Source organism: Streptomyces sp. NPDC046881 (genome assembly GCF_040645015.1).
GTDB lineage: Bacteria > Actinomycetota > Actinomycetes > Streptomycetales > Streptomycetaceae > Streptomyces.
Map to the genome: position 1 here is coordinate 56,632 of NZ_JBEYXJ010000014.1, position 51,110 is coordinate 107,741.

General features: G+C 73.0%; 40 protein-coding genes and 5 pseudogenes (1 of these 45 running past the window's edge). 27 read left to right on the forward strand and 18 right to left on the reverse strand.

The window, feature by feature from the left end; all coding sequences use genetic code 11:
* Positions 1 to 10: 10 nt before the first annotated feature.
* Positions 11 to 520: pseudogene (locus ABZ923_RS10050) on the forward strand (TetR/AcrR family transcriptional regulator); the annotation flags it as partial.
* 83 nt (positions 521 to 603) lie between these two features.
* Here ABZ923_RS10050 and ABZ923_RS10055 read toward each other — a convergent pair.
* The 6 genes and pseudogenes from ABZ923_RS10055 to ABZ923_RS10080 form a co-directional block, all read right to left on the reverse strand.
* A pseudogene (locus tag ABZ923_RS10055) lies at positions 604 to 819 on the reverse strand (phosphatase); the annotation flags it as partial.
* Between the two features lie 140 nt (positions 820 to 959).
* Positions 960 to 1,214 (reverse strand): annotated as a pseudogene (locus ABZ923_RS10060) (phosphatase); the annotation flags it as partial.
* 740 nt (positions 1,215 to 1,954) lie between these two features.
* Positions 1,955 to 2,338 carry an SsgA family sporulation/cell division regulator gene (locus ABZ923_RS10065; RefSeq protein WP_361469306.1) on the reverse strand — a complete coding sequence of 128 codons (384 nt, stop codon included), beginning with the start codon at positions 2,336 to 2,338 and terminating at the stop codon, positions 1,955 to 1,957.
* A 326-nt stretch (positions 2,339 to 2,664) separates the two neighbouring features.
* The gene (locus tag ABZ923_RS10070; RefSeq protein ID WP_361469190.1) at positions 2,665 to 2,865 is read right to left on the reverse strand and encodes a hypothetical protein; all 201 of its coding nucleotides are present in this window, start codon (positions 2,863 to 2,865) and stop codon (positions 2,665 to 2,667) included.
* A 40-nt stretch (positions 2,866 to 2,905) separates the two neighbouring features.
* Positions 2,906 to 3,295, reverse strand: coding sequence for an SsgA family sporulation/cell division regulator (locus tag ABZ923_RS10075; protein ID WP_361469192.1), 390 nt, complete (start codon positions 3,293 to 3,295; stop codon positions 2,906 to 2,908).
* A 374-nt stretch (positions 3,296 to 3,669) separates the two neighbouring features.
* On the reverse strand, positions 3,670 to 4,110 hold the full coding sequence (locus ABZ923_RS10080) for a hypothetical protein (protein WP_361469195.1): 441 nt from the start codon (positions 4,108 to 4,110) through the stop codon (positions 3,670 to 3,672).
* A 372-nt stretch (positions 4,111 to 4,482) separates the two neighbouring features.
* Between ABZ923_RS10080 and ABZ923_RS10085 the strand changes: the two genes are divergently transcribed.
* The 5 genes from ABZ923_RS10085 (at position 4,483) to ABZ923_RS10105 (ending at position 12,662) form a co-directional block, all read left to right on the forward strand.
* Positions 4,483 to 4,692 carry a ferredoxin gene (locus ABZ923_RS10085; protein WP_030176846.1) on the forward strand — a complete coding sequence of 70 codons (210 nt, stop codon included), beginning with the start codon at positions 4,483 to 4,485 and terminating at the stop codon, positions 4,690 to 4,692.
* Positions 4,682 to 6,037 (forward strand): FAD-dependent oxidoreductase, encoded by a 1,356-nt coding sequence (locus ABZ923_RS10090; RefSeq protein WP_361469198.1) that lies wholly within the window; start codon positions 4,682 to 4,684, stop codon positions 6,035 to 6,037. The genes ABZ923_RS10085 and ABZ923_RS10090 overlap by 11 nt, the downstream gene beginning before the upstream one ends.
* A gap of 30 nt (positions 6,038 to 6,067) precedes the next feature.
* The gene (locus ABZ923_RS10095; protein ID WP_361469201.1) at positions 6,068 to 7,252 is read left to right on the forward strand and encodes a cytochrome P450; all 1,185 of its coding nucleotides are present in this window, start codon (positions 6,068 to 6,070) and stop codon (positions 7,250 to 7,252) included.
* Between the two features lie 422 nt (positions 7,253 to 7,674).
* On the forward strand, positions 7,675 to 10,137 hold the full coding sequence (locus tag ABZ923_RS10100) for a SpoIIE family protein phosphatase (protein WP_361469204.1): 2,463 nt from the start codon (positions 7,675 to 7,677) through the stop codon (positions 10,135 to 10,137).
* Between the two features lie 86 nt (positions 10,138 to 10,223).
* Positions 10,224 to 12,662 carry a SpoIIE family protein phosphatase gene (locus ABZ923_RS10105; protein ID WP_361469207.1) on the forward strand — a complete coding sequence of 813 codons (2,439 nt, stop codon included), beginning with the start codon at positions 10,224 to 10,226 and terminating at the stop codon, positions 12,660 to 12,662.
* A gap of 243 nt (positions 12,663 to 12,905) precedes the next feature.
* Here ABZ923_RS10105 and ABZ923_RS10110 read toward each other — a convergent pair.
* Both ABZ923_RS10110 and ABZ923_RS10115 read right to left on the reverse strand, forming a co-directional pair.
* Positions 12,906 to 13,058, reverse strand: a pseudogene (locus ABZ923_RS10110) (IS110 family transposase); the annotation flags it as partial.
* Positions 13,059 to 13,062: 4 nt separating this feature from the next.
* Positions 13,063 to 13,614 (reverse strand): hypothetical protein, encoded by a 552-nt coding sequence (locus ABZ923_RS10115; protein WP_361469210.1) that lies wholly within the window; start codon positions 13,612 to 13,614, stop codon positions 13,063 to 13,065.
* Positions 13,615 to 13,662: 48 nt separating this feature from the next.
* On the opposite strand from ABZ923_RS10115, the gene ABZ923_RS10120 reads away from it, so the two are divergent.
* The 6 genes and pseudogenes from ABZ923_RS10120 to ABZ923_RS10145 all read left to right on the forward strand — a co-directional run.
* The gene (locus ABZ923_RS10120; protein ID WP_361469213.1) at positions 13,663 to 13,884 is read left to right on the forward strand and encodes a transposase; all 222 of its coding nucleotides are present in this window, start codon (positions 13,663 to 13,665) and stop codon (positions 13,882 to 13,884) included.
* A gap of 136 nt (positions 13,885 to 14,020) precedes the next feature.
* Complete coding sequence (gene pcaC, locus ABZ923_RS10125; protein WP_361469216.1) at positions 14,021 to 15,310, forward strand: 4-carboxymuconolactone decarboxylase; 1,290 nt, start codon at positions 14,021 to 14,023, stop codon at positions 15,308 to 15,310.
* A 38-nt stretch (positions 15,311 to 15,348) separates the two neighbouring features.
* Positions 15,349 to 15,984, forward strand: coding sequence for an MBL fold metallo-hydrolase (locus ABZ923_RS10130; RefSeq protein WP_361469219.1), 636 nt, complete (start codon positions 15,349 to 15,351; stop codon positions 15,982 to 15,984).
* 35 nt (positions 15,985 to 16,019) lie between these two features.
* Positions 16,020 to 16,799 carry an exodeoxyribonuclease III gene (locus tag ABZ923_RS10135; protein ID WP_361469222.1) on the forward strand — a complete coding sequence of 260 codons (780 nt, stop codon included), beginning with the start codon at positions 16,020 to 16,022 and terminating at the stop codon, positions 16,797 to 16,799.
* Between the two features lie 15 nt (positions 16,800 to 16,814).
* Positions 16,815 to 17,234 carry a DUF6278 family protein gene (locus tag ABZ923_RS10140; protein ID WP_361469224.1) on the forward strand — a complete coding sequence of 140 codons (420 nt, stop codon included), beginning with the start codon at positions 16,815 to 16,817 and terminating at the stop codon, positions 17,232 to 17,234.
* 110 nt (positions 17,235 to 17,344) lie between these two features.
* Positions 17,345 to 17,556, forward strand: a pseudogene (locus tag ABZ923_RS10145) (amino acid ABC transporter permease); the annotation flags it as partial.
* Between the two features lie 33 nt (positions 17,557 to 17,589).
* On the opposite strand, the gene ABZ923_RS10150 reads toward ABZ923_RS10145, so the two are convergent.
* Together ABZ923_RS10150 and ABZ923_RS10155 are read right to left on the reverse strand one after the other, a co-directional pair.
* Positions 17,590 to 19,155, reverse strand: coding sequence for a CocE/NonD family hydrolase (locus ABZ923_RS10150; RefSeq protein WP_361469227.1), 1,566 nt, complete (start codon positions 19,153 to 19,155; stop codon positions 17,590 to 17,592).
* A 117-nt stretch (positions 19,156 to 19,272) separates the two neighbouring features.
* Positions 19,273 to 20,022, reverse strand: coding sequence for a hypothetical protein (locus ABZ923_RS10155; protein ID WP_361469230.1), 750 nt, complete (start codon positions 20,020 to 20,022; stop codon positions 19,273 to 19,275).
* A 107-nt stretch (positions 20,023 to 20,129) separates the two neighbouring features.
* Here ABZ923_RS10155 and ggt point away from each other — a divergent pair, with 107 nt between their 5' ends.
* Positions 20,130 to 21,944 (forward strand): gamma-glutamyltransferase, encoded by a 1,815-nt coding sequence (gene ggt, locus ABZ923_RS10160; RefSeq protein ID WP_361469233.1) that lies wholly within the window; start codon positions 20,130 to 20,132, stop codon positions 21,942 to 21,944.
* Positions 21,945 to 21,947: 3 nt separating this feature from the next.
* Here the strand turns inward: ggt and ABZ923_RS10165 are convergent, their stop codons facing one another.
* Together ABZ923_RS10165 and map are read right to left on the reverse strand one after the other, a co-directional pair.
* On the reverse strand, positions 21,948 to 24,491 hold the full coding sequence (locus ABZ923_RS10165) for an ATP-dependent Clp protease ATP-binding subunit (protein WP_361469235.1): 2,544 nt from the start codon (positions 24,489 to 24,491) through the stop codon (positions 21,948 to 21,950).
* A 181-nt stretch (positions 24,492 to 24,672) separates the two neighbouring features.
* Complete coding sequence (map, locus tag ABZ923_RS10170; RefSeq protein ID WP_361469238.1) at positions 24,673 to 25,449, reverse strand: type I methionyl aminopeptidase; 777 nt, start codon at positions 25,447 to 25,449, stop codon at positions 24,673 to 24,675.
* Positions 25,450 to 25,511: 62 nt separating this feature from the next.
* On the opposite strand from map, the gene ABZ923_RS10175 reads away from it, so the two are divergent.
* The 9 genes from ABZ923_RS10175 to ABZ923_RS10215 all read left to right on the forward strand — a co-directional run bounded on the left by ABZ923_RS10175 (position 25,512) and on the right by ABZ923_RS10215 (position 36,919).
* The gene (locus ABZ923_RS10175) at positions 25,512 to 25,763 is read left to right on the forward strand and encodes a helix-turn-helix transcriptional regulator (RefSeq protein WP_361469240.1); all 252 of its coding nucleotides are present in this window, start codon (positions 25,512 to 25,514) and stop codon (positions 25,761 to 25,763) included.
* Between the two features lie 150 nt (positions 25,764 to 25,913).
* Positions 25,914 to 27,896, forward strand: coding sequence for a hypothetical protein (locus ABZ923_RS10180; protein WP_361469243.1), 1,983 nt, complete (start codon positions 25,914 to 25,916; stop codon positions 27,894 to 27,896).
* A 205-nt stretch (positions 27,897 to 28,101) separates the two neighbouring features.
* Entirely contained in the window at positions 28,102 to 28,944 is an 843-nt protein-coding gene (locus tag ABZ923_RS10185; protein WP_361469245.1) for a nitrilase-related carbon-nitrogen hydrolase, read from the forward strand.
* Entirely contained in the window at positions 28,941 to 30,224 is a 1,284-nt protein-coding gene (locus ABZ923_RS10190; RefSeq protein ID WP_361469248.1) for an aspartate aminotransferase family protein, read from the forward strand. The genes ABZ923_RS10185 and ABZ923_RS10190 overlap by 4 nt, the downstream gene beginning before the upstream one ends.
* A gap of 17 nt (positions 30,225 to 30,241) precedes the next feature.
* Positions 30,242 to 31,813 carry a PucR family transcriptional regulator gene (locus ABZ923_RS10195; protein ID WP_361469251.1) on the forward strand — a complete coding sequence of 524 codons (1,572 nt, stop codon included), beginning with the start codon at positions 30,242 to 30,244 and terminating at the stop codon, positions 31,811 to 31,813.
* 155 nt (positions 31,814 to 31,968) lie between these two features.
* Complete coding sequence (locus tag ABZ923_RS10200) at positions 31,969 to 32,811, forward strand: nitrilase-related carbon-nitrogen hydrolase (RefSeq protein WP_361469253.1); 843 nt, start codon at positions 31,969 to 31,971, stop codon at positions 32,809 to 32,811.
* Between the two features lie 38 nt (positions 32,812 to 32,849).
* A complete protein-coding gene (gene hydA / locus ABZ923_RS10205) occupies positions 32,850 to 34,244 on the forward strand; it encodes a dihydropyrimidinase (RefSeq protein ID WP_361469256.1) in 1,395 nt (464 codons plus the stop codon).
* A gap of 11 nt (positions 34,245 to 34,255) precedes the next feature.
* Entirely contained in the window at positions 34,256 to 35,275 is a 1,020-nt protein-coding gene (locus ABZ923_RS10210; RefSeq protein ID WP_361469259.1) for a TIGR03842 family LLM class F420-dependent oxidoreductase, read from the forward strand.
* Between the two features lie 117 nt (positions 35,276 to 35,392).
* Positions 35,393 to 36,919, forward strand: coding sequence for an NCS1 family nucleobase:cation symporter-1 (locus ABZ923_RS10215; protein WP_361469261.1), 1,527 nt, complete (start codon positions 35,393 to 35,395; stop codon positions 36,917 to 36,919).
* Here the strand turns inward: ABZ923_RS10215 and ABZ923_RS10220 are convergent.
* Together ABZ923_RS10220 and ABZ923_RS10225 are read right to left on the reverse strand one after the other, a co-directional pair.
* Positions 36,911 to 37,567 (reverse strand): hypothetical protein, encoded by a 657-nt coding sequence (locus ABZ923_RS10220; protein WP_361469263.1) that lies wholly within the window; start codon positions 37,565 to 37,567, stop codon positions 36,911 to 36,913. The genes ABZ923_RS10215 and ABZ923_RS10220 overlap by 9 nt on opposite strands.
* Positions 37,564 to 37,875, reverse strand: coding sequence for a hypothetical protein (locus tag ABZ923_RS10225; RefSeq protein ID WP_361469265.1), 312 nt, complete (start codon positions 37,873 to 37,875; stop codon positions 37,564 to 37,566). The genes ABZ923_RS10220 and ABZ923_RS10225 overlap by 4 nt, the downstream gene beginning before the upstream one ends.
* A gap of 198 nt (positions 37,876 to 38,073) precedes the next feature.
* Here ABZ923_RS10225 and ABZ923_RS10230 point away from each other — a divergent pair, with 198 nt between their 5' ends.
* Genes ABZ923_RS10230 through ABZ923_RS10240 form a run of 3 tightly spaced genes read left to right on the forward strand, consistent with a single transcriptional unit; the run spans position 38,074 to position 43,093 of the window.
* On the forward strand, positions 38,074 to 41,757 hold the full coding sequence (locus ABZ923_RS10230; RefSeq protein WP_361469268.1) for a CHAT domain-containing protein: 3,684 nt from the start codon (positions 38,074 to 38,076) through the stop codon (positions 41,755 to 41,757).
* A complete protein-coding gene (locus ABZ923_RS10235; protein ID WP_361469270.1) occupies positions 41,754 to 42,443 on the forward strand; it encodes a hypothetical protein in 690 nt (229 codons plus the stop codon). The genes ABZ923_RS10230 and ABZ923_RS10235 overlap by 4 nt, the downstream gene beginning before the upstream one ends.
* Positions 42,443 to 43,093, forward strand: coding sequence for an RES family NAD+ phosphorylase (locus ABZ923_RS10240; RefSeq protein WP_361469273.1), 651 nt, complete (start codon positions 42,443 to 42,445; stop codon positions 43,091 to 43,093). The genes ABZ923_RS10235 and ABZ923_RS10240 overlap by 1 nt, the downstream gene beginning before the upstream one ends.
* Before the next feature lie 76 nt (positions 43,094 to 43,169).
* On the opposite strand, the gene ABZ923_RS10245 is transcribed toward ABZ923_RS10240, so the two are convergent.
* The 3 genes from ABZ923_RS10245 to ABZ923_RS10255 form a co-directional block, all read right to left on the reverse strand.
* Positions 43,170 to 44,777: a hypothetical protein gene (locus ABZ923_RS10245; protein WP_361469274.1), complete on the reverse strand. Its 1,608-nt coding sequence runs from the start codon at positions 44,775 to 44,777 to the stop codon at positions 43,170 to 43,172.
* Positions 44,752 to 45,516: a hypothetical protein gene (locus ABZ923_RS10250; RefSeq protein ID WP_361469276.1), complete on the reverse strand. Its 765-nt coding sequence runs from the start codon at positions 45,514 to 45,516 to the stop codon at positions 44,752 to 44,754. The genes ABZ923_RS10245 and ABZ923_RS10250 overlap by 26 nt, the downstream gene beginning before the upstream one ends.
* Before the next feature lie 125 nt (positions 45,517 to 45,641).
* Entirely contained in the window at positions 45,642 to 46,322 is a 681-nt protein-coding gene (locus ABZ923_RS10255) for a hypothetical protein (RefSeq protein ID WP_361469278.1), read from the reverse strand.
* Between the two features lie 239 nt (positions 46,323 to 46,561).
* Between ABZ923_RS10255 and ABZ923_RS10260 the strand changes: the two genes are divergently transcribed.
* The gene (locus tag ABZ923_RS10260; RefSeq protein WP_361469280.1) at positions 46,562 to 47,239 is read left to right on the forward strand and encodes a 4Fe-4S single cluster domain-containing protein; all 678 of its coding nucleotides are present in this window, start codon (positions 46,562 to 46,564) and stop codon (positions 47,237 to 47,239) included.
* Here the strand turns inward: ABZ923_RS10260 and ABZ923_RS10265 are convergent.
* Positions 47,214 to 48,380, reverse strand: coding sequence for a macro domain-containing protein (locus tag ABZ923_RS10265; RefSeq protein WP_361469282.1), 1,167 nt, complete (start codon positions 48,378 to 48,380; stop codon positions 47,214 to 47,216). The genes ABZ923_RS10260 and ABZ923_RS10265 overlap by 26 nt on opposite strands.
* 167 nt (positions 48,381 to 48,547) lie before the next feature.
* Here ABZ923_RS10265 and ABZ923_RS10270 point away from each other — a divergent pair, with 167 nt between their 5' ends.
* Positions 48,548 to 51,110, forward strand: partial view of a protein kinase gene (locus ABZ923_RS10270; RefSeq protein ID WP_361469284.1) — the 5' portion only. It continues 1,736 nt past the right edge of the window; the window shows 2,563 of its 4,299 coding nt (coding positions 1–2,563); its start codon is at positions 48,548 to 48,550; its stop codon lies beyond the right edge, outside the window.

Below are 51,110 nucleotides of genomic sequence, written 5' to 3' on the forward strand. Positions count from 1 at the left end.
TCGTCAGGCCATGGTCGCGGCGGCCACCGCGTTGCTCACGGAAGGTGGGCTGGAGGCCGTGACACATCAAACGGTTGCGACTCGTGCCGGCGTCGGCAGGGCAACCGTCTACCGGCACTGGCCGAGCCTTCTCGACCTCCGCCTGGCCGCGCTGGAGGCCGGCATGCCCCCTCTCCCTCCGGTACCCGAGGAGCTTCGGGCCGCTTCGGGCAACGATCCGCGAGCGGAGCTCATTTACCGCCTGAACGTGCTCGCCGAGCGTTGGGACGACGAGCAATCGAAGGCCGTCCTTGCCGCGGTCCTCGGGGGCTCACGGCACGACGAAGGTGTGCGCCGCCTCCGGGAGTCACTGCTGAACCAGATCGCCGACGCCCTGCGTCCCGCGGTTGCCACAGCCGTCGAGCGCGGCCAGCTCCGGCCCGACGTCACCCCCGAGACATTCGCCATGGCCACCGCGGGGCCGCTGTTCTTCGAGCGCTTCTTCGTCGGGAACCACCTGGGGCGCGACACCGTGAACGCCGTCGTGGACGCCGCTTTGCGAGGTTGGCGGGAGACGAGGTCGTATACGGCGTACAGGCAGGTGGCGCCGATGTCCCCGGCCTCTTCGATGGCCGGGTCTGTGGAGGATTCGGCGGACAGGCGGATGACGACGTCGTCCAGGTGGGTGAGGAGTTCGTCGGGCGGCAGGTCGATGTCGGCCAGGGTGCGGACGGCTGTCCGCAGCGCGACGCGGGCTCCGGACAGGGGGATGACGTCGGACCAGTCGCCGCCGGCGCCGGCCGGGGCCCCTGCGGGCAGGTAGCGATAAGCGGTCTCCACGGCCGACTGCTGTGCGGTGTGCTGCGGGAGCAGGCTGCGCTGCAGGGTGAGGGCAGTCGCGCGTGTGTGTAGCGGCGGGCATTGTCGACAGCCACCGCCGCCCTGGCGGCGATCTCCTGCGCGAGGAGCAGGTCCTCGTCGTCGAAGAGGTCGGGGTTGCGGTGCCGGATGAAGTGCGCGACGCCCAGGGTGGAGTCTCGGGCCCGCAGCGGCACCACCAGCGTCGAGTGGGTCCGGTGGTCGTCGGCGCCGTCGGCGTCACGGGCGCCGGCGGGCCGGCGTGCCGGGAGGGCTGACCGGTGTCCAGGGCGCGAGCCGACGGCGAACCGCGCGGGCTGACGTGAAGCTGCTCCGGTCGGATCGTCAATGCCGGGTCGCCGCCCTCCACCACTGATCGTTGAGCGACCCGGCGGAGCGTCGGAAGGCCGCTCACAGGGCCGTCATTTTCGCGCATCACGGAGTCGAGCAGGTCGACGGTGACGAGGTCGGCGAAATTCTCGGTGGCGAGGGCCGCCAACTCCTGGGCTGTGCGGGCGATGTCCAGCGTGGTGCCGATGCGCCTGCCCGCCTCGTTCAACATCGATAACCGCCACTGCAGCCGCCGGTCCCGTTCCCGCTGGTAGACCGCCACGTCCTGCTCCGACATGCGATCGACGTACCCGGCCGTCGTCGTGATCAGCTTCCGCGTCGCTGCACTGATCAATTCGGCGTCGTCGGTCAGCCGGGGCATCTCTTCGAGTAGCCGGTCGAGCATGACACCTTGCCCCAGCCGGAAGGACCGCAGTATCACGCTGACGGGTGTCCCGTGCCGAGCAAGTCGGCGCGCGGCGTTGCTGCCGCTCACCCAAGCGAGAACTGTTCATCGGGCAGTCGCCCGTCCCAGTAGGAGTCCATGAGTCGAGCAGTTCAGCAGGCTCGGCCGGCACTCCGGCTGACCGCTCCGTCCCTGCGGCAGAGCCTGCCGATGCGTGGCGAGCTGCGGAGCGCGGGAAGGTGGGCGATGCGACGCAGGTAGCGGGTTGCCGCGTGGCGGCTGGTCTCACCGGGGCGGGTCGGCCGCGGAGTCGCGGCGAACATCCTGACCGAGGCCGGCTTCGGCCTGGCCGCCCTCGACGCCACGACTGCGGACATCCACTCACCATGGCGGTGAACACCGAGGCGCAGACGTCCGTGTGCCTGCCTCAGGTCGCACCATGCCAGGACTCACCCTTCGGCGAGGAGGTGTGCCAGCAAGCGGTCGAAGTCGCTGTGGCCGAGCTCGGCCCCCCCGGGGCACCACTGCCTCCGTTTCCTGCAGGAACGCGTTGACTTCCTGCGCTGGGGCCTTGAGCAGGGCCGTACCGGACGGCGGGTTGAGAAGGATGTACAAGTCGCGGCGGCCCTCCTCGCCGGCGGGCCATATGCGAACGTCCCCCTCGCCGGCGGGACCCTCCAGGCCGTCGATCAGCACATCGCGCCCGATGATCCATTCCGCCGGCTCGTCGCTGTCGACATCGGTGGTGAATGCGGCATGGACCACATAGGGACGTGGCCAACGGTGGTTGCCGGGCAAAGGGTGCCCTTTGTCTCAGCGATCGACGCTGTACCGGTTGTGGTGGTAGTGAACCGACTCGTCACGGTCCCCACCTCGACGCCGGCCGCGGTTGCCGGGGTCCGGTCACGCAGGGCAGAGCCGTCCTTGGACCGGAACGGCATGCGTGACCACACAGGTGCCCTGCTTATGGGTCGGTATCGATGCCGGCAAGGGCCACCACTGGTGGGTCGCCATCGACGACACCGGAACCACCATCGCAGGGTCGCCGGATACCGGCCCTTCTGGCCGCGTCACTCGTGGCAGGCCGACCGTCAGCGCAAGGGTGAGTCCACGGTGGGCGTCAGGAGGGTCTCGTCGAGGCCGACGATCTGGCTGATGTCGAATCCCTCCATGTCCGCGCGGAATTCACGGTGCTTGGCCATACCGGGAATGTGCTGGGCCCAGATCTTCTCGTAGGCGGAGAGCGCGTCGGAGTTGCGCAGGGTGTAGACGCGAAGCTGGTACTGGGGCATGACACTGGTTCCTCTGCTTCAGAGCATGGATGGTCGGCGGTCAGCCTCGGGGGAGGAAGTGTGCCAGTTCGGCATCCCAGTCGATGAGTCCGGACTCGGTGCCCCGTGGCACCAGAGCCTGGGTGTCCTGAAGGAAGGACGAGATGTCCTGCACGGGGACCTCGAGCAAGGCGGTGCCTCCGGAAGTACCGAGGGCGATGTAGATCGACTCGTCACCCCGCCCTGCGGCCGACCAGATCCGGACGTCCGCGTACCCTGCGGAACCCTCCAGACCGTCGGCAAGCAGGTCACGCCCCAGGACCCATTCGACCGGCTCGTCGCTGTGGACGAAAAAGGCGGCACGGACGACGTAGGGATCTGCAGGCTCGTACCGCAGCCGCATGCACAAGGGCTGTGAGTAGGTGCGCGAGACGACGAGCTGCGCGGTCACCGCCCGAACCACGGTCCTCGAAGACTCCATGGGCATTCACTCCAAGGGAACCCCCCTTGCCTCGGCTGCGCCCCGGCGCTCGTGGCGACAAGCACGCATCGAATCAGGAGGTGTTCAGCAGGGCCCGGGCGCCGGACAGCATCGGCGGACCGCGGGGGTCGTGGCGTCGCGGCAGTTGGGCGACGCGCGCCTGTGGTACGAGGTGGTGCCGCAGGCAGGTTCAGAGGGGAGCAGGGAGCAGGCTCTCGCTCGATCACCCGCCCGGGCGGCCGGCAGGGGACCGCTGATCCGTGACCAGCGGTCGTATCCCTGCCGCCGACAGGCATCAAGGCGAGGGGTACAGCCTCCGCTCAGGGGCACAGGCGGGACCCGTCCTACCGGTCACCGTGGTTCCGGTCGTAGCGGTCCCATCCGTAGTAGTCCTGGTCACCGCGGTTCCAGTCGTGGTGGTCCCAGGCCCGGCCGTCGCGCTCGTAGCGGTTCCGGTCGTGCCGGTAGGACCTGTCGGACTTCCATCCGCACCGCTCATCGTCCCAGCGGTAGCAGCGACCGTCGCGGCTGTGCCAGAGGGAGCCGGCGACATGGTCGTCGTGGTGCCAGCCGCGCTGTCCGTCCCAGCAGTAGCCCTGCTCGATCAGGTAACCCACGCCGTGGTCCCAGCGGTAGTCGGTGGCGTTGACGCCGACGGCCGACCGCTGGACATGCACAGAGGCGGGAGTCGCGGCCGAAGCGGTGCCCCCGGCACCGACAACGGCGACACCCGCGACCGCCACGGAGGAAACGGCGACAGCAATCCGCTTCGTGAGCTTCTTCATGATCTTTCCTTCCGGTTGGTGCGATCTGCACCAACGGCTGCTTTTGCAGGCGATGTGAGGCGCCTGGCGTTGGGTGGCGTTGTCTGCCAACAGTTCCATACGTTGTATGGAATCGCCCTGCCAGGATAACCATACGACGTATGGAAATGGGGAGACGGTGACAGTGACTCGGGTCACCCGGACCACCTGGCTGAAGGAGGCGTACCTGCACACTTCTCAGCAACTGGAAGGCTGTTCCGGGGAGTTGGTCTCCTTCACCCCTCACCCTGCCGGCCCGAATACCAGCTCTCGATCACAAGGCATGCAGGGACTCAGCCCTGGCCCCATGCTGGAGAGGAGGGGGGTGTGACAACGGAGGAAGAAGTGGTGGAGATGCGGACCGTTGTCGACCTCACACGCTGCCAGGGCTATGCGCAGTGCGTGTTCCTCGCGCCGGAGGTGTTCGAGCTGCACGGCGAGGAGGGGCTGCTGTACGCCACGGCCGTGCCCGACGATCAGGTGGAGCGTGTGCGCCAGGCCGCGGCAGCGTGCCCGGTGCAGGCGATCCTCCTCGGGGAAGAGGTGAGCACCGGTGCCCGGTGACCTGACGGACGGCCGCATCGTCATCGTCGGCGCGTCGCTGGCCGGGCTGAGAGCAGCCGAGGCGCTGCGCGAGGAAGGGTTCACGGGCTCACTGACGGTGGTGGGGGACGAGCCCCATGCGCCCTACGACCGGCCGCCGCTGTCAAAGCAGGTGCTGCTGGGACAGGCGACGGCGGACACCCTCGAGCTGCCGATGCGGCGGGACCCGGACGCCGAGTGGCGCCTCGGCGTGCGTGCCACCGGTGTGGACCTGCTGGCGAAACGGGTGTCGCTCGAAGACGGTGAGTCCCTGCCCTACGACCGGCTGCTGATCGCCACCGGGACCCGCGCGCGGCCCTGGCCCAAACCGGAGGAAGGCGCGCTGGACGGCGTGTTCACCCTGCGCACGCGCGAGGACGGCGCGGGACTGGCCGAGCGGCTGGCCGCGAGGCCGGAGCGGGTGCTGGTGATCGGCGGAGGCTTCACCGGCTCGGAGATCGCCTCGGCCTGCCGGGAACTGGGCCTTGAGGTGACCGTCGCCGAACGTGGTCCCGCACCCCTGGTGGGCGCGCTCGGCGGCACCCTGTCCAAGCTCGCCGCCGTCATGCAGCGCAACCACGGCGTGGACCTGCGCACCGGGGTGACGGTCACCGCCCTGAACGGCAACGGCAGCTTCACCGGCGCGCAGCTGTCCGACGGCAGCCGCGTCGAGGCAGACGTGTGCGTCGTGGCCCTGGGGGCGATCCGCAATGTGGAGTGGCTGGCGGAGTCGGGGCTGGCGGCGGGCCCGCGCGGCATCGCCTGCGACGCAGGCTGCCGGGCTTTCAACATGTACGGGATCGTCACCGACGACGTCTTCGTGGCCGGCGACGTCTCCCGCTTCCCCCACCCGCTGTTCGGCTACCAGATGCTGTCCCTGGAACACTGGGGCAACGCGGTCGAGCAGGCCGAGGTCGCGGCCCACAACATGGTCAACCCCGGACCGCTGCAGCGCCCTCACCTGGCCATCCCGGTCTTCTGGTCGACCCAGTTCGGGCTCAACATCAAGTCGGTGGGCGTGCCCACCTATTCCGACCACGTGGTCATCGCCCAGGGCTCCCTGGAGGCACGCCGCCTGGCGATGGTCTACGGCTATCAGGGCCGGGTCACCGCAGCGGTCACCGTCGACATGGCCAAGGCGCTCGACTACTACCGGCACCTGATCGAGACCGCCGCCCCCTTCCCGCCCCCGCCCGGCGCGCAGGACCGCGCGATCGCGGCCGACATCACGATTCCCTCCGCCGTACCGGACCCCTCCGTGCTGTCCCACGGCCCGACCGTCGCACTCACCGGTCACCTCCCCGACCGCCGGCTGACGGTGGTGTAGCCCACGTCCCGCCCCCTACGAGGAGCCGCCATGGACTCCGCGACCCTGCTGGCACGGATCACCGACTACGCCAGCCGCCCCAACCCCTACCCGCTGTACGCGGAACTCCGCGAGGCCGGTCCCGTGGTGCCGCAGGCCGACGGCAGCTACCTGATCGGCACCTACCACCACATCGCCGCGCTGCTCCACGACCCACGGATGAGTGCCGATCCCCGCACCCGCGGCGAGGCAACCCACAAGCCGCCGTTCCTGCGGCTCGACGACCCCGAACACCACAGGCTGCGCACCCTCGCCATGCGGCCGTTCGGGCCCCCGCACAGCCCTGGCCGGGTCGACGGCATGCGCGGCGACATCGACCGGATCACCAGGGAACTGCTGGAGCCGTTCGAGGCGGGCCGGCAGATCGACATCGTCGACGACTTCGCCTACCCGCTGCCCGTCGCCGTGATCTGCCGTCTGCTCGGCGTGCCGCACGAGGACGAACCCCTCTTCCGGGCCTGTTCCGACGCGCTCGTCGCAGCCGCCGACGTCAGGCCCGGCGAGGACACAGCCGAGCAGGACAAGGCCGGCGACCAGGCGCGGATGGAGATGGGCGGCTACCTGTTGAACCTGGCGGAACAGCGCCGCGGCAAGCCGGGCGACGACATGCTCTCCGCCTTCGCCAACGAGCCGGACCCGGCCCTGCGCCTCACCGACGAGGAACTCGCGGAAACCGCCGTACTGCTCCTCATCGCCGGACACGAGACCACGGTCAACCTCATCACCAACGGCGCCCTCACCCTCCTGCGCCAACCCGAGCAACTGGACCGGCTGCGCCGGGAACCGGAGTTGCTCCCGCGAGCGGTGGAGGAGCTGCTGCGCTACGAGCCCCCGGTCCACATGCGTGAGCGCATCCCGCACGCCGACATCGACATCGCCGGCACCCTCGTCCCTGCAAGCGCGTCCGTCATTCTGGTGCTGGCCTCGGGCAACCGCGACCCGATGCGGTTCCGCGATCCCGACCTGTTCGACCCCGCCCGCCCGGACAACCAGCACCTCGGCTTCGGCAGCGGTATCCACGCCTGCTATGGCGGACCCCTGGCCCGCGTCGAGGCGTACGCCGCGCTCGGCGCCCTGCTTCCCCATCTCGGCAGCGCCCGCCTGGTCGAGGACCCGCCCCCGTACCGGCAGAACGCGATGCTCCGCGGACCCCGCCACCTGCCCATCCACCTGTGAAGCCGAGAGGGCACGGCGTCCTCGTCAGGCCACGGCGGGAAGGGGGCGCCGTACGCCGCCGCGGGCTTCGCCCGCGGAGATGCCAAGCATGTGCGGGAGCTTTCCGTCCGTGCCGGCCCAGACTTGCCTGCGCTGCAGCCAGGCGCTGAGTCGAAGGCGCGGCGGCGAGGAGCTGAGCCCGATCATCCGGGCTTGCAGACGTTCGTCCCACATTCCTGATCGTTCAATCAATGTCGACGATGGGCTTGACGATGAAAGGATTACATCTGACTATTTCATCATAAGTGGGCAGAATGTCGCATACAGACACATGCCCCCCGTGTGCCGCTCAACCGGACAACGCCGTTCACCACCACCGCTGCACACAGAGCTGCCGCGCCTCGTGCCGACGCTCCACCTCCGCACCGATGGGATGAACCGCGATGACGTACACCGACCAGACCGCCCTCGCCGAGCCGGCGTGCCCCCGTGAGATGCCCGACGCCGCGATAGCGATCGTCGACGCCGAGGGCACGGTGGTGGGGTGGACACAGGCAGCGCAGCAGCTTGTGGGGTATGCGGCCGGGGAGGTGGTGGGCCGGTCCGCCGTACACGTGCTGCCGCCCCCCGAGGAGGCCCACAGGGCCTCGGCGTTCGTCGAACAGTGCCGTGCGTGGGGTGGCTGGTCGGGGACGGCAGCGATCCGCCACCGCGGCGGCCGCACGCTCAGGGTGACGCTGCACATCTCGTTGTTGTGGGGGCAGGATGCGGGCAACCGGTGGCTGGTGTCCGTGACCGAGATAGGGTCCCTGTCCTCGGGGGCGACCGGAGGGCCGGTGCGGGAATCACTCCTTGCCCGAGCACCGATCGGCATCGTCGTCTATGACACGCGGCTGCGCTGTGTCTGGGTGAACGACGCCATGGAGCGTCACGACGGCGTGCCTCGTCACCGACGCTTCGGGCGCGGCCTGAAGGACTCGCTGCCCGCCATCGAGGCCGAAGCCCTCGAGGTCGTGATGCGGCAGGTGCTGCAGAGCGGGACCACGACGGTGCACGAGTACCGGGCGTGGCCGCCTGCGGATCGGCGCCGTGAGCATGCGTTCTCGGCCTCGTTCTTCTGCCTCCAGGGCGCGGACGGCGCGCCCCTGGGCGTGTGTTCCATGACCGTGGACGTGACCGGGAACAGGCGTGCGCGTGAGCGCCTCGCCATCCTCAGCGAGGCCGGCACGCACATCGGCAGCACCCTCGACGTGATGCGGACCGGTCAGGAACTGGCCGAGCTGGCCGTACCGCTGCTGGCCGACCACGCCATCGTCGATCTGGTGGAGTCTGTTCCGTTCGGCGTCGAGCCGTCGGCACGGATCGGCACAGCGAGTGGCCGTCCGCAGTCGATGCGCCGTGCCGGTGTGGCCTCCGTCGACCTGGGTGTCCTGGAGCTGCCGTGGGTGCGTGAAGAGGTGGTCCACACCCACCCGGACTCGCCGTTCACCGCCGCCGTGCGTACGGGCCGGTCCTATCTGGAGCCGGTGCTGGACACCCGTTCAGGCCCCTGGGTCGACCATGATCCGGTGCGGGCGCAGAAGGTGCGTGACAGCGGCATCCACTCCTTGATGGTCGTACCCATCCGTGCGCGGCGCTGCGTGCTGGGCCTGGCGCTGTTCGGCCGCTCCGTGGAGCAGACGCCGTTCCAGGAGGACGACCTGCTCCTCGCCGAGGAGCTGGTCACCCGCGCGGCGCTCTGCCTGGACAACGCGCTCCAGTACGCCCGTGAACGCACCGCCGCCCTCACGCTGCAACGAGACCTGCTGCCCCATCGGGTGCAGGGCGGTGCAGCCGTCGAGGTCGCATCGCGCTATGTGCCGGCCGACATGGACCACGGCGTGGGGGGTGACTGGTTCGACGTGATCGAGTTGTCCGGTGCCCGGGTGGCCCTCGTCGTCGGCGATGTGGTCGGCCACGGCATCAACGCCGCGGCGACCATGGGCAGGCTGCGCACCGCCGTGCGTACCTTGGCCGACCTGGACCTTCCCCCTGACGAACTGCTGGGACACCTTGACGACACGGTCCGACGGTTGAACGACGAGGACACCGATGACTCCGGCCAGGCCACCACGGTGGTGGGCGCCACCTGTCTGTACGCCGTCTACGACCCGGTCACCCGGCGGTGCACGATGGCGCGGGCCGGGCATCCACCGGCCCTGATCGTCGGTGCACAGGGCGAGGTCACCGTCCCCGACCTGCCCGCCGGAGCCCCGCTCGGCCTCGGCCTCGGGCTGGTGCCCTTCCAGTCCGTGGAACTGGAACTGCCCGAGGGAAGTGTGCTCGCCCTCTACTCCGACGGGCTGGTGGAGTCCCGCGACGAGGACATCGACGTCGGCCTGCGCCGCCTGTGCACCGCCCTGGCCCAGCCGGGTGGGTCGCTGGAGGACATGTGCTCGCGAGTGATGCAGGGCCTGCGGGGCCACGCACCGGCCGACGACGTCACCTTGCTCCTTGCCCGGACTTGCGCGCTCGAGCCCGCTCAGGTCGCCTCCTGGGACCTGCCGAACGAACCGGTCACCGTCCCGACAGCCCGGCGCCTGGCCGCCCGTCAGCTCAGGGACTGGGGTCTGGAGCCGCTCGTGACGCCCGTGGAGTCGATCGTCAGCGAACTGGTCACCAATGCCATCCGCCACGGCGACGGCCCCAGCCGCCTACGGCTCATCCAGCACCGGGTGCTGACGTGCGAGGTCTCCGACAGCAACACCGGCCAGCCACGCCCCCGCCATCCCCACACGCTCGACGAGCACGGCCGCGGCCTCCACCTGGTCGCACAGCTCTCGCGCAGGTGGGGCTCCCGTTCCGCAACGGACGGCAAGGTCGTCTGGGCGGAACAGGACCTGCCCTCCACGGCCGGCGCCCGGTGAGCGTCGGCCGTGGAGCGCGGTCGACAGCGAACGTCCGCGCATGCCGGTCTCCCGTAGCCGCGGGCTCTCATAAGGAAGCCAGAGACATGGACCACCCAGTGAACGTTGAAAACGCCGCCTCGGCAGGCGCCTCCCCTGCAGCGACGAGCGACTCCGGTGCCCGTCCCGACGGCAGGGTGTCCGCCTTGGACGGCCTGGCAGCCGCGGTGCTCGACGATCGAGGCGTGGTGGTGGGGTGGACCGGGACAGCAGAGGATCTGACGGGGTTTCCCGCCGACGATGTTCACGGTCGCCCCGTGCGGGAACTGGTGGCCGACCTCCCGGACGACCTGAGCGGGGCCACGCACGTGCCGGCGTTCGGCCAGGTACGGCTGTGGCACCGGCGTGGCCACACTGTCGACGTCACTTTCCGGACCACAAGGCTGGGCACCTCGGCGGAGCTCCTGGTGCTGGCGGCGGCCACCCATCACGTCGCCGACCATCAGCACGGCGCGGCGCTCCTGCGGGCCCTGTCCGCACAGCACCGGATCACCATCGCTCTGCACGACACGGACCTCACCACCGTGCAGACGAATGCCACGCAGGACGCTCTCGACGGCCGTCCGGTACAGCCCGGCACCCGGCTGTGCGACGTGCTGTGCGCCGAGGACGCCCAGAACCTCGAGGCGGTACTGCGCCAGGTACTCGAGACGGGCGTCCCGGTGGTCCACAGGAGCCGGCAAGTGAGCCTGCGGCACCGTCCGGCGCGGCGGCACGCGCTGTCCCTGTCCGCCTTCCGCCTGGAGGACGCACGCGGACGTCCCACCGGGGTCGCAGCCCTGTACATCGACAACACTGAGCTGCGCGCCCGCCGACAGCTGGATCTCGCCCGCGAGGTAGCCGAGCGGGTGGGGGGCTCCCTGGACGTCGTGCGCACCGCGCAGGACCTTGCGGACGTACTCGTACCGGCTTTCGGTGAACTCGCCGCAGTCGACCTCGCGCAGTCCGTCTTCGTCGGTGACGAGCCCGTCGAGCGGCTGGGCGGCGGAGATCTGCATCTGCGCAACGCGGGCCTGGCGCCCGCTACCGCAGCATGGCCCGCCGGCATCGGGCACGGCAACCTGGTCCCCCCGCTGTCCGACCACCCCCTCCTGCGCAGCTTCCAGCACGGCGAGACAGTCGTCTGCAGCCGGGACGACTTCGCCGCCCTGCTCGGCGGCCCGCACCTGGCCGAACACCTCATCCCGCACGACGCCCATGCGGTGATGGCGGCCCCCCTGTACGCCCGCGGCCTCACCCTCGGCGCGATCGTGGTCTGGCGCACCGGCCTGTCCGAACCCTTCACCGAGGACGAGACGGACCTGATGCGGCAGATCGCCTCACGGGGAGCACTCGCCATCGACAACGCCCGCCGCTACACGCGCGAGCACCGGGCGGCCATGGCCCTGCAGCAGAGCCTGCTTCCCCCGGCCATGACCGACACACCGGCAGCCGAGACCGCCGGCATCTACCGGCCCGCAAGTGGGGGAGCGGGCACCAACGGTGACTGGTACGACGCCATCGCCCTGCCCTCCCTCCGGCTGGCCCTCGTCGCCGGAGACGTGGTCGGCCACGGCATACCCGCAAGCGCCACCATGGGCCGCCTGCGCGCCGCCATCCAGACACTCGCAGACCTCGAACTGGAGCCGGACGAGTTGCTCACGCGTCTCGCTGACCTGGTCCAGCGCCTCGCGGCGGAAGCACCTCCTGGCGACCATGACGTCATGGTCGCCACCTGTCTGTACGCGGTCTACGACCCGGTCACCCGACGTTGCGCCATGGCCAGTGCCGGGCACCCGCCGCCGGTGCTCGTGCGGCCCGACGGGAGTGCCGAAGCCGTCGACGTACTCCCGGGGCCGCCCCTCGCCGTCTGCGGCATGCCGTACGAGACAACCACGATCGACCTCGAGCCGGGCAGCGTCCTCGCGCTCTACACCGACGGCCTGGTCCAGGAAGCCACACACGACGTCTGCGACGGGCTCCAGCGGCTGACCGATGCCCTCGCCACCTCCTGCCGCCCGGACCGCGCGCTGGAGGAGACCGGCAGGACCCTCCTCGACAACCTGGTGGACGAAGCACCACGTGACGACGCGACCCTGCTGCTGGCACGTACCCGCGCCGTACCAGCCAAGGACACCGCTCACTGGCAGATACCGGCTGATCCGGCTGCTGTCTCGGATGCTCGGGCATGGGCGGCCCGCCAACTCACCGCGTGGGGGTTGGACGACCTCCTCTTCCCCACCGAACTCATCGTCAGTGAACTGGTCACCAACGCGATCCGCTACGGTCGTCAGCCGGCGGAGCTGCGACTGATTCGGCACCACGTTCTGGTCTGCGAGGTCACCGACTCCAACACCGCCCAACCCCGTTTGCGCCGCTCTCGCACCACTGACGAGGGTGGACGCGGACTGTTCCTCGTCGCCCAACTCGCCGAGCGCTGGGGCTGCCGCCACGGCCAGAGCCACAAGACCATCTGGTCCGAACAGTCCATCGCGCGCGCCCACTGATCACGCTCTGTGGCCATCTCACCCCGTTGCAGCCGCGTAGGCGGCTCCGGCATGTCTGTCACGCGGCCGCCCGGGCGCGGGAGGCGGGCTGGGATGCAGGAAGGTGCGGCACGGGCCCATGCGCGGGCGCGGCTTGCCCATGTCGTACGACGTCATCCCCGACCAGGCCGTGTGCAACGGCAGTTGTGCGATCACTTGAGTCAGGCCGTGCAACTCGTTTGTCGGCGATTCCTCATGAGGTTGTCAAGCGGCGTGTGTGACAGGCGGTGCTGCTTGGTAGCACCGTCCGTCACCCAGGAGAGCCCACAGCACGTTGACACGTTGGCGTGCGAGGGCCATGACGGCTTGGCTGTGTCGTTTGCCTTCCGCTCGCTTGCGGTCGTAGTAGCGGCGGGACTCGTCACAGCAGCGGATGCTGATCAACACGGAGGTGTAGACGAAACAGCGCCTCGCCCTCGCCCCGCACACCACGCAACGCACAGGGTGCCCGCCTCGGCCACCGAAGGCCGGGGGCAGGCACCCCCACGTTCACCGATCCGCGCGGTGGAAGCTCACACCAGTGGCCACAGCGCTGCGGTGAGGGCGAAGCCCACGAGGCGTGACTGGCGCCGATCGCCTCGATGGCCGCGACCGGGCCGGGGTGCGGCGGCAGGAAGGCGTGCACGGTGAGCATCGCGGCGCCCATCGGCAGCGCGTAGACCAGGAGCGGCTTGCGGGCGGCACGGGCGACGCCCTGCGCGATCGGCATCAGGATGATCAGGCCGACCTCGAAGAACACCGGGATCCCCAGGATGAACCCGGCGACGGTCAGCGCGAGAGCGGTGCGGCGGGTGCCGAACTTGTCGATGAGCGCGTGCGCGAACGCGTGGGCGCCGCCGGAGAGTTCGATGATCCGGCCGACCATCGCGCCGAGGGCGATGAGGCTCGTCTGACCCGGCTTGTGGAACGGCATGCCCCACAGCTGCTCGACGTGGTGGGCATCGGTCCGGACACGGCGGTCATGTTGCTGATCACCGTGGGGGACAACCCGGAAAGGCTGGACAGCGAGGCGTCGTTCGCCGCGCTGTGCGGCGTCAGCCCTGTCGAGCGTTCCTCGGGACGCAGGCAGTTCCGTCGTCTCAACCGCGGCGGCGACCGGCAGGCCAACGCCGCGCTTCACCGCATCGTGTTCACTCGCCTGCGGGTCGACCGCGCACTCAGGACTACTACCAGCGCCGGATGAAGGAAGGCAAGACGCGGCGCGAGATAGTCCGCTGCCTCAGACGCTACGCGGCTCGGGAGGTCTTCCACCTGGTAAGACAGCTACAGCCAGCACCCGTGTCATAGGGGCAGTCGTGAGACGTGAGAGGGTCTGGGGCGTGAGTGAGACACCCCCGAACACCCTGCAATACCGCTTCGACGGGCCAGAAGACGCTCCGGTCCTGATCCTGGGTCCCTCACTGGGTACCACCTGGCACATGTGGGACCGCCAGGTGCCGGAGCTGGCCGAGCAGTGGCGGGTCTTCCGCTTCGACCTGCCCGGGCACGGCGGCGCCCCGGCCCGCCCGGCCGGTTCGGTCGCCGAGCTGGCCGCCCGGCTGCTGGCCACGCTGGACGCGCTCGGCGTGCAGCGGTTCGGCTACGCGGGCTGTGCGCTGGGCGGCGCGATCGGCATCGAGCTGGCCCTGCGCCACCCCGAGCGGATGGCCTCGCTCGCGCTGGTCGCGGCCTCCCCCCGGTTCGGCACCGCGGACGAGTTCCGGCAGCGCGGGGTGGTGGTCCGCACCAACGGCCTCGACCCGATCGCCCGGACCGCGCCCGACCGCTGGTTCACCGGCGGGTTCGCCGCCGCGCAGCCCGCGATCACCGAGTGGGCCGTGCAGATGGTCCGCACCACCGACCCCGGCTGCTACATCGCCGCCTGCGAGGCCCTCGCCGGCTTCGACGTACGGCCCGAGCTGGGCCGGGTCGGGGTGCCGACCCTGGTGCTGGTCGGTTCCGACGACCAGGTCACCGGCCCCGCCGAGGCCCGCACCCTGGTCGCCGGCATCCCCGACGCCCGGCTCGCGGTCGTCCCCGGCGCCTCCCACCTGGTCCCGGTCGAGCAGCCCGCCGCCGTCACCGACCTGCTCGTCCACCACTTCTCCACCGCCTGGCAGCAGCCCTTCGACACCGGGCAGACCGTGCTGCCGGCCGCCCCCGCCGCCGCGGTCCCGGCCGCGCCGCCGCAGCCCGCGCCGGTCGCCGAGATCGCCCCGGCGGCCGTACCGGCCCAGCCCGCCGGGCCGCCGGACCGGTACCAGACCGGGCTGAAGATCCGCCGCGAGGTGCTCGGCGACGCGCACGTGGACCGGGCGTTGGCGCAGGCCGACGCGTTCTCCGGGGACTTCCAGGAGTTCGTCACCCGCTACGCCTGGGGCGAGGTCTGGGACCGGCCGGGCCTGGACCGGCGTACCCGCAGCTGCATCACGCTCACCGCGCTGGTCGCCGGCGGCCACCTGGAGGAGCTGGCCTTCCACACCCGGGCGGCGCTGCGCAACGGGCTCACCCCGCTCGAGATCAAGGAAGTGCTGCTGCACGCCGCCGTCTACTGCGGGGTACCGGCCGCGAACAGCGCGTTCCGGGTGGCCCAGCAGGTCATCCGGGAGGAGACCACACCCGCCGAGTGACGCCCGCCGGGCGGCCGCAGGCGGCAGGATGGGGAGCCATGAAGCTCACGAAGAAGTCCCACGCCTGCGTCCGCCTGGAGAAGGAGGGGCGGACGCTCGTCATCGACCCGGGCGGGTTCAGCGAGGAGGACGCCGCGCTCGGTGCGGACGCGATCCTGGTCACGCACGAGCACCCGGACCACTTCGACGAGTACCGGCTGCGGGCCGCCATGGAGAACAACCCGGCCGCCGCGATCTGGACGCTGAAGTCCGTCGCCGAGCGGCTCACCGCGGCCTTCCCCGGCCGTGTGCACACCGTCGGCCACGGCGACACCTTCACGGCCGCCGGGTTCGACGTCCAGGTCCACGGCGAGCTGCACGCGGTGATCCACCCGGACATCCCGCGCATCACCAACGTCGGCTACCTGATCGACGGCGGGAAGGTCTTCCACCCCGGCGACGCCCTCACCGTCCCCGAGCAGCCGGTGGAGACGCTGATGCTGCCGGTGATGGCCCCCTGGAGCAAGATCGCCGAGGTCATCGACTACGTCCGCGAGGTCGGGCCGCGGCGCGCCTACGACGTCCACGACGCCCTGCTCACCGACCTCGCCCGGCCGATCTACGACGGTCACATCGGCCGCCTGGGCGGCACCGACCACCAGCGGCTGACGCCGGGGGCCTGGACGGAGGTCTGAGCCCGTTGTCACCGGCTCCGGGTAGGTTGTGAGGCATGCGCATCGCCACCTGGAACGTGAACTCGATCACCGCCCGCCTTCCCCGGCTGCTGGCCTGGCTGGAGAGCAGCGGCACCGACGTGCTCTGCCTCCAGGAGGCCAAGATCGCCGAGGAGCAGTTCCCGTTCGACCCGCTGCGCGAGCTGGGCTACGAGGCGGCGGTCCACGCGACCGGCCGGTGGAACGGCGTGGCGGTGCTCTCCCGCGTCGGCCTGGAGGACGTCGTCAAGGGCCTGCCCGGCGACCCCGGCTACGACGGCGTGACCGAGCCCCGCGCCCTCTCGGCGACCTGCGGCCCGGTCCGCGTCTGGTCGGTGTACGTGCCGAACGGCCGCGAGGTGGGCCACCCGCACTACGCGTACAAGCTCCAGTGGTTCGAGGCCCTGAAGGCCGCCGTGCTCGGGGACGCGCAGGGCAGCCGCCCGTTCGCCGTCCTGGGCGACTACAACGTGGCGCCGACGGACGACGACGTCTTCGACCCGGCCGCCTTCGAGGGCTCCACCCACGTCACCCCCGCCGAGCGCGCCGCCCTCGCCTCCCTGCGCGAGGCGGGCCTGGACGACGTCGTGCCGCGCCCCCTGAAGTACGACCACCCGTTCACGTACTGGGACTACCGCCAGCTGTGCTTCCCGAAGAACCGCGGCATGCGCATCGACCTGGTGTACGGCAACCAGCCGTTCGCCAAGGCCGTCAAGGACGCCTACGTCGACCGCGAGGAGCGCAAGGGCAAGGGCGCCTCCGACCACGCGCCGGTGGTGGTCGACCTGGACGTGTGATGCCACGCTGGGTCCATGCACCTTCCGTTCCTGGGCCCCCGGCACGAGAAGAACGGTGACGCGCGGCCGCCCGCCGACCCCGAGGCGGTCGCCGCGCTGCTGTCCGAGTGCGAGCTGCTGCGCTCGCAGGCCGCCCGGGCGGGCGTCCGCCTCGACGACACCCCGGCCTCGCTGGAGGCCCTGGACCAGATGGCGCCGCGCTGGCGGGACGACCCCGAGACCCTGCCCGGGCTCGGCCACGACGCCGGGCTGTACCTGGGCACCGTCGTGGTGCGCACCGTACCCGGCGCCGCCTGGCAGCTCCGCTCCGACGGCGAACCCGTCGTACGGCTCGCCTCCGGCCGTGTGGTGGAGGTGGTGCCGGCCGGGCAGGAGTGGGCGTCGAGCGGGGTCCCCGAACTGTCCCAGCTGTACGCGGAGATCGCCGAGAGCTGACGCCCGCGGCCGCCCGGCTCCGCGCGACTTCCCGGCCTGCGGCGACGGCTTCCCGGGTACTCCCCGAACCGGCCCCGCGGGCCCTCGCGCCCCGCACGCGCGGGACGTGGTACGGGCAGTTCCTCCATGCCGGGAAGCCCATCGCCTCCGATCTCGACTACGATTTGCCGTTCATCCCCGTGGTGATGGTGATCTCGCCGAACTGCATCGGGATGTACAGCTGCTTACGTGGTTTGCCGACTGGGCGCCCCGGCGTGAGCGGCGCTGCCGCCGGGTGGGGTGCCCCCCACGGCCCCGCGACCGTGAGGGGGGCGGCAGTTGACACGGGCCAGGCTCGTCCGGCGGCAGCCGGAGATCACTGCTCGCCGAGCGGGACGGACACGTACGACGGGTCGTCCACGGGCGAGGAGAAGGTCAGCTGCGCGCCGGACGGGTTGTGCTCGGCGTAGAGCGGGTCGACCGTGTCGACCACCAGCGCGAGGCGGTGCCCGGCGGGGATGTCGTAGGCCGTGGAGAACAGGTCCAGGTCGACGGCGAACGGCTCGCCGGGCGTCCGTCCGTGCCAGGTGTACGGCGCGTGCGTGACCAACTTGCCGAGACCGAGGGGGCCCACGTCGTACAGGTAGGCGACGAGCGTGCCGCTCTCCTTCGTGGGCGTGAGCGTGGTGTGCAGGCGTGCCGTGCCGCGCACCCGCTGGGCGTTGCCGTACCGCTCCGACTGCCACACGGCCGCCCAGCGGCGCGGCAGCAGCGGCATCGAGGCGACGGGCGGCAACTGGGCGACCTGGTCCAGGATGCTGGAGAGGAAGACGATCCCGCCGTCCGCCCCGGAGTCGACGTTGGCGTGGATGGTGGTGGAGCCCGCCAGGGCGAGCTTCCTACGGGTCGCGGTGACCGACTTCCAGTCCGGGTAGCCCTCGTACCCCCCCGCGCCACGGGACTTGAGCCGGACCGGCTGCTCGCGGTCGACGCCGTTGTCGGCGCCCCTCAGATAGTGGTCGAACCAGCGCCGGGTGTCCGTCCACACGTCGTTGGGCAGCCCGAACAGACCGGGCAGCTCGGCGGTCGCGTGGTCGCCGGGGCGCAGTTCGAGCCGCTTGGGAACGGTCAGCTTCTCGTAGAAGGAGGCGTACTGGTTCACCGGGAAGACCGTGTCGCCCCAGGCGTTGGCCAGCATGACGGCGGCGCCGTTGCTGTTCAACTGGTCGACGTAGGTTGCGACGGAACGTTTCCGCCCCCAGTCGATCATCTGCTGTTCCGTCGACAGGTCCGAGGCGTACAGGTTGTCGAAGATGGTGCGCAGCTCGGCGCTTTCGCGGCCGGTGAGGGTGGCCGCGCCGTCCAGCACGGCCGCCGCCTGGAGGTGCTGGGTGCGCCCCGAGTAGATCGAGTCGATCAGGTCGGCCCAGCCGCTGAGCGCGGCCACCGCCTTGACCCGCTTGTCGTGGGCGGCGGCCAGCAGACTGATCCCGGCGCCGTACGACACCCCGGCCATGCCGATGTGCTCCGGGTCGGCCGGGGTGTGCGCCAGGGCCCAGTCGATGACCTTGGAGGCGTCCGCTACGTCGGGCGGACCGGCTACTTCTATCTCGCCGCCGGACTGCCAGAAGCCGCGCACGTTGTAGGTGAGCACCACGTAGCCGGCGTCGGCGAGTTGCTGAGCCTGGGCCAGGTACTCGACCTGGGGCAGGCCCCAGCTCGTGGGCAGCACGAGCAGCGGGTAGCTGCGCGTACCGTCGGCGCCCTCGGGCGTGAGGACGTTGGCCTTCAGTACGGTGCCGCCGTCACCGGCGATGTCGACGAACCGGACGTTCGGGGCCGCGGCGGCGGCCGGTGCCAGACCGACGACCGTGCCGGCGATCAGTGCCGCCGACACGGCTCCGGCGGCGGAGGCGCGCAGCGCGGTACGACCTCGTCTCATGGGTCACTCCTCATGTGGGGGCATACAAAGTGACCCGACGGTAACCTTGGTCCCTTACCGCAAGTAACCCGTCGGTAAGTTACGTACGAGTAAAGATTGTTGAAGACTTACGCAGCCTCACTCGGCGCCGGCGCCTGCGACGGGCTCCGGCGAGGGCGTCCGCGCCGTCCGCGTCACGTCCGCCACCAGCTCCACCACATCGGGGCCGTACGCCTCGGAGTTGACCACCTTCAGCAGCAGCACGAAGGAGCCGCTCCCGTACTTGCGGGCCAACCGCTCGTGCTCGCGGGCGAGATAGCGGGTCGCGGCCTGGTTGGTGATGGCGCGCTGGCCGCAGAACAGGAACACCGGGCGGGTGTCGGGCCGGGTGTCCGCGGTGAGCCGGGCGAGCAGTACGTACTCGCTGCGGCCCGCGTCCACGCGGTACTCCTCCGCACCGATCCGGAAGGCGCCGGCGTCCGGACCCGCGGAGGCCTCCGTGTCCATCCGCACGCCCGGCAGAAGGGAGGAGAGATGGGCCGCCATCCGGCGGTTGGAGGCGGGGCCGCCCACGCAGAACTCCGTGCGCTCGCCGACCCCCTGCTGCGCCGCGTCGTGCGCCACCACGCGCGCGTGCGCGTTGCAGTCCTTGATGAGGGCGGACAGTTCCAGCAGGGCGAACACGTCGTGCCGCATCACCGCGAGTTCCGGCCCGCCCGCGTTCCGGTTGACCACCAGCAGCGACTCGGAGTGGTCCGGCAGCCCGAAGAAGGCCTGCTTACGCCGCAGTCTGCGCCGCCACAGATAGGTCCGGGCGACCCAGCCCAGCGCGGCGGAGACGCCCGCGGCTATGACTCCCAGGACGATGTTGCGCACGTCGTCGTTCATGGCCGCGCATGCTAGCGGGCCCGGGCGACGGCCACGGGGCCCAGGCGTACTGTCGTAGTAACGGCAATCCGGTTACGCTGCGCGGACTGTCCCGACGGGAGGTACGGATGGGTCGTCCTGGTACGCGGAAACTGGCTGTCCTGGCGGTCTCGGCCGCCGTGGTGTCGGTGGGGGCGGCGGCGCCACCCCCGGCGACGGCGGACGCCACGGCGCACGCGGCGCCGGCGAAGGTCCCCGTGGCCGTCGGCTACGGCGGCGCGGTCGCCAGCGTCGACGCGGACGCCTCCGCCGCCGGCATCGAGGTGCTCAAGCGCGGCGGCAACGCGGTGGACGCGGCCGTCGCCACCGCCGCCGCGCTCGGCGTCACCGAGCCCTACTCCGCCGGCATCGGCGGAGGCGGCTACTTCGTCTACTACGACGCCAAGACCCGCACCGTGCACACCATCGACGGCCGCGAGACCGCACCGCAGAGCGCCGACGAGGACCTGTTCACCGAGAACGGCAAGCCGCTCGCCTTCGCCGACGCCGTCAGCAGCGGCCTGGGCGTCGGCACCCCGGGCACGCCCGCCACCTGGCAGAAGGCGCTGGACGAGTGGGGCAGCAAGCGGCTCGGCACCCTGCTGAAGCCCGCCGAGCGGCTCGCCCGCGGCGGCTTCACGGTCGACGACACCTTCCGCGCGCAGACCGCGTCCAACGAGACCCGGTTCCGCTACTTCCCGGACACCGCCGAGCTGTTCCTGCCCGGCGGAAGGCTGCCCGTCGTCGGTTCCACGTTCAAGAACCCCGAACTCGCCCGCACCTACGAGGAACTGGGCCGCGAGGGCATCGGCGCGCTCTACCGCGGCGACATCGGCGACGACATCGTCAGGACCGTCGAGAAGCCGCCCGTGGACCCCGCCTCCGGCTGGAACGCCCGCCCCGGCAAGCTCGCCGAGAAGGACCTCGCCGTCTACCGGGCCAAGCTCCAGGCGCCCACCAGGACGTCGTACCGCGGCCTGGACGTGTACTCCATCGCGCCCTCCTCCTCCGGCGGCACCACCGTCGGCGAGGCGCTCAACATCCTGGAGCACACGGACCTGTCGAAGGCGAGCGAGGTGCAGTACCTGCACCACTTCATCGAGGCCAGCCGGATCGCCTTCGCCGACCGCGGGCGCTGGGTCGGCGACCCCGCCTTCGAGGACGTGCCGACCAGGCAGCTGCTGTCCCAGCGGTACGCCGACTCCCGCGCCTGCCTGATCAAGGACGACGCGGTGCTCGGCAGCCCGCTGGCGCCCGGCGACCCGCGCCACCCCGCGGCCTGCGGCCGGGGCGGCACGGCGGCCCCGACGACGTACGAGGGCGAGAACACCACCCACCTCACGGTCGCCGACAAGTGGGGCAACGTCGTCGCCTACACGCTCACCATCGAGCAGACCGGCGGCAGCGGCATCACCGTCCCGGGCCGGGGCTTCCTGCTCAACAACGAGCTGACCGACTTCTCCTTCGCCCCGGCCAACCCGGCCGTGCACGACCCGAACCTGCCGGGCCCGGGCAAGCGCCCGCGCTCCTCCATCTCCCCGACGATCGTCCTGGACCGGCACGGCAGGCCGGTGGTGGCGCTCGGTTCGCCCGGCGGCGCCACCATCATCACCACCGTGCTGCAGACGCTCACCGGGTTCCTGGACCGGCGTCTGCCGCTGGTCGACGCGATCGCCGCACCGCGCGCCAGCCAGCGCAACGCCGCCCAGACCGAACTGGAACCGGGGCTGTACGACAGCGCCCTGCGGGGGCGGCTGGAGGCCATCGGGCACAGCTTCAAGCAGAATCCCGAGATCGGCGCGGCGACCGGCGTGCAGCGGCTGCCCGGCGGGAAGTGGCTGGCCGCCGCCGAGAAGGTACGGCGCGGCGGCGGCTCGGCGATGGTGGTGGACCCGCAGCGGTAGCGCTCACAACTCCGGGGCGGGCGGCCGGGCTTCCTCGACAGTGAAGTCCAGCCGCCCGTCCTTGACGTCCACCGTCACCCGGCTGCCCTCGGTGACCGTGCCATTCAGCAGCAGCCGGGACAGCTGGTTGTCGACCTCCCGCTGGATGGTGCGGCGCAGCGGCCGGGCGCCGTACTCCGGCTGGTAGCCGCGCTCGGCCAGCCAGTCGACGGCCGCGTCCGTGAACTCCACCGACACGCCCTGCCCGTTCAGCATCCGCCGGGTGCTCTCCAGCAGCAGCTCGGTGATCCGCCGCAGCTGCTCGCTCGTCAGCTGCCGGAAGACCACGATCTCGTCGATCCGGTTGAGGAACTCCGGTCGGAAGTGCTCGCGCAGCGGCCGCAGGATCTGCTCGCGCCGCGCCTCCTCGTCGGCGTCCGCGCCGCCCGGCCCGAACCCGATCCCGGCACCGCGCCGGGTGATCGCCTCGGAACCCAGGTTGCTGGTCATCACGATGACCGTGTGGGTGAAGTCCACGGTCCGGCCCTGGGAGTCGGTCAGCCGGCCGTCGTCGAGCACCTGGAGCAGGATGTTGAAGACGTCCGGGTGCGCCTTCTCCACCTCGTCCAGCAGCAGCAGCGAGTACGGGTGCCGGCGCACCACCTCGGTGAGCTGACCCGCCTCCTCGTGACCGACGTACCCGGGCGGGGCGCCGACCAGCCGGGAGACGGTGTGCCGCTCCTGGTACTCGCTCATGTCGAGGCGCACCATGCGGTCCTCGCTGCCGAACAGGGCCTCCGCCAGTGCCCGGGCCAGCTCGGTCTTGCCGACACCGGTCGGGCCGAGGAAGAGGAAGCTGCCGATCGGCCGGCGCGGGCTGGCGAGCCCGGCGCGGGAGCGCAGCACCGCCTCGGACACCACGGCGACCGCCTCCTCCTGGCCGACCACCCGCTGGTGCAGGTGCTGCTCCAGGCCGAGCAGCCGCTCCTTCTCCTCCTGGGTCAGCCGGCTGACCGGGATGCCGGTCTGCCGGGACACCACCTCGGCGATGGCCTCCGCCGTCACCGCCAGGTCCTGGCCCTCGTCGGCCCGGTCGCCGCCGCTCGCCTCGGCGATCCGCTGCTTCAGCTCGGCGATCCGGTCGCGCAGCTGCTTGGCCTGCTCGTAGTCCTCGTCGGCGACCGCCTGGTCCTTGTCCCGGACCAGCTGTTCGGACTCGCGTTCCATCGCGCGCACGTCCGTGCCCTTGGTCCGGGCCCCGAGCCGGACCCGCGCGCCCGCCTGGTCGATCAGGTCGATCGCCTTGTCCGGCAGCCGCCGGTCGGTGAGATACCGGTCCGACAGCTCCACGGCGGCCACCAGCGCCTCGTCGGTGTAGCGGACCTGGTGGTGGGCCTCGTACCGGTCGCGCAGGCCGCGCAGAATCTCGATGGTGTCCTCGATGGTCGGCTCCGGCACCAGCACCGGCTGGAAGCGGCGGGCCAGCGCCGCGTCCTTCTCGATCCGGCGGAACTCCTCCAGCGTGGTCGCACCCACGATGTGCAGCTCGCCGCGGGCGAGGGCGGGCTTGAGGATGTTCCCGGCGTCCATCGCGCCGCCCTCGCCGCCGGTGCCGGCGCCGACGACGGTGTGCAGCTCGTCGATGAACACGACCAGCCGGTCGGAGTGGGCGCGGATCTCCTCCACGATGGTGTTCAGCCGCTCCTCGAAGTCGCCCCGGTAGCGGGTGCCGGCCACGACCCCGGTGAGGTCCAGCGCGACCACCCGCCGCCCGGCCAGCACGTCCGGGACGTCGCCGTCCGCGATCCGCTGGGCGAGGCCCTCCACGATGGCCGTCTTGCCGACGCCCGCGTCACCGATGAGCACCGGGTTGTTCTTGCCGCGCCGGGAGAGCACCTCGATGGTCTGCTCGATCTCCGTCTCCCGGCCGATCACCGGGTCGATCCCGCCCTGGCGGGCCAGGTCGGTCAGGTCACGGCCGTACTTGTCCAGGGTCGGCGTGCCGGTGGGCCGCTGGCGCTGCCGTTCGGGACGCTGCTGCGTGCTCTCCGGGGCCTCGGGCGGCAGGGTGCCTCTCGGGAACCGGGCCGCGTGCAGGATGTGCCCCGCCGCCGAGTCCGGGTTCGCGGCCAGCGCGCTCAGCACGTGCTCGGGCCCGATGTACCCGGCGCCGCTCGCCCGCGCCATGTCGTGCGCGTCCAGCAGGGCCCGCTTGACCGCCGGGGTCAGCGACAGCGAGGTCGGCGCCGGGGCCTCGCCCGGCGGGTGCTGGACCGGGCCCGCCCGGTCGTCGATCTCGTGGGCGAGCGAGTCCGGATCCGCGCCCGCCCGGCTGAGCAGGCTCCGGGTGGGCTCGGTCGACACGGCCGCGCGCAGCAGGTGCTGGGTGTCCAGGTCCCGGCTGCCGTGCTCGGCGGCGTACTGGGCGGCTCCTCTGACCAGCTCCCGGGCCGGCTGGCTGAGCAGGCGGCCGATGTCGATGTGGCGGGGCCCGGGGGCTCCGCCGGTTCCGCCGAAGAAGCGGGCCAGGAATTCACCGAAGGGGTCAGGAGGGTAGCCGTTGGTCATCGCGTGGGTTCCTTCGCTGACGACATGCGGAGCGGCCGGGTAACCCGGTGGCGGGTTGCTCATGCCCACGATGACACGATCCGTTGGGGCGGGCATGTTCGCCCGTGGGGGGCGGGGCCGGTGTGCTACGGCGTCCCGGCCCGCGCGGCGGGGGAGCAGGTCCGGTACGGCCCCGCGCCCCTCAGGCCGGCACGCGTGCCGTCAGGATCCTCGGGCCCGACTCCGTGATCGCGACCGTGTGCTCGACGTGGGCGGCCCGGGAGCCGTCGTCCGTGCACAGGGTCCAGCCGTCGGGCGCCGCGTGGTAGCCGTCCCTGCCGCTCGCGATCAGCATGGGTTCGATGGCGAGGACCATGCCGGGGCGCAGCGGCAGGCCGCGGCCGGGGCGGCCCTCGTTGGGGACCTCGGGCTCCTCGTGCATGCGACGGCCCACGCCGTGGCCGCCGAAGCCCTGCGGGACGCCGTAGCCGGCCGTGCGGCAGACCCGGCCGACGGCGTGCGCGATGTCGCCGATGCGGTTGCCGGGCACGGCCGCCTCGATGCCCGCCGCCAGCGCCCGCTCGGCGGTCTCGACGAGCCGGAGGTCCGCGGGGCGGGCGGTGCCCACCACGAAGCTGATCGCCGAGTCGCCGGCCCAGCCGTCCAGCACCGCGCCGCAGTCGACGGAGAGCAGGTCGCCGTCGCGGAGCCGGTAGCGGGTGGGGATGCCGTGCACGATCGCGTCGTTCACCGAGGCGCAGATCACCGCGGGGAAGGGCGTGGGGGCGAAGGAGGGGCGGTAGCCCAGGAACGGCGAGGACGCGCCCGCCTCGCGCAGCACCTCCCGGGCGACCTCGTCCAGCTCCAGCAGGGAGACGCCGACGCGGGCGGCCTCCCGTACGGCCGTCAGGGCGCGGCCGACGACCCGGCCCGCCGCGTGCATCGCGTCGATCGACGTGTCCGTCTTCAGTTCCACCATGCCAATTACTATACCGGTATTTGAATGGGGTTCCGTGCGAGGGTGGTATTAGAATGGGCCACATGGTGCGCACCCCCCTCACCCCCGAAGAGCGCGAACGCGGCGAGCGGCTCGGGCTGCTGCTGCGTGAGGCGCGCGGTGACCGGAGCATGGCCGAGGTCGCCGCGCGGGCGGGCGTCTCGGCCGAGACGCTCCGCAAGATCGAGACGGGGCGGGCGCCGACGCCGGCGTTCTTCACCGTGGCCGCGCTGGCCGGCGTCCTCGGTCTGTCGATGGACGACCTGGTCGCCCGGTGCGCCCTCGTGCCCGTCTGACGCGCCCGCCCGGCGGGGCCGGCCGCGCAGGGGCCGGTGTCCCGCAATGAGCTCTCCGCGCGCTGCCGGAAAACTCTGCGTAGCAAGCCCGTAACACGACTGGTGTTGCCTACCGGGCGTCGGTGCTGGCGGTCGGGTGGGAGCGGGGCGATGGCTGTGCATGAACTTCCGGGCCGGGTACGGGAGTTCGCGAGCTACTTGGACGCATTGCTGGCGCGTCTCGATCCGGGCGGCGGCTGGAGCGGGGTGTTCTGGCGGCGCGACCCCGACGGCATGCGGGCCTGCCTGGACGGGCGCGAGGTGCCGCCGTGGGACGTGGTGGAGGCGCTGCTGGAGGACCTCGGCGTGGCGTACGGCCCCGCCGCCGCGGCGGCCGAGCGGGAGCGGGCCCGCGCGCTGCACGCCGCCGCGCTCACCGCGTACGACGCCCGGCCCGGCGCCCGGGACGCGCTGGCCGACCGGCTCGACGTCATGCTCCGCGAGCAGCGGTACGCCGCGGAACGCCAGGCCGAACTGACTCGTCTGCTGTCCGCGCCGGTGTCCGAGCAGGAGGCCGAGTCCCTCCGCCACGACCTCGCCTGGGCCCACGACGACCACGCCCGGGCCACGGCCCGCTGCGCCGAACTCCGCACCCGCCTGGAACGCCTGGACCGGGAGAGGGGACGCGCGACGCCCGGGGGAGACGGCACCGGGACAACGCCTGACGCCCGGGACGGCTGGCCGCCTCAGTCTGTCGGTGATTCAGGTGACGGGCTCGTGGCGGGGGAGCCTGGTGCCGGTGCCGTGCCTGCGGGCTGGTTCGCGCAGGGTGCTGGTGATCCTGGTGGGGGGTCCGGGCGGGCTGTGTCGATCGGTTGGTCGCGGCGTTCTGGGGTGCCTGGCGGGTCGTCTGCTGATGGTGTCGGTGATTCCGGTGATGGGCTCGTGGCGGGGGAGCCTGGTGCGGGTGCCGTGCCTGCGGGCTGGTTCGCGCAGGGTGCTGGTGATCCTGGTGGGGGGTCCGGGCAGGCTGTGTCGGTCGGTTGGTCGCAGCGTTCGGGGGTGTCTGGCGGGCCGTCTGCTGATGCTGGCGGTGATTCAGGTGACGGGCCCGCTGCGGGGGCGCCTGTTGGCGATGGCTGGGCTGCCGGGGGCCCGCGGGCCGCTGGTACCGCCGTCGGGCCGCCGGTGCCGGCTGCCGGTGGTGGCGTCGGTGGGCACGGGCCTCAAGCGGCATCCGGTGTCGACGGCTCGCGCGTCGGCGGGGGGCCTCGGTCTCCCGGTGATCCCGTCGGTCGGTTCGCGGCGCCCGGCTCTGCCTCCGCCGGGGGATACGCGCCCCCTGCTGCCGTACCCCCCTCCGGGGCCGCCCCCCAGCCCCCCGCTCCGGAGCCCGGCCCGGCGGTCGGCGGTGCCGGGGGCAAGCCCCGTAAACGGCGGCGGGGCGGTGCGCGGTTCGCCGGGGCCGGGGACGGGGAGGGGGACGCTCCGGTCGCCGTGCCGCAGGCGCCCGTGGCCGGGGGACCGGAGACCGGCGCCGGGCGGCGCAGCCCACGGGGGGCCCGGTTCGCCGGGGTTGAGGAGGCGGCCGAACCGGCGCGGGCCGCCGTCGCGGCCGTGGACGAGGGGGCCGTGGCGGCCGTCGCGGGAGCCGTCGAGCGGCTGGCGCGGCTGCGTGCCGAGGGGCGCACCGGGGAGGCGCACGTCCTGCTGGTCGAGGCCACCCGGTGGCCCGTGGGCCGGCTGCCGCTGCTCGCGGACGCCCTGCACCGCGCGGGCCTCGGCGCCGACTGGGCGACGCTGCTGTGGGAGGCCGCCGCGCTGCCCGCCGAGCAACTGGTCGCCGCCGCCGACGCGCTCGCCGCGGCCGGCCGGGACGACGACGGGCGGCAGATGCTCCGGCAGGGCGTGTCGCGGCCGGCGGAGCAGATCGGCGCGGCGGTGCTGCGGCTGGACGGCGAGGGACGGGAACGCGAGGTGCGGGCCCTGCTGGACGCCTACGTGCGCGTCCGGACGCCCGAGGAGGCCGCCCGGAGTGTCGCCGCCGACCCCCGCCGCCTGACCCCGCTGCTGCTCCGGGCCGCACTCGGCGTCTCCGACGAGCGGCACTGGGACCTCGTGCACGCGCTGCGCGTCGCCGGGCACACCACGTGACCGGAACGCGTCGGCAGTGTCCTGATCTGCCCCGATCCGCCCGCCCGGCCTGCCGGTCCGCTCACCCACCGGAGTGTGAAACGTGATCGACTCGGCCCGTTGACGGCGATGGTCTTGGCAAGGACCGCGCGGAGGCTTACTTTCGACCCTCTACGGCCTGCTCTACGGGCGTAGAGGCTCTGACGTCGTGTCGAAGGAGCAGCTCATGGCCAACGTCGTCCGCGCCGCTCTGGTCCAGGCCACCTGGACCGGCGACACCGAGTCCATGGTGGCGAAGCACGAGCAGCACGCCCGCGAGGCGGCCCGCCGGGGCGCGAGGATCATCGGGTTCCAGGAAGTCTTCAACGCCCCCTACTTCTGCCAGGTCCAGGAGCCGGAGCACTACCGCTGGGCCGAGCCGGTGCCCGACGGGCCGACCGTGCGCCGGATGCGGGACCTGGCGCGCGAGACCGGCATGGTGATCGTCGTACCGGTCTTCGAGGTGGAGCAGTCCGGTTTCTACTACAACACCGCCGCCGTGATCGACGCCGACGGCAGCTACCTCGGCAAGTACCGCAAGCACCACATCCCGCAGGTCAAGGGCTTCTGGGAGAAGTACTACTTCAAGCCGGGCAACCTGGGCTGGCCCGTCTTCGACACCGCCGTCGGCAGGGTCGGCGTCTACATCTGCTACGACCGGCACTTCCCGGAGGGCTGGCGGCAACTCGGCCTGAACGGGGCCCAGCTGGTCTACAACCCGTCCGCCACCCACCGGGGCCTGTCCGCCTACCTGTGGCGGCTGGAGCAGCCGGCGGCGGCCGTCGCCAACGAGTACTTCGTCGCCGCCATCAACCGGGTCGGCCAGGAGGAGTACGGCGACAACGACTTCTACGGGACCTCGTACTTCGTCGATCCGCGCGGACGGTTCGTCGGCGACGTCGCAAGCGACCAGGGCGAGGAACTCCTCGTCCGCGACCTGGACTTCGACCTGATCGAGGAAGTGCGGCAGCAGTGGGCGTTCTACCGCGACCGCCGCCCGGACGCCTACGAAGGACTGGTGCAGCCGTGAACGACCTCTACTCCCGCCACCGCAGGGTCCTGCCGGACTGGCTCGCCCTGTACTACGACGACCCGATCGAGATCACCCACGGCGAGGGGCGGTACGTCTGGGACTCCGCCGGCCGCCGCTACCTGGACTTCTTCGGCGGCATCCTCACCACGCTGACCGCGCACGCGCTGCCCGAGGTCACCAAGGCGGTCAGCGAGCAGGCCGGCCGGATCATCCACTCCTCGACCCTCTACCTCGACCGGCCGATGATCGAACTCGCCGAACGGGTCGCCCAGTTGAGCGGCATCCCGGACGCCCGGGTGTTCTTCACGACCTCCGGCACCGAGGCCAACGACACCGCCCTGCTGCTCGCCACCACCTACCGGCGCAGCAACACCGTCCTCGCCATGCGCAACAGCTACCACGGCCGGTCCTTCAGCGCGATCGGCATCACCGGCAACCGCGGCTGGTCCCCGACCTCCCTGTCCCCGCTGCAGACCATGTACGTCCACGGCGGGGTCCGCACCCGGGGGCCGTTCGCCGGCCTGGACGACCGCGCGTTCATCGACGCCTGCGTCGCCGACCTGAAGGACGTCCTCGGCCACACCCGGCCGCCGGCCGCCCTGATCGCCGAACCCGTCCAGGGCGTCGGCGGCTTCACGTCGCCGCCCGACGGACTGTATGCAGCATTCCGTGAAGTGCTGAACGCATACGGGATCCTGTGGATCGCCGACGAGGTGCAGACCGGCTGGGGCCGCACCGGCGACCACTTCTGGGGCTGGCAGGCGCACGCCCGCAACGGCCCGCCGGACATCGTCACCTTCGCCAAGGGCATCGGCAACGGCATGTCCATCGGCGGGGTCGTCGCCCGCGCCGAGATCATGAACTGCCTGGACGCCAACAGCATCTCCACCTTCGGCGGCACCCAGGTCACCATGGCCGCCGGCCTCGCCAACCTCGCCTACCTCCTCGAACACGACCTCCAGGGCAACGCCCGGCGCGTCGGCGGACTGCTCATCGAGCGGCTGCGGGCGGTCGCCGCCCAGCTGCCCGGGGTGCGCGAGGTACGCGGACGCGGACTGATGATCGGCGTCGAACTGGCCCGGCCGGACACGGACGAGGCCGACCCGCAGGCCCTCGCCGCCGTCCTGGAGGCGGCACGGGAGGGCGGGCTGCTCATCGGCAAGGGCGGCGGCCACGACACCACCGCCCTGCGGATCACCCCGCCGCTGTCACTGACCGTCGCCGAGGCCGAGGAGGGCGCGGCGATCCTGGAACACGCGCTGAGGAGCACCTACTAGAGAACGGGTGTACGGCCATGACCACCATCCCGGAGCCCCGCCACCCCCTCGCGCCGGAACCCGCGCTCTCCGTCCGCCAGGTGCTCACCCTGGAACGGGTGCTCGCCGGGGAACCCGAGGTGGTGGCCGGCGCCGCACAGCTCGACCGGCCGGTGCGCTGGGTGCACGTCGCCGAGGCCGCCGACGTCGGCGTGATGCTGAGCGGCGGCGAGATGGTCCTCACCACCGGGGTGCTGCTCGCCGGCGACGAGGCCCGGCAGGCCGAGTACATCCGTTCCCTGCACCGGGCGGAGGCGGCGGCCGTCGTCCTCGGCCTCGGCCGGGCCTTCCCCGCGCCGCCCGAGGTGATGCGCCGGGCCGCCGAGCGGTGCGGGCTGCCCATGGTCGTCCTGCACCGGCCGTTCCCCTTCGCCGAGCTGACCGAGGAGGTGCAGTCCCGGCTGGTGCGGCGCAAGTACGCCGCGATCAGCCTGTCGGAGGCGGTACGCACCGCGCTCACCGGACTGATCACGGCCGGGGCCCCGCTGCAGCGGCTGCTCGACGAGATCGCCCGGCACAGCGGCTGCCCGGTCGTCGTCACCAACCTCGCCCACCGCGTCCTGGGCACCGCGGGGGAGCGGTCCGCGGTGGACGACGTGCTGCGCGACTGGGAGCGGATCGCCCGGCAGGCCGGCGGCGGTTCCGGCGACGGCTGGGTCCACGCCGAACTGGGCGGGCGCGGGGAGCACTGGGGCCGGCTGCTGCTGTGCGGCTACCGGGGGGATGCGGCCACCGGGCGGCTGCTCGCCGACCGGGCCGCCGAGGCCCTGGTGCTGCACCGGATGCTCGGCGGCGCCTCCGCGCACAGCTGGGAGGAGCAGTCCGCGCAGAGCCTGCTGACCGACCTCGTCTCCGGGGTCGTACCGGCCAGGCAGCTGCTGCCGCGGGCCCGGGCCGCCGGACTGCCGGTCAACCGGCGCACCTTCGTCCCGCTCGTCGTCCAGGGCCGCGGAACGGACCAGCTCGACCGGGTGCTGCGGCTGCTCGGGCTGCCCGGCATCGTCGCCGAACTCGCCGACGGCACCGCCGCCGTACTGCTCAGCCTCGCCCGCGACCAGGACGCCGACGCGCTCACCGCGCACTTCGCGACCCGGCTGCGGACCCGGGCGCCGGCCGTGGTCGCCGCCGCCGCTGCCCGTACCGCCTGGGAGGACGTGCCCGCCGGGCTGCGCGAGGCCCGACATGTCGCCGACGCCGTAGCCGGCTCCCCGGCCGCCCTCGACCTGCCGGCCGTCGTCCGCCTCAGGGACGTCCACCTGCGCGGGCTCATCCGGCTGCTGCGCGACGACCCGCAGGTGCAGTCCTTCGCCGAGCGCGAGCTGGACGGGCTGCTGTGCGACGCCGAACCGGAGCTGCTGAACGTCCTGCGCACGTACCTGGCGACGGGCCGCAACAAGTCCCGCACCGCCCAGCTCCACCACGTCTCCCGGCCGGCGCTCTACCGCCGCCTGGAGGCCATACAGGCCCGGCTGGGCGTCGACCTGGACGACTTCGAACAGGCGGCCTCCGTGCACATCGCGCTCCTCGCGCACGACGCGCAACAGGGGTGAAACATGGGACGACCTGCGACAACGGCGGTGAAACATGGCACCGGGCACACGTGACACGGTGGCACGCCCACCGCGCCCGGACGTGACACGCTGCCAATCCACCCGGCCGGCCGGGCTTTCTAGGCTCACCGCACACCGAGCTACCGGAGGTCCCGATGAGCCGAGTGATCCGTGCCGCCCTCTTCCAGACCGCCTGGACCGGCGACAAGGAGTCCATGATCCAGGTGCACGAGCAGGCGGCCCGCGACGCCGCCGCCCAGGGCGCCCAAGTCCTCTGCTTCCAGGAGCTGTTCTACGGCCCCTACTTCTGCCAGGTCCAGGACAAGGCGTTCTACGAGTACGCAGAGCGGATCCCCGAGGGCCCCACCGTGCAGCGCTTCCAGTCCCTCGCCCGCGAGCTGGGCATCGTCCTGGTGCTGCCCATGTACGAGGAGGAGCAGCCGGGCGTCCTGTACAACACCGCCGCGGTGATCGACGCGGACGGCTCCTACCTCGGCAAGTACCGCAAGACGCACATCCCCCAGGTCCGGGGGTTCTGGGAGAAGTTCTACTTCCGCCCCGGCAACAGCGGCTGGCCCGTCTTCGACACGGCCGCGGGCCGGATCGGCGTGTACATCTGCTACGACCGCCACTTCCCGGAGGGCTGGCGGGCGTTGGGCCTCGCCGGTGCCGAGATCGTCTTCAACCCCTCGGCCACCTCCCGCGGCCTGTCCCGCTACCTCTGGCAGCTGGAGCAGCCGGCGGCGGCCGCGGCCAACGAGTACTTCGTCGGCGCGATCAACCGGGTCGGCGTGGAGGACCTGGGCGACAACGACTTCTACGGCACCACGTACTTCGTGGACCCCGAGGCCCAGTTCGTCGGCGAGGTGGCGAGCGACAAGGAGACCGAACTCGTCGTCCGCGACCTGGACCTGGCCAAGCTCCGCGAGGTCCGCGACCGCTGGCAGTTCTACCGGGACCGGGCGCCGGGGGCCTACGGACCGCTGACGGCGCCGTAGGGAGACGACCCGCAGGTGACCACGGAAGGAAGGCACCCATGACCCAGCGCACCGTCATCCGCGGTGGCCTAGTCATCACCGCGTCCGACGAGATCCACGCCGACGTCCTCGTCGAGGACTCCCGCGTCGTCGCCCTCGCCGCGCCCGGTTCCCAGAACTGGAGCGCGGACCGCACCATCGACGCCACCGGGAAGTACGTCATCCCGGGCGGCGTCGACGCCCACACCCACATGGAGCTGCCGTTCGGCGGCACCTTCGCCTCCGACACCTTCGAGACCGGCACCCGGGCCGCCGCCTGGGGCGGCACGACCACCATCGTGGACTTCGCGGTGCAGAGCGTCGGCCGCACCCTGCGCGAGGGCCTGGACGCCTGGCACGCCAAGGCCGAGGGCAACTGCGCGATCGACTACGCCTTCCACATGATCGTCTCCGATGTGAACCAGGAGACGCTCAAGGAGATGGACCAGCTCATCGAGGAGGGCGTGACCAGCTTCAAGCAGTTCATGGCCTACCCGGGCGTCTTCTACTCCGACGACGGGCAGATCCTGCGCGCCATGCAGCGCTCCGCCGAGAACGGCGGCCTGATCATGATGCACGCCGAGAACGGCATCGCCATCGACGTGCTGGTGGAGCAGGCACTGGCCCGCGGCGAGACCGATCCGCGGTACCACGGCGAGGTCCGCAAGGCACTGCTGGAGGCGGAGGCCACCCACCGGGCGATCAGGCTCGCCCAGGTGGCCGGCGCGCCCCTGTACGTCGTGCACGTCTCCGCCATGGAGGCCGTGGCCGAGCTGGCGCGGGCGCGCGACGAGGGGCTCAACGTCTTCGGCGAGACCTGCCCGCAGTACCTGTTCCTGTCGACGGACAACCTCGCCGAGCCGGGCTTCGAGGGCGCCAAGTACGTGTGCAGCACGCCGCTGCGCCCCCGGGAGCACCAGGCCAGGCTGTGGCAGGGCCTGCGGACCAACGACCTCCAGGTCGTCTCCACCGACCACTGCCCGTTCTGCTTCACGGGCCAGAAGGAGCTCGGCCGGGGCGACTTCTCGAAGATCCCCAACGGCCTGCCGGGCGTCGAGAACCGCATGGACCTGCTCCACCAGGCCGTCGTCGACGGGCACATCTCGCGCCGCCGGTGGATCGAGATCGCCTGCGCCACCCCGGCCCGGATGTTCGGCCTGTACCCGAAGAAGGGCACCATCGCCCCGGGTTCCGACGCGGACGTCGTCATCTACGACCCGCACGCCGAGCAGGTGATGTCCGCCCGGACCCACCACATGAACGTGGACTACTCGGCGTACGAGGGCAGGCGCGTCACCGGCCGCGTCGAGACGGTCCTCTCGCGCGGCGTACCCGTCATCGACCGGCGGGAGTACACCGGCCACGCCGGACACGGCGTCTTCACCCCGCGCTCCACCTGTCAGTACCTCACCTAGGAGTGGCGCCCATGGACTTCGGACTCGTCCTGCAGACCGACCCGCCCGCCTCCCGCGTCGTCAGCCTGATGAAGCGGGCCGAGCGCAACGGCTTCCGCTACGGCTGGACCTTCGACTCCGCCGTGCTCTGGCAGGAACCGTTCGTGATCTACAGCCAGATCCTCGCGAACACGCAGAAACTGAAGGTCGGCCCGATGGTCACCAACCCGGGCACCCGCACCTGGGAGGTGACCGCCTCCACCTTCGCCACCCTCAACGACATGTTCGGCAACCGCACCGTCTGCGGCATCGGCCGCGGCGACTCCGCGATGCGCGTCGCGGGCCGCACCCCCAACACCCTCGCCCGGATCAGCGAGGCCATGAAGGTCATCCGCGCCCTCGGCCGCGGCGAGGAGGCCGACCTCGGCGGCACGAAGATCCGCTTCCCGTGGATCGGGGAGGGCGCCGAACTCCCCGTCTGGATGGCCGCGTACGGCCCGAAGGCGCTGAAGATGACCGGAGAGGAGGCCGACGGGTTCATCCTCCAGCTCGCCGACCTGTACCTGACCGAGTACATGGTGAAGGCCGTCAGGGACGCGGCGGCCGCCGCCGGCCGGGACCCGTCGGAGGTGACCGTCTGCGTCGCCGCCCCCGCGTACGTCACCGAGGACGACTCGCCCGAGGCCCTGGCGCACGCCCGCGACCAGTGCCGCTGGTTCGGCGGCATGGTCGGCAACCACGTCGCCGACCTGGTCGCCCGGTACGGCGAGCACTCCGCCCAGGTCCCCGAGGAACTCACCGACTACATCAGGACCCGGCAGGGCTACGACTACGCCCACCACGGGCGCAGCGGCAACCCGGACACCGCGTTCGTGCCGGACGAGATCGTGGACCGGTTCTGCGTCATCGGCCCGGTCGAGAAGCACATCGAGAAACTGACCGCGCTGCGCGCCCTGGGCGTCGACCAGTTCGCGGTGTACGACATGCACGACGCCCAGGAAGCCACCATCGACGCCTACGGCTCGCGGGTGATCCCGGCCGTCAACGCCTGACCCCCGCTCCCCGGCTCCCCCCACGCCCCCCTTGGTCTCCCCTCCCCGCCGTCGCCGGGGAGGGGGCTGGTGCCCGCACGGCCTCTCCCGATCCGCCTCTCCCCGATTGGCCAGCCCATGACCGACACCGCTCCCCCGGCCGTACCGATATCCGGCCAGGTCACCCTCCCCGACGGGCGCGTGGAACTCGCCCCCGGCACACCGCCGCCCACCGGCCGCTACGCCAACGAGGACCTGCTGCCGGTCCCCGCGGCGGGGCGCACCTGGACCACGTACAACTTCTCCGCCCTGTGGGTCGGCATGGCCCACAACACCGCCTCCTGGACCCTGGCGTCCGGGCTGATCGCGGTGGGCATGGACTGGAAGCAGGCGGTGTTCACCATCGCCCTCGCCAACCTGGTCGTGCTGGTGCCGATGCTGCTGACCGGGCACGCGGGCCCCAAGTACGGCATCCCCTTCCCGGTCTTCGCCCGTGCCTCCTTCGGCGTGCGCGGCGCCAACCTGCCCGCGGTCGTGCGGGCGCTGGTGGCGTGCGGCTGGTTCGGCATCCAGACGTGGATCGGCGGAGAGGCGATCTACTTCCTCGCCGGGAAACTGATCGGCGACAGCTGGCGGAACGCCTCGCACATCGGCGGATACGCGTGGACCATGTGGCTGTCCTTCGCGGTCTTCTGGGCCCTCCAGGTCGCGATCATCCACCGCGGCATGGAGACCGTCCGCCGCTTCGAGAACTGGGCCGCGCCGTTCGTCCTGGTCGGCGCGTTCGTGATGCTGTGGTGGATGAGCAGCAAGGCCGGCGGCGTCGGACCGCTCTTCGACCAGCCGTCCCGGCTCGGCTGGGGCGGCGCGTTCTGGAAGCTGTTCTGGCCCTCCCTCATGGGCATGATCGGCTTCTGGTCCACGCTGTCGCTGAACATCCCCGACTTCACCCGCTACGGCAAGAGCCAGCGGGCCCAGACCTGGGGCCAGGCGCTCGGCCTGCCCACCACGATGACTCTCTTCGCGTTCCTCTCCGTGCTGGTGACCTCCGGCTCGCAGGCCGTGTACGGCCGGCCGGTCTGGGACCCGGTGCAGCTGGCGGCCAGGACGGACAACGTGGTCGGACTGCTCTACGCCCTGGTCACCGTGCTGGTGGCCACCCTGTCCGTGAACATCGCGGCGAACCTGGTCTCCCCGGCCTTCGACTTCTCCAACGTCGCGCCCACGAAGGTGAGTTTCCGCACCGGCGCCCTGATCACCGCGGTCCTCGCCGTGCTGATCTTCCCGTGGAAGCTGTACTCCGACCCGCAGGGCTACATCTTCACCTGGCTCGGCCTCGTCGGCGGTCTGCTCGGCACGGTCGCGGGCATCCTCGTCGCCGACTACTGGCTGCTGCGCCGCACCCGGCTGGACCTCGCCGACCTGTACCGGGCGGGCGGCCGCTACTGGTACGCGGGCGGCTGGAACTGGCGGGCGGTCGTCGCCTTCCTGGCGGGCGGTGTCCTCGCGGTCGGCGGGGCGAGCCTCAGGCCCCTGACCGACGGCCGCCCGATCCCCGCGCTGGCCTCCCTCGCCGACTACGGCTGGGCGGTGGGCCTCGGCACCTCCCTGGTGCTGTACCTGGGCCTGACCCTGATCACCCCGCCGAGGGCGGCGTCAGGGTGAGGACGACACCGGCGGGCACGTCTCGACCGCGGCGAGGGCCTCGGCCCGGGCGAGCCGCACCGCGACCTCACCGGTGTCCGTGCGGAGCAGGAGGCGCCCGTCCCCGGTCCGCACCGGCTCGCCGCACACGACCCCCGACGGGGTGCGCACCAGGATCCGCGGACCGTCCTTCTCCGGGCCGTACCAGGTCAGCGCCACCGCCGTGACGAGCAGTGCCCCGCAGGCGATCGTCAGCGCCACCCCGCGGGTCAGGGCCCGTACCGTGCGGCGGGTCTCCATGTGATCGCCCAGGTGCAGCGCGGTGGCCGTGGCGGGGACGCCGGTGGGCAGCCGGACCCCGGCCGGCGCGCCGTGCGCCGCCCGGAGCAGCAGCAGCGCGCCGAGCGTGCCGCACAGCAGGCACAGCAGCAGCGCACCGCCCACCAGGGCGTCGTACGGGGAGGCCAGCCTCCCCACGTCGGTACGGCCCTTGACGAGGCCGAAGCCGAGCAGTCCGGCGAACAGGGCGGCGAGCCCGTTGCGCCAGGCGAGCGCCGCCTCCCGGGCCCGGGACAGCTCACCGGCGAGCAACTCCCGGGTCTGCCGGGCGGCCCGCCGGTCGGCCGGGGACCCGGGCGGCCCCGGCCGCACCCGCCAGTGCGGAGTCATCCCCGTTCCACGAGGACGTTCCAGTAGGCGCCGCAGCCCGTCTCCTCGGGCGGGCGGCCCGGATGCCCGGCCTCGCACGCGCACAGCACCGGCACGTGCGCCGGCCGGGCCCCGCGGCGCGGCGAGCGGAAGACCCGGTCGGTGTGCGTGTACGTGAAGGCACAGCCGCACCGGGGACACCGCCCGCTGAGCACGACCACACCGGCGTCCGCGGCCTCGACCCGCAGACCGGCCGTGTAGCGGGCCGCGTAGGCGTCCTGCGTCGTCTCCTGGTACGGCACGAGGGCGCCCGGCCCCGGGTTCGTCACCGCATCCCTCCCTCCCGCCACCGCGCGGACGTCCGCGACGGACCACCCAGGATGCCGACCCGGGCCCGCCCGTGCCAGGGCGGATCGGGCGGAAACCGGCCGGGAGCCGGGCGTTGTCCGGCAGGATGCCGGTGAGGTGCGCCGGAACCGGCTGCCGGGTCACCGCGACGGGCAGCATGGCGGCGGAGGGGATGACACATGAAAGAAGCCGGGACCGCGTCCGTGGCCGACCGCGCCGCCGGCGCACGCGCCCGCACCGACGGGTTCTCCGTACCGCTCGACCCGGAGGCGTACACGGGGCCGCGCGGACCGGAGCTCGACGCCCTGACCGACGAACTGGAAGCCCTCTTACGCGACATGGCGGGCGCGGAGGCAGCGGAGGGCGCCGAGGCGGCGGCGGTGGCGGCGCGGCTCGGCCGGTGCCGGGCCGTACGGTTCGTCCTCGACGGCGCCCCGGCCGACCGGGAGCGGGCGCTGCCCCTGCTGACCGGGGCCCGTACGTCCGCGCTGCTCGGCGACGAGGACCGGGAGGCCGCGCACCGGGACCTGGTGGCCCTGATCGGCTCGCGGCTCGTACGGCTCGACCGCGAAGCCCGGGGCGCCCCCGCGGACCAGTGGACCGTCGACCGGCTGATGTCCCTCGTCGCGCTCGGCACCCCGCTCACCGAGGGCGGCCCGGGCATGGTGGAGGACACCGCGCTGCTCGTCCGGCTGCTGCTGGAGCGCGAGCACCCGCGCATGCCGGCCGAAGTCCGCGCCAAACTGCGGCTGTTCGGCGAGCTGACCGACGCGCTGCAGGCCGGGGACACCGAGACGCTCGTCCGCGACGGCCGGCATCTCATCGGCACCCTGACCGACGGCGCACTGCCGGCACCGCTCGCCACCCTGCTGACGCTGATGCTCGACCACCTGGGACGGACCCCCGCCGCACCCCCGCCGCAGGAGACCGGCACCGGGCCGGCCGACGACGCCGACGACCCCGCCGGCGTCCGCGACGTCCTGACCCAGTTCCTCGCCCTGGCCGAGGTGATGTCACCGGGGACCGTCGCGGCACAGGACGTGTCCGGGCTCCTCGCCGAACTGACGGGAGAACGCGCCGCCGACGGCGAGCACACGCCCCTGCCGTCCCGGATGGTCGCCGCCCTCGTCCACGTCGCCCTCGCCATCCGCAGCGGCGACCTGGAGGGCTTCCGGAAGGCGCTCCGGCTGATGCACGAGGCGTCGGACGGCGGCGAACTCGACGGCCGCACCCACGGCGACTGGCTGCGCACCGTCGTCCCGGCAGTGCTCCTCGGGGCCGCCCTCACCGGCGGCAGCCTGCAGGACGAGGACATGGCCCGGGAACTGTTCGAGGCCCAGGAATGGGACGGCGACCCCACCAGCGCCGTCGCCGCCAACCTGCGCCTGTGCGGGGAGGTCGTCCGGCTCCAGTCGCGGCTGACGTCCGCCCTGGACCGCGGGGACGCCGGGGCGGTCGAGGACGTCGTCGACGCCCTGTGCGAACTGGAACTGGACGAGGCCTACGACGCCGCCGAGGAATGGACCGCTGTCCCGACCGCCTTCGTCCTCGGCGGTGCCTACCTGGGCCGCGTCGTGCTCGCCACGTCGGCGGACGACCGTACCGCGGCGCTGCGGGCGGCCGTGCACCACCTCCAGCGGGCCGTGGAGACCTCGGTGGACCTGCCCGTGCTGCGCAGCCTCCTGGACCTCACCTGGGCGCCGCTGCTCACCCTGACGGCGATCGCCGAGTCGGACCCGGGCCGCATCGCCGAGGGCGTACGACGCGCCCGGGCCGCCCTGGACCACACCGGCTTCACCTCCGACCTCCGGTCCAGGGCGCGCGGCGGCATCGCGCTCGCCCTGGACACCCTGCACCTGTTCACCGGGGACGCGCAGGTGCTGGACGAGGCGGTCACCGAGCTGACGCGGGCGCTGGCCGAACTGCCCGACGGCGCCCCGGGCGGCGCCGGCCTCACCTGGGACCTGGCCGCCCTGCGCGCCAAACGTGCCACCCTGGACGCGGACCCGCCCGGAGCCGGCGAGGACCTGCGCGCCGCCGTCGGTCTCGCCCGCACCTCCCTGCGGCTCTCCGCCGACGACGTCCTGCTCCAGCAGGGCGTCGGCCGCGGCCTGCGCATCGCGCGCGCGGCGGCCGACCGGGGCCGCAGAGCGGCCTTCTGGGCGCTGCGCGCCGGACTCGCCGAGGAGGCGATCGCCTGCCTGGAGGCGGGCCGGTCCCTGGTGCTCGGCGCGGCGGCCGTCTCCGCGGGCGTCGCCGACCGGCTCGCGGCCCTCGGCGAGAGCGACCTGGCCGAGCGCTGGCGCGCGGCCGCCGACCCGGGGGAGCGCGGCGACGACCGCTCCCTGCTGGAACTGTCCGCCGAAGCGAGCCGGTACGCCCCCGGCGACCTGCGCGGCCGCTCCCCGCTGGAGGTGCTCGCCGCGGCCGGCGCGGGCGCCCCCGGCCTCCCCGGTGACCTGCGGCGCCGCTCGCTGGAGGTGTTGCGGGGGCGGGGCGGGGACGACGTACAGCCCGTCGTGGCCACGGTCAGCGACCTGCGCGCCGGACTGCGGGCCACGGGCGCCGACGCGCTGCTGTACCTGGTGCCCGGCGTGGACGACCCGGACGGCACCGTCCTCGCCGTCACCGGGGACGGTCCGGTGGCCGCGCTGCCCCTGCCCGGCCTGACCCCCGGCGGACGCGCGCCGGTCGCGGCCTACCTGGCGGCCGGCGCGGACCGGCAGCGCCTGGAGGCCGCCGACCCCGCCACCGTCAACCCCAGGGAGCGGAAACGCGCCGAACGCCGCTGGCAGCGGGCCCTGGACGACATGTGCGCATGGGCCGGCGAGGTCCTCGGCCCGGCCCTGACCCACCTCGCGCTGTGGGACCGCGCCCTCGCGGAGTCCGGTCTGCCGCAGGCCCCGGCCGGCACGGGCGACGCCGTACGGCCCGGCGCCGTGCGCCTGGTCATCGTGCCCTGCGGGGACCTGGGTGTGGTGCCCTGGCAGGCGGCCGTGCTGGAGCCGCCCGCCGGGCACGGCCCGGCGCGTGCGGTACGGGCCTGCGAGATCGCCGTCCTCACGCACGCCGCCTCCGGCCGGGAGTTCCTGCGCGCCGCCGCCCGCCGGCGCATGGCCCCCGCCGACCGGCCGGCCCTGGTCTTCCACGGCGCGGACGACCTGCCGTGGGCCGAGGAGGAGATCGACACCCTGGCCGCCGTCCACTACCCGGGGGCCGTCGTGCACCGCCCCGACGAGGACCCCGCCACCCCGGAGACGGTCCTGGACCTGCTCGGCGGCCGGGCCGCCGCGCCCGCCTCCCTCGTGCACCTGGCCTGCCACGGCCTCGCCGGCCCGGACCCCACCCGGTCGGCCCTGCGCCTGGCGGCGCCGGACGAGGACGGCGAGCCGTCCGGCACCGGCGGCGACCTCACGCTGAGCGCCCTGCTGGAGACGCCCGCCGAGGGCGACGCCTTCCGCTCGGCCGGCCCCCTGGTCGTCTGCGGCGGCTGCGAGACGGACCTCACCACCCGCGACCACGACGAGGCCCTGACCCTGACCTCGGTCCTGGTGCACCGGCTCGCCGCCGACGCCATCGGCTCCCGGTGGAAGGTCGACGACATGCGCTCGGAGCTGCTCATGCTCGTCCTGCACGACGCGCTCGACCGGGGCCTGGCCCCGCCGGACGCGCTGCGCGCCGCCCAGTGCTGGATGCTCACCGCGCCGGACCGACGCCCGCCCGTCCCCGCGCTGAAGGACGTCTCGGCCCCCTGGCGGCTCACGGAGGACCTCCGCGACCGGCCCGACACCTGGGCGGGCTTCGTCCACCACGGCAACCCCGCACCGGCCCCCGCGCGGCGGCAGGAAGGAGAACGCGCATGACGTCGGAGGAACTGCTCAGGCTCCTGGAGACCCACTGGACCACCGTCGTCACCGGGCTGGACGACGACGACCTCGGCCGGGTCTCCGACGCCCTGCGGGAGATGCGCGAGGAGACGGTCGCCGGCCGTCCGGCGGCCGTCGCCCGGGCCGTGCGCCGGCTGAAGCGCACCCTGGCCGCGCTGCCGCCCGACCACCCGGTGTCCGAGGCGCTCGGCGGCCACCGCTACGCCGCAGGCGCCCGGGAACTACCCCGCCTCACCACGATCGACGCGGTCATCGGCGTGCTCGGCACCCCGCCGCCCGACCCGGCCGAACTGCTGCGGTCGGCCCGCCGCCGGCTCCTCGCCGCACCCGCGCTGACCGAGGCCGAGCACGCCGCGCTGACCGGGTCCGGCGCTACCGGACCGCCCGGCGGCCCTGGTCCGGCCACCGGCCTGATCCGGCTCCGCGACCCGGACGACGGCATCCGCTACCCCCGCTTCCAGTTCCGGCCCGGCACGGCCGAGCCGCTGCCCGTCGTCCGCCGGATCAACGTCCTGCTCCGCGCGGACCGCGACCCCTGGGGAGCCGCCGACTGGTGGCTGGGCGGCAACCGGTGGCTCGGCGGCGTCCCCGCGGATCTGCTCGGCGTGCTGCCGGACGACGCGCTGGAACGCGCCGCCGCCGAACTCGTGGGAGCGTGCTGATGGCCGGTCAGCTTCCGCCCGAGGGCGTCGCCATGACGCCGCTGCGGCACTCGCTGCCCGCGGGCACCGTGCTGTGGCGGTGCCACGAGAAGCAGTTCGAGGCCGGCGAGTTCAACCCGAACGTCGCGCACGAGTTCTTCAAGGGCAGCCGCTTCGACCCCACCGACAAGGACCCCTACCCCTACCTGTACGCCGCCCTCGACCCGGTCACCGCCCTGTCCGAAGTCCTGCTGAGGTCGGTCGAGTTCGGCGACGACGGGGTGCGCCAGATCCCCTGGGCGCAGGCGTCCCGGTACGTCCTGTCCGCGGTCCGCACCACGGCCGACCTGTCCCTGGTCGACCTCACGACCGCCGAGGGGCTGGCCGCCGTCTGGCAGGACGACTGGCTGATCGACACCACGGAGTACGCCGGCACCCGGTACTGGGTGCGGGTCATCCGCGAACGCTGCACCGGCGTGCAGGGGTTGTGGTGGACGTCCAAGCGCTGCCGGCCGCGCCCGGCGCTCCAGTTGTTCCGGGACCGCTGCCCGGCCGCGCCCCTCGACCCGCGCCCGCTGGAGTGCCTGCGGCTGGCGTCGCCGGACGACGTGCGCAAGGTCAACCGGCTGCTCGCGCCGCTGCACGCGGTCGTCTCCGTCCCGCAGGACTGAGCACCGCCGGCACGCGGCTGCCCCGGACCCCCCTCGGGGGACCGGGGCAGTACCGGTTCCGGCGTACCGCCTGCCGTCAGCGGTCCCGCACGGGGGCCGGCAGCAGCGGCCAGTTCCGCGACAGGCGCATCGCCGACTCGGTGACGGCGGTGTCCCGCGAGGCCGCCATCACCCCGTCGAGATACTCGTGGGCGGCGGCCTCGTACAGCTGGCGGGCCGCGGCGATCCGCTCGTTCGCGGCCTCCCTGCGGTCCTGCTGGCGGTCCTCCGCCGTATCCTGCGCGGCCCGCGCCCGCTCGATGGCGGCGACGTTCTCCTCGCGCCGCCCCTGCAGCTCCGCACGCCGTTCGACCGCCGTACGGTAGGCGTCCAGGAACGGGTGCTCCCGGAACAGGCCGAGCAGGAAGCCGACACCGCCCGAGAGCAGCAGCAGCGCGCAGAACAGCCAGGTCACCGTCTGGGACGACAGGTGCAGCCGGTCCACCAGGGTCGAGGTGCCCGCGGACGAACCGCCCAGCCCGCGGAAGCCCGAGGCCTGCCCGGCGGCGGGCGCCGGAGTGTCGTGCTGCATCACGAACCTGGCGCGCAGCGTGCCCAGCACCCAGGTCAGGCCACCCCACACGCCGAGCAGCGACAGGGCCGGCAGCCAGCCGTTGCGCGGCGACCCGGTCGCCGAACGCCACCGCAGCATGTGCCCCGCCAGGTGCGGCAGGATCAGCATGACGACGGCGGACGACACCGCGAGCGTCCCGGACAGGGCGTCGCCGCTGGTGCTGCCGACCCCGTGGAAGGGCTGGTAGGCGACCCAGTACACCGGTACCTCGACGGCCATGATGACGGCCAGCAGGGTCAGGGTCAGCCAGCGGGGCAGTCCCGGTCGGGTGGCCAGCCCCTCCCAGCCCTCGCCCGAGCCGATGGCGGCGGTCTCCCGCCGAGCGGCGCGGTACTCCTCCCGCAGCGCGGCGGGCGAGGTGTCGTCCGGGGCGGTGCCCGCGGTGGACACCGACTGCCAGTCGTCGCCCGGGTCCGCGCCCTCCTGCTTGCCGGCCGGCCGCCCGGGCCCGTCCTCCGGGAGGCCGGTGCCGTCCGGGTCCGCGGTGCGTCCGGGCGGCGGCGCGGCGGCGTCCGGGAAGCGGGCCCGCAGCCAGCGTTCCTCGACCCGTTCGCGCAGCCGGTCCCGGAAACGCAGCCAGCGCGAGGAGCGGAGCGCGAGGAGGTTGAGCTGGCTGCGGGCCGCCTCGATGTCCCGGCCGGCCTCCGTGAGCCGCTCGTCCAGCAGCCGGGTCTCGGCCTCGCCCGCGGTCACGGCGGTGGCTGCCTGCGCGTCCTGCAGCCGGGCCGCCTCCTCCGCGAGGTTCAGCTCCTCCTCGATCCGGTGGATCACGGTGTCCCGTACGGAGGCCAGCTCGGCGAAGTAGGGCAGCCGGTCGCCGCCGGCCAGCACCCACGGGTCCAGCGTGCGTTTGCGGCCCGCCTGCCGGCCCCTCTTGCGGGCCTCGACGAGCAGGCCGCCCTCGGCCCTGTCGTCGAGGACCAGCGGGCGGCGGCCGGCGAGCCCGGTGGTGCCCGGGCCGGCCCCGGGCCGCGCGGTCCGCTGTGCGCTCCGTCCCGGGAGCGGCAGGGCGCGGGCGAGCCGCCGGCGGCGCGGCTCGGGGATGTCAGTGCTTGTACTGGGTGTCGACACGGGCCTTGGCCCTCCCTTCGAGCGCTTCCACCCAGAAGGACTCGAAGTCGTCGGCCTCGCTGGGTTTCGCCGAGTACTGCATGCCGAGCCCGACGGGGAACACGTCCATCCCCTTGATGCCGGGCAGTCCCCGCTGCTTCACCAGCGAGTCGATGACCTTCGTCCGCTTGGCCTCGGTCGTCAGGTCCTGGTGGGAGAGCACGAACTCCGGGTCGGACTGGTCGAAGTCGCTCACCACGAGCAGCTTCGCCGTCCCGCCGTCGTGGCGGACGCCCTCCCCGATGCGGGCCAGGGCCCCCCACACGTCCGAACCGTTCTGTCCGCGCGCACACTTGAGTTCGGCGAGCGCCGCGACGGCCGCGTCATTCCGGGCGGCCGCGCGCTGCACCTTCTGGTCGGTGTTCGCGTCGTGCGGCGGGTCGAGGTCCACCCGGCCCTGCCGGCAGGAGGAGCTGCGCGAGGAACGCGTGATGGGCGCGAAGTCCACGGTTCCGCACTTCTGGTCGGTGAGGAACTCGACCAGGCTGTCCTTGAGTTTGGACTCCGAGTCGAATCCCTGCTTCACGGCGGCGGCCGACCCCGAACCGTCGACGACCACCCCGCAGGGCGTGGTGAGGGCCTCCTCCTGCTTGCTGCAGGACACGAGCGCGGCGAGCGAGCACACCAGCGGGACGACGACGGCGAGCCGGCGGGCGGCGCGGACGGGGGACCGGCGGGCGGTCCGGGCCGAGTGATGCACGATGACGGTCCTTGGCCTTCCTGGGAGCGGCGGACGGGGAACGGGCGCCGGGGAACCGGGGTACGGCGAGCCGGAGTGGGGCACGCCGGGGGACGGGGAGCGCACGGCGTGCGGCCGCGAGGCGGTCATCGCCCGCGGACGCCGCTCGGGGCGCCGCCGCGTGCCGCCTGGTGGTCGAGGATGTGCAGCGCCTGCGCGACGGCCGACGGGTCGGTGTCCCGCCCGGCCCGGTCCGGGGCGTACCAGCGGTCGCTCAGCAGGCCGTCGTCCAGGTGCGCCCAGGTGCGGTCCAGGGTGATCTCGCCGGGCAGCCAGCCGGTGGGCCGGGTCCCGCCGACGTGGCCGTCGCGCTGGGTGCGGGTCCAGGCGGCGTCCCAGTAGCCGGCCATCAACTGGTTGGCCTCGTCGGCGAGTTGCTGGGCCTGCTGCCGGCAGACGGAGGCGGCCGCGCGCCACTCCCCGACCATCTGCCCGAACCGGGCGAGCGCGGCCGGCGCCGGCTCGCCGCGCACGGTGTACTGCGTCACCACGCGCACCGACTCCGCCTGGATCCGCACGTGCAGTGCGCGGTGCGCGGCGAGGGTGCGCGAACGCAGCCGTGCGGTACCGCGCCGCACCTGTGCGCGCAGCCCCAGGATGTAGGGCGGCAGGCCGTCGTCGTCCGGTGTGCCGCCCGCGGCCGCGTCCGTCAGGAACTCCCGGAGACCGGCCGCGTCCCGGCGGCCGTGGAACCGGGCGCGTGCCGAGGAGAGGCGCCGGATTCCCGGCCGCCGGACCCGGACATTTATTCGAGCTTTGTTGATCATTTTCGAAGTGCCCCCATTCGTCGCGGGCGGTCCGGGTGGGAAGGCGCCGCGATGGGGAGAGAGTAGCGGAGTAAAACCCCCCGGGGGACACGTGTTTTGAGAGGAACCGATCATTCCTTGTGGCGTTTCCGGAAAACAACCGGAACCCGCCCGGCGCAGAGCCGGAAAGAAACCTTTCGGCAATTGCGGGCGGCGCTCGGCGCACTGGATACTCCAAGCCGGTGCGAGGAGGAGATGCCGTGGAATTGCGCCTCGACGGGACGCACTACCCGTTGGAAACACTGGGCCCGGGAAAACGGCTCGGCGTCTGGTTCCAGGGGTGCTCCCTGGCCTGCCCCGGATGCATGTCCCGGCACACCTGGGACCCGGCGGCCGGGACGTCCACGACGGTCGCGCAGGTGCTCGCGCTGTGGCGGCGGGCCCTCGCCGACGGCGCGGACGGCCTCACGGTCAGCGGCGGCGAGCCCCTGCAGCAGGCGGCGGCGCTCGCCGAACTCCTCGCCGGAGCGGCCCGCCTGCGGGACGGGGCCCGGCGCCGCGTGGGGAGCGCCGGGCCCCACCCCGCCGACCTGCTGGTCTACACGGGGTACGAGCCCGAGGAGCTGACGCCGGAGCGGCGCGGCGCCCTCGACGGAGCCGACGCGGTGATCACCGGCCGGTTCCGGGTGGCGGAGCCCACCCGGCTGGCCTGGCGGGGCTCGGCCAACCAGCGGATCGTCCCGCTGACCCCGCTCGGCACCGCCCGCTACCTTCCGTACCTGACCCGGGAGGCACCGGGCCCGCGGCTGCAGACCGGCCCCGCCGGGAACGGCGAGGTGCGGTTCTACGGCGTCCCGCTGCGCGGTGAACTCACCGAGCTGGAGCGGCGGCTGGGGGAGGGCGGAGTGCGCTTCACGGGGCGGAGCTGGCGGCCGTGACGAGGCGGGCGTGGCTCTCCTCCGGGGTGACCAGCAGCACCGACCAGGACGGGTCGCGGCGCAGCTCGGCCCGGAGCGCGTCGAGCAGCCGGCGGGCCACCGTCTCGACGGGCAGTCCGCCCCGGCCGGACCCGAGCAGCGGGAAGCAGATCGAGGACATCGGCAGAGAGAGGAACTCGCTCTCGTGGCGGGCCAGTTCGAAGGACGTACGCACGACCTCGCCGAGCACGGCGGGGGACACGTGGTAGCGGTCGCCGTCCCCGACCGGGGTGGCGATCGCCGCGTGGTGGATGCGCCGTACCCCGTGGGCGGCCAGCGCGCCGGACGAGGTGGCGACGACCGTGCCCGGCCGCACGGGCATGCCCGTCCTGCCGTGCGTGCGCAGCCACACGCCCAGTTCCCGGGACAGCACGTCGTCCACGATCTCGCCCGAGGCGTCCCGCAGGGCCGCGGCCCGGCGCAGCGCCCCGGAGACCGTGGGCCGGAAGGTCTTGGACATCTCCAGGTAGGTGTTCTCCGAGGAGACCAGGACGTCCACGTCCCGCACGTCCTCGATCGCGCAGACCCGGACGGTGATCCGGCCCGCCGGCGCCACCGGCGCCGCGGCGACCGGCCGGGCACCCCGGCGCCGCGCCGGGACCCCGGCGCCGGGCGGCGCGGCGGCCACCGGTGTCCCCGGCCCGCCCGCCGCACCGATCCGTCGGGCGGCGCCCGCACCGGTGACCGCCTCCCGGGCGACGGCCAGGACAGCGGCCGCCAGTTCGGCGATCACGTCGTGCTCCTGGCTCTTGCGGAACCGTTCGGTGGTCACGCCGTAGACCCCCGCCGCCGCCTTGCGCCGGTCGGTGCCGGGCACCCCGCGGCGCGCGGCGAAGATCCCGAAGGAGTGGGCGGCGGCCCGGGCCAGCGGATCGCAGGAGTCGTCGTCGCGCACCGGGTGCCCGCCGGCCAGCCGCCGCACCGCCGCGCCCAGCAGTTCCTCGATGCCGGTCTGTTCGTCGTCGGGCCCGGTGCACAGGCCGGCCGCGACGGCGGCCGAGCGCAGCGCGTCCCGGGTGCAGTGGCGCAACCCGGGCAGACCGCGCCGCCTCAGTTCCCTGAGTTCGGCGACGAGACTTTCGTGCGGGGGCAGGGGGCACATGATGCGCATCGTAGCCCCGGCCGGGGATTCACTGAAGATCCGGGAAACTCCCGTTCGCGGGAAGGGAATCGGGATATGTTCTTCGTCCCGCGGCCCGCGCACCGGGCCGGTTCCCTTCGCATTGTGGCCCCCCGGTTCACCCAGCGCGTTTCCCGGAAGGCCGGTACATGACGACCACGCCGCCCACTCGATTCATCGACCCCGACGACGGGGGTTTCACGAATGCCAGACGCACGGAGACCCGCCCGGTCCGCGCCGAGGTGCCTCCCGAACTGGCCGACCGATTCGTACTCGTCGCCGTGCTCCGCGCGGCCCTGCAGCCCGCCGGGGCCGTCGTCCTGCGCGTCCGCGACCTGACGGCCCGTCACTGCGCCGCGGAGATACCCCTGGTCCTCAAGTGGTACCACCGGCTGCACGCCCCCGACCCGGCGGTGGAACGGGAGCTGCGCGAACTCGCCGAGGGTCCGGCTCCCCGGGTGGAACGGCTCCTGGAGACCGGCACCGCCCACGGACACCCCTGGCACCTGTACTGGTCGCACGGCGAGGAGACCCTGGAGAAGTACCACGAGGACCACCCCGACGGCCTGCCGCCCGAAGCCGTCAAAGCCGTGGTGCAGCAGCTCTGCGACGCCGTCACCGCGCTGCACGAACGGGGCGTCGTCCACCGGGACATCACCCCCGACAACATCATGGTGCCCACGCGCCGCGGTGACCGGGCCGAGCTCGTCCTCGTCGACTTCGGCGCCGCCGTCCACCGGCCCGACGAGGCCCTGGAGTTGCGCACCGACTGGCGCGGCAAGCCCCTCTACCTCGCCCCCGAGGCCGGATCGCGGTGGCAGACCGTCTCCGAGGCCGGCGACTGGTGGTCGGTCGGCATGATCGTCGCCCAACTGGCGCTCGGCAGACACCCCGTGGAGTTCCGCCGGGACGAGGAGGTGGTCGCGGAGATCGCCACGCACGACCCCGACGTCGGCGGCATCGCGCACCGGCGCACCCGCCTGCTCTGCGAGGGCCTGCTGACCCGGGCCCCCGAGGACCGCTGGCAGGCGAAGGAGGTACGGGCATGGCTGGACGACAAGAACCCCGACGTCGCCCCGCGCACCGACGGGCGGATCTTCCCCGACGACCCCACCCGCCCCGCGATCGACCCGTTCCCCTTCATGGGACAGGAGTTCACCGGGACCGAGGGGCTCGCCCTGCACCTGGACCGGAACCACGTGTCGGCGGCGCGCATGCTGGCCGACGACACGGACCGGGCCCGGCTGGTCGAGTGGCTCGGCCAGTTCGAGACCGTCGGCGACCGCAGCCCCGGGGAACTGGACCGGCTCGCCGGCCTGCGCGAGAAGCTGGCACAGCCGCCGCCCACCGGGGTGGTCGTGGAACTGCTCAACTGGCTCGGCCCCGCCCTGGACGTCACCTGGCACGGAGCCCCCCTGGACGCGCGCAACATGCGCCGGCTGTGCCAGGGCGCCCGCGACGGACACGCCGACGCGGTGGCGCTGCTCCGGCACCTGGCCGCCCATCCCGAGGTGCTGACCGGACTCGCCCAGCGGCCCGGCGGCCACGGACTGGACGAGACGGACCGCGCCTGGCGGGTCCTGCGCGCCCGGTGGGCGCCCACCGTCCAGGAGCTGCGCCGCGACCGCCGGGACCGGGCCGCCCTCCGACACACCGTGGCGGTGGACGCCTGGCTGCTGCAACTGGCCCGCGAACCGGACCGCACCCGGGAGCGGCTCACCACCCTGCTGCTGGGGCTGCGCGCCGGGTTCCCGGAACCCGTCCCGTGGTTCGACGCGCTGCTCTCCGTACCGGACGACGAACTGCGCCTGGTCGCCGCCCTGCTGCTCGGCGACCGCGCGATGCAGGACGCACAGGAACTGCGGCGCCACCGGGCCGAGGAGGAGTACGCGCGGCTGCTCGCGGCGGACCAGGACGGCCTCAGGACCGTGCTGCGCCGGCTGGACCGCCTGCCCACGCTGGGCTGGGCGCTGCTCGGCGCCGTCCTCGTCACCGCGCCCTGGACGTTCGTCATCGGCCTCGCGGACGTCTTCGGCCGCGCCTCCCAGGAGGCGGTCGTCACGGGCTGGCTGCTCGCGCTGCCCGCCGCCGCGTTCGTGTTCGTGGTCGAGCTGTGGACCGCCGTGTACATCGGACCGCCGTTCTACCACCCCACGTGGTCGCTCGCGGGCCTGCTGATCCGCAGCGGGGAGCGGCCCGGCCGGCTGGCCCGGACCCGCGCCGGCCGCTGGGCCGGGGCGGCGCTGCTCGTCCTCGCCGGCGTCCTCGGCATCTACGCGCTCGCCGTGGTGCCGTGGCTGTGGCCGCTCGCCTCCGCGGTCGCCGTCGCCGCCTGGAGCCTCCGCCGCGGCTGGGCCTGGCGGCGCCTGCGGCGCGAACACCGCGCACGGCGCGAGGCCCGCCGCCGCGGCCGGCCCTGGCGGTCCGGCCCGCACGACCGGCGCGGACCCGTGCGCCTGGCCCGCGACGCGTGGCACCGCCTGTGGCAGACGGCTCGCGGACGGGCCGCGGAGTGGTGGCGCCGGGTGCGGCAGGGGCCGCTGCGGCGGGCCGGGGAGCGGTGGCGCCGGGTGCGGCAGGGGCCGCTGCGGCGGGCCGGGGAGTGCTGGGGCCGGGTGCGGCGGGCGGGGGGGGGGCGGGCGCCGGGGGCGGCGCCCCCCCCAGCCCAGAACAACAGATGTCTGGTGTGGGGGTGGCCCCCACCCCCCCGCG

Coding starts and splice junctions, on each gene's coding strand:
- ggt (WP_361469233.1), top strand. CDS start 20,130: ATGGGTCGTCCTGGTACGCGGAAACTGGCTGTCCTGGCGGTCTCGGCC.
- ABZ923_RS10085 (WP_030176846.1), top strand. CDS start 4,483: ATGCGGACCGTTGTCGACCTCACACGCTGCCAGGGCTATGCGCAGTGC.
- ABZ923_RS10235 (WP_361469270.1), top strand. CDS start 41,754: ATGACGTCGGAGGAACTGCTCAGGCTCCTGGAGACCCACTGGACCACC.
- ABZ923_RS10185 (WP_361469245.1), top strand. CDS start 28,102: ATGGCCAACGTCGTCCGCGCCGCTCTGGTCCAGGCCACCTGGACCGGC.
- ABZ923_RS10115 (WP_361469210.1), bottom strand. CDS start 13,614: ATGCCGTTCCACAAGCCGGGTCAGACGAGCCTCATCGCCCTCGGCGCG.
- ABZ923_RS10255 (WP_361469278.1), bottom strand. CDS start 46,322: ATGATCAACAAAGCTCGAATAAATGTCCGGGTCCGGCGGCCGGGAATC.
- ABZ923_RS10220 (WP_361469263.1), bottom strand. CDS start 37,567: ATGACTCCGCACTGGCGGGTGCGGCCGGGGCCGCCCGGGTCCCCGGCC.
- ABZ923_RS10230 (WP_361469268.1), top strand. CDS start 38,074: ATGAAAGAAGCCGGGACCGCGTCCGTGGCCGACCGCGCCGCCGGCGCA.
- ABZ923_RS10155 (WP_361469230.1), bottom strand. CDS start 20,022: ATGAACGACGACGTGCGCAACATCGTCCTGGGAGTCATAGCCGCGGGC.
- ABZ923_RS10100 (WP_361469204.1), top strand. CDS start 7,675: ATGACGTACACCGACCAGACCGCCCTCGCCGAGCCGGCGTGCCCCCGT.
- ABZ923_RS10070 (WP_361469190.1), bottom strand. CDS start 2,865: ATGCCCCAGTACCAGCTTCGCGTCTACACCCTGCGCAACTCCGACGCG.
- ABZ923_RS10105 (WP_361469207.1), top strand. CDS start 10,224: ATGGACCACCCAGTGAACGTTGAAAACGCCGCCTCGGCAGGCGCCTCC.
- ABZ923_RS10195 (WP_361469251.1), top strand. CDS start 30,242: ATGACCACCATCCCGGAGCCCCGCCACCCCCTCGCGCCGGAACCCGCG.
- ABZ923_RS10210 (WP_361469259.1), top strand. CDS start 34,256: ATGGACTTCGGACTCGTCCTGCAGACCGACCCGCCCGCCTCCCGCGTC.
- ABZ923_RS10150 (WP_361469227.1), bottom strand. CDS start 19,155: ATGAGACGAGGTCGTACCGCGCTGCGCGCCTCCGCCGCCGGAGCCGTG.
- ABZ923_RS10200 (WP_361469253.1), top strand. CDS start 31,969: ATGAGCCGAGTGATCCGTGCCGCCCTCTTCCAGACCGCCTGGACCGGC.
- ABZ923_RS10165 (WP_361469235.1), bottom strand. CDS start 24,491: ATGACCAACGGCTACCCTCCTGACCCCTTCGGTGAATTCCTGGCCCGC.
- ABZ923_RS10080 (WP_361469195.1), bottom strand. CDS start 4,110: ATGAAGAAGCTCACGAAGCGGATTGCTGTCGCCGTTTCCTCCGTGGCG.
- ABZ923_RS10120 (WP_361469213.1), top strand. CDS start 13,663: ATGTTGCTGATCACCGTGGGGGACAACCCGGAAAGGCTGGACAGCGAG.
- hydA (WP_361469256.1), top strand. CDS start 32,850: ATGACCCAGCGCACCGTCATCCGCGGTGGCCTAGTCATCACCGCGTCC.
- ABZ923_RS10175 (WP_361469240.1), top strand. CDS start 25,512: ATGGTGCGCACCCCCCTCACCCCCGAAGAGCGCGAACGCGGCGAGCGG.
- map (WP_361469238.1), bottom strand. CDS start 25,449: ATGGTGGAACTGAAGACGGACACGTCGATCGACGCGATGCACGCGGCG.
- ABZ923_RS10135 (WP_361469222.1), top strand. CDS start 16,020: ATGCGCATCGCCACCTGGAACGTGAACTCGATCACCGCCCGCCTTCCC.
- ABZ923_RS10215 (WP_361469261.1), top strand. CDS start 35,393: ATGACCGACACCGCTCCCCCGGCCGTACCGATATCCGGCCAGGTCACC.
- ABZ923_RS10265 (WP_361469282.1), bottom strand. CDS start 48,380: ATGTGCCCCCTGCCCCCGCACGAAAGTCTCGTCGCCGAACTCAGGGAA.
- ABZ923_RS10180 (WP_361469243.1), top strand. CDS start 25,914: ATGGCTGTGCATGAACTTCCGGGCCGGGTACGGGAGTTCGCGAGCTAC.
- ABZ923_RS10095 (WP_361469201.1), top strand. CDS start 6,068: ATGGACTCCGCGACCCTGCTGGCACGGATCACCGACTACGCCAGCCGC.
- ABZ923_RS10240 (WP_361469273.1), top strand. CDS start 42,443: ATGGCCGGTCAGCTTCCGCCCGAGGGCGTCGCCATGACGCCGCTGCGG.
- ABZ923_RS10140 (WP_361469224.1), top strand. CDS start 16,815: ATGCACCTTCCGTTCCTGGGCCCCCGGCACGAGAAGAACGGTGACGCG.
- ABZ923_RS10130 (WP_361469219.1), top strand. CDS start 15,349: ATGAAGCTCACGAAGAAGTCCCACGCCTGCGTCCGCCTGGAGAAGGAG.